The organism is Psychrobacter sp. UBA6766 (assembly GCF_002453355.1).
Lineage (GTDB): Bacteria > Pseudomonadota > Gammaproteobacteria > Pseudomonadales > Moraxellaceae > Psychrobacter.
In genome coordinates, this window is the sequence record NZ_DKGQ01000043.1 from 1 (window position 1) to 57,671 (window position 57,671).

Here is a 57,671-nt window from a genome sequence, read left to right on the forward strand (position 1 = left end):
TACTTTTGCAAGAGGTCTAATACAAGTCATTTAATATAAGCCAATAAAGCTCTGTTCGTAAGTATTATATAAACTAAAGCGGTATATAATCACTCCTTTAATCAATCACAGCAGTCATATAGTTTCAGTTGTATTATTCATAACATTCATTTAAAATATATCTTAAGCCATATCTTCTAACTTTGACTATAAGAAGTCTGCTATGCAATCAATTAATCTACCTAGCAAACCACCAAGTTCGCCGCATCCCATTCTCAATTTGAGCTTCCGAATATTTTTTAGTGCAGGGGCGCTATTTGCCATGATTACCATGGCATTATGGGCGTTTGTCTTTACTGGACATACGGATATCGATGCGCAAACATTGAATCCGCTGTATTGGCATGGTCATGAAATGATTTATGGTTATGCATTGGCGATTGTGGCAGGCTTTTTATTGACTGCGGTCAAGACTTGGACAGGCGTTATGATGCCGTATGGCTATAAGCTGCTCGGTATTTTTATGTGTTGGTTGCTGGCGCGTTTGGGCTGGGTGGCTTTTGGCCTCGGTATCACGGTTGCTGGCAGTAGCGTAGCGTTACTTTATGCCGCTGCGATATTTGACTTATTATTTGTCGGCTCAATGGCGTTTGTCATTTTCCGCGCCGTATTGCAAGTTAAGCAATATAAGCAGATGGGAATTTTGGCCAAGCTTGCGCTCCTGACACTTGGTAATGCCTTGTGCTATTGGGGTATTATCAGCGCCAATATGAATCTAACGAAAACAGGCGTCTATTTAGGCTTTTATTTGATTATCGGTCTGGTATTGACCATTGGTCGCCGCGTGGTGCCGTTCTTTATTGAGCGTGGTTTGAGTGTTCCAAATGCTAAAGGCGAGACACAAAAGGTGACGGTGCGTAATAATAAAGCGCAGGATATCGCAAGTTTGCTCTTCTTCTTTGCCTTTTTTATCGTCGATTTGTTTTATCCCAATAAATACTTACTGACCATCAGTGCGCTTGGGGTAGCAGTGGTCAATATCGTCCGTTTGGTGGGTTGGTATCATCGCGGTATTTGGCAAAAACCACTGCTATGGTCGTTATTTCTCGCATTTTTAGGGATGTGCGTAAGTTTTGTGTTATACGCACTGCAGCCTTGGATTGGCTACAATCATAGTATTGCTGTCCATGGGTTATCAATCTCTGGTGTGGGCATGATGACAGTGGCAATGATGGCTCGTGTATCGCTCGGTCATACGGGGCGCAGTATCCATCAACCGCCTAAAATCGTCAATGCGATATTCGTGCTTATGGTACTGGCGTTCGTCAGCCGAGTATTTTTACCTTTGGTCGATATGAGCCATTATTTGTTATGGATTATGGTGGGTCAAAGCGCTTGGATCGCTTGTTTTGCGCTATTCTGCATCAGTTATTTACCGATACTAGCCCGCCCACGACCAGATGGTTTATTTGGTTAATAAGGATTGGAAACAGCTAAAATTAAAACGATGCAGAAATCCAATTTGCTTAAAAAGAAGCTTAAATTATAAAGTTATTTAAAATGCAAAGTTAATATTCACATCAAACCGGGGAGCGCAAAAAATGCGACTGACCAACTATAGTGATTACGCGCTGCGCTCATTAATATATTTGGCGATTAAGCCTGAGCCGCATCGATTGGCGAATATTAGTGATATTGCCGATAGTTATCACATCTCTAAAAGTCACTTAACCAAAATCATTCACCAGCTTGGGCAACTCGGTTATATCGATAGCGTTCGCGGTAAAAATGGCGGTATTCGCTTAGCATGTGCACCAAAAGACATCAATTTGGGTGTGTTAATTAAAAAAATTGAGCCAGATTTTAATTTGGTAGAATGCTTTTCGACCGATTTATTGGTTACTCCCAAACCTGACGGTGATAGCGGTGTTAATGCTGATAGTCCTGTTAATAATAATGACGATAAAGCAGTTTCCAAAGACTTGTCCTTAACGCTTATCGATGAAGAGGCAAGTATGAGGGTTAAGTCAGGCTGTATCATTAGCCCTGTTTGTCAGTTAGAGCAGGTATTCTTTGAAGCGCTGACCGCTTTTATCAACGTCCTTGAGGGTTATACGTTAGCCGATATTATCAGTAATGAGTCAGAATTAGCGGAGTTATTGTTTTATAGAAATAGCCTAATTAGTGTTATTGAATAAAATAAAAATTATCACTTAAAGTGAAGCTTATATCGTCAATTTAACATAGAAAAGCTGCTTTGCTAATCATAGCGAGGCAGCTTTTTTTATTGTTGATTTTCAAATCGTTTAAGCGTTTTCAAGCTTGGGACGAGCCTTGTCAATGGCTTTTAATATGGCTTTTTCAAACTCGCCGTCTTTAAACTTAACCAAATAAGAATGTGCAGCGCAAAAGTTACGAACGTCGCGCCACTCGTGGGCTAGGTTGGTTGCCCAATCGCAATACTGTTTGCCAGCATCAGATTCATCTTTTAGCGCTTTTTTGGTCGTCGGGTGCAGTAACAGTTCAGGCAGTAGCACTTCTAGTAATTTGGTTGGCGGGCTCATAAAAGTGTCATCGACGTGCAAGCTTTTACTAGCAGGATGAAATGCTAATAGTGATCCTGCATGAATCATTTCATTGGGCGAGATATAGTAAATGCCCTCCGACATAGAAAATTTTAGCTCAGGGTAACGCTCAGCGACCGCCTCGCTTTCGACCAAATCGTCTGCCCATTGAACGTCAGGAATTTTTTTATGATGACGGCGACTGCCATAAAAAGTCGCTTGTGGGAAGTCTTTTGCCATTTGCTTACAGTGTACGGTATGAAAGGGATGGACATTGAGAACGGCTTCGACATCTTGCCCATTATTGGTTAATGCCATAACCGTATCACGTACGTCACCCGTTAGCTTGTAGCTGTCCAAAAAAATAAAACGCCCTGAAGCTAATTTTATAAGTGAGCATTGGGTGCCTATGTTGAGAACACCGCCTAAGCGAAACGCGCCGCGAATATTCCAAAACCCTGCACCCAAATCATGTATCTTATCGGTCATTATATTTTCCTTAATTGTTATTTTTTCGTTTTTTATTGTTGGAGATGGCAATAAATAATGCATGCTTTTAATTATGGTTTTTTAAGCTTGCAAAGTCTGTAAGGGAATAGAAATAAGCGCTATAAATGTGTAAGTTTAAAAAAGATAAGTTAGAAAGTCCTTTATACGCAGTTTTTATAGTCATAAGCCAATATACGAGGGCTATTGACATAGTTCTCATTGTTGCATAAAAATTTATCAAAGCGTCTATCATCATTAAGGTAGCGGTACATCCAAGCAATACCCGGTTTACTCAACAATATCTCATTAAAGCGATAACTTAAACAAAAATGATAGCTGCGGTAATAGTGCTGTCGGGAACACAGTTTGACGTAAAAGCTGTCATCTTTGGTTCATTTATGACTAATTTTTTAATTGCTAGTTTTTCAATTGAATGTTCTTGTTCTGATGCGACCGCTGCGACACTCATAGAAAAAATCAGTATTGCTGTTGTGATAATTGGTCTTAAATGAAAAGAAATACTTGGCATGATAGATAGTCTGTTATATGTGGGTCTCTTATATCGGGTCAAATATTCTATTGCTGATATCCTACTGCTAAAGAAGGGGCGAGAAGGCACATAGAGCAAAAGATAAAACAATAGTGGACAGTAACCTACTCGCTGTCAAAATATGAATCACCTATACAGTGTTAAGGTTAATAGCAATTAAGAAGTTTAAGCATAAGCGCTTCAACAATAAGCGCTTTATAGACAACTGCTGTAATGAAACGGCTTTTATAAAATCATGCATGAATAACACACCGAAACCTGAGTCTGGTAGTTGATGTGATAAAATTATTAATCACGTATCGTTTTATCATCATTCCTAAATTTTATTGCGATGATAACTTAAGATGCGATCGCCCCTTTTCTATCACCCATGCGCCATTTAGTCCGAGCTAGCACAAGCTAAAAAGCGTCTAATATAGTCAGTACTATTTTGAATAATAATATAAATAACAGTATAGATAACGATATCAATGGCAATGCCAATGCCAAGGACAGCAGCGGCATCAGCCGCCGTATTCAAACGCCCAAGCAGCCACTATCATTTGATGCACCTTCATGGGTTTTAAAGCTGACAATCGGCTTGATTGGGATGTTTGCTTTTTTGCAGGTCTATTCTATTCAAGCTATTTTGCCCGTATTGATGATGGATTTGTCGGCAACTGAGGTGCAAGCTGGCATGATCGTGGGTGCTACCATATTAGCGATTGCCATCATGTCACCGTTTTTGGGAATGCTTTCAGATGCAGTAGGCCGAAAATCCTTTATCGTCGGTGCGTTATTGTTTTTAGCGATTCCCACGGCTTTAATCGCCCAAAGTCCCAATATTGGCTGGATGGGCATGTGGCGATTTATGCAGGGTTTGTCTGTTCCCGGAATTACGGTGGTAACGATTGCTTATATTGGTGAAGAGTTTGAAGGTCGCGCGGTCACTGAGCTGATGTCGTTTTATGTATCGGGCTCGGTACTTGGCGGCTTTATGGGACGTTTTTTACTTGGACATTTGCATGAGCTTATTGGCTGGCGCGCCGGTTATTACGTGATGGCAGCGATGACACTTTTAGGGGCGCTATGGGTGGGTAAAATGCTGCCAGCGTCACGGCACTTTGTCGCCAATCCCAATTTTCGCTCAGCGATACAGACCCTTGGTGAGCATTTGGTCAACCGCTATGTTGTCACCTCCTGCTTGCTCGGTGCTTGCGTGTTGTTTTCGTTGGTCGGCTGTTTTACCTTTATCAATTTGCATTTGGCCGATACACCTTATGAATTAAGCACAGGAGCGCTTGCCAATATCTTTGCCGTGTATCTGATTGGCGTTGTCATCACGCCATTATCGACGACGTTGCTGCGCCGCTTTGGTTCAGCGCGAACGGTTCGGGTAGCAATTATGATATCGATGCTTGGTGTGCTCTTGACGCTCGTCACGCCACTTTGGGGCGTGGTACTCGGGCTTGCCGTTATGTCAACTGGCGTATTTATCACCCAAGCTGCGACCATCAGCTATATCGCGGTCCATGTTAATAAAGGCCGCTCATTGGCGTCTGGCTTATATTACATGGGCTATTACACTGGCGGGACGATGGGCGCGTGGATATGCGGCATCGCTTATGCGCGTGGTCAGTGGTCGCTGACCGTTTGGTTACTGTTGTTTGTGCAAGTGCTGGCATTATTAGTGGCTAGCATTGGCATGATTAAAACCAAACCGATTTCTACCTAAATAGGTAGGCTGTAACACAAGGCAGCAAGTAGTAAAACAACTATTCTCGAATACTGAGTCTTGCGAAGCTTACGTGTGCCATCTTTACACAATGAGGATTTTTTCCTACTATCAATAGGTTGTTAATAAACATAGAGCAAACAAGGAAAATTTATACCAGTAGCACACCCTAAAACCTATACTCTTTTTATTTATGATTTACTATATGAATAGCAGTCAATAGAAAACCATTCATGTCACTTAGAAATATGACAAACAAGGAAGTCGAATTTATGTCAAACATTTACCATAGTGCACCGTCCGCTTACGATTTTCCATTAATCGTTAAGCAATTATTAAACCGTGCCAAGACAGTATCGTTAGAGCAAGAAATCGTTTATGCCGATAAAAAACGCTTCACTTATAAAGAATTGTTTGGGCGTATCAATCGCTTAGCCAACGTCTTAGCCGATTTAAATCTTGCTGCTGGTGATGTGATTGCGGTCATGGACTGGGACAGTCATCGCTACTTGGAATCTTACTTTGCAGTACCGATGTCAGAGTACATTTTGCAAACCGTCAATATCCGTCTGTCACCGGAAAAAATCCTTTATACCATCAATCACGCTAAGCCAAAAGTATTACTGCTTAACTCTGAGTTTGCGCCTTTAGTAAAAGATTATCAGTTTGAAAACTCAAGTATTGAGCATATTATTTGGCTTGATGATAATGGAGCGTCGTATGAAGGCGTCTTTGGCGGAAATCAAAACCGTGTCATCGGTGAGTACGAAGCATTATTAGCGGCTGCAGATAGCGATTTTGATTTCCCCGATTTTGATGAAAACACCATTGCCACGACCTTTTACACCTCAGGAACAACAGGTGATCCAAAGGGTGTGTTCTTTAGCCATCGTCAACTGGTCTTACACAGCCTAACGGAAGCGGCGACCTTGGGCATGTTGCCAAATAAGCAAGGTGTTAGCTATGGCGATGTTTATATGCCAATGACGCCGATGTTCCACGTTCATGCATGGGGATTTCCGTTTACCGCAACCATGGTTGGCCTAAAGCAAGTGTATCCCGGACGTTACGCACCTGATGTGTTAATGGATTTAATTATTAATGAAAAAGTCAGTATTACCCACTGCGTTCCAACGATTTTACAAATGGTGCTTAAAGAAGCGCAAGAGCGCGATGCCAGCTTTAATGGTTTAAAAATGATTATCGGGGGCTCCAAACTGACCGAAGGCTTGGCAAAAGCGGCACTGGCGCAAGATATTGAAGTTTATACTGGCTATGGTATGTCAGAGACAGCGCCACTGATTAGCTTGACAGAATTTAGTCTCGATGAGCCTGAGATGTCTGAAGAAGAGGATATTGCTCGCCGCTGTATGACCGGCAAGCCTGTGCTGATGGTCGATGCGCAAATATGGAATACCAATAATGAGCCTGTGGGAACGGGCAAGGATAATACGGGCGAGTTGGTATTGCGTGCGCCATGGTTGACGCAGAGCTATCTGAAAAATGACGATGCCGGTAAAGAGCTGTGGGAAAATGGCTATATGCATACCCAAGATATCGCCTATATGCGTCCCGATGGTTATATTAAGATTACCGATCGCCTAAAAGACGTCATCAAATCAGGCGGCGAGTGGATATCGTCGTTAGAGATTGAGACCATTTTATCCTTGCATCCTGCGGTCGCTGACGTGTCCGTGATAGGCATTCGTGATAAGCAATGGGGCGAGCGTCCCTTAGCACTGATTGTACTCAAACCTGATTGCCAAGACACTAGCGCTGATGACATCAAAGCCATTGCTGAAAAAGCGGTAGAGCGGGGAATTATTCCTAAATACGGCGTGCCAAGTCAGTTTAAGTTTGTCGATGAATTGCCAAAAACCTCTGTCGGTAAACACGATAAAAAAGTCATGCGTGAGATGTATGATGGTCAGACTAACGCATAATTGATAAGGCACTGAATAAATATGCTAGGCAAAATATCGAGGTGCTAATACGCTTAATAGTTGACCTTTATCGTCCGCTCTGCTACATTTTAAACCGATACATAACGTATCGGTTTTTTGATTCTGGCAGGGAAAGCCAGTTTTATATTGTGATAATATTCAATAAGAGCGTATATTATAAAATCGTATCTTATACAATCGCTTCTTATAAAAACTTACAGCATTACCCATCGTTTACGCTAAGGACAGCCATTATGAACGAGCAAGCTAACTTTCAAACCAATAATCAAAGCAGCAATCAAGCTGTGAATAAAAATAATAATCAAAATCACAACCCATTTTTCAGCCAAAACTCCCAGTCTTCATCTGATAGCAGTCAAACCTTTGCCGATATTTATCAGTCCTCAATAAATAATCGCGAACAGTTTTGGGCACAGCAAGCCAAGCGTATTTATTGGCATAAAGAGCCTGAGCAAATTCTTGATGACAGCAATTTGCCGTTTGCCAAATGGTTTGTCGGCGGAGAAACCAATCTGTGTTATAACTGCGTCGATCGACATCTTGAAGAACGTGCCGAGCAAGATGCCTTTATTTGGCTATCCTCAGAAATTAATCAAGAATTAATCGAAACCTATCCCACGGTGGCTGATGCCTTTAAAGACTTGGGCAATAGCGTTGAGTTTTATACAGACTATACCAAACGCCGTCTGACTTATAATGACCTGTATAAAGAAGTCAATTATTTTGCTGACGTATTACAGCGTCACGGCGTTGGTAAGGGCGATCGCGTTATCATTTATATGCCGATGATTTTGGAAGCGGCCTATGCCATGCTTGCTTGCGCACGTATCGGCGCTGTGCATTCGGTGGTATTTGGTGGCTTTGCGGCGCACAACTTGGCCATTCGTATGGATGATGCTGAGGCAAAAATGGTCATCACGGTCGATGCTGGGCTTCGCGGTGGCAAGGTGGTGAATTATAAAAGCCTCGTTAATCAAGGCGTTGAGCAGGCAACGGTTAAGCCCGAGCATGTGCTAGTGGTCAATCGCGGTGTGTTGCCATTTCAGCCGCAAGATATCGATGTGGATTATGCGACCCAGCGCCGAATCAGTTGCGAGGCCAATGCCATTGTCGAGCCAGTTTGGCTAGAGTCCAATGCCCCATCTTATTTGCTTTATACCTCAGGCACGACCGGTACACCAAAAGGCGTTCAGCGTGATACGGGCGGTCATGCCGTGGCGTTAACGACTTCGATGGACTATATCTACGACGGCCAAGCGGGTGAGACGTTTTGGGCCATATCTGATATTGGCTGGGCAGTTGGGCACTCTTACACCATTTATGCACCATTGCTGGCAGGCATGACCAGTGTTATGTATGAGGGCTTGCCGCATCGACCAAACCCAGGAATCTGGTGGCGGATTGTGGAAGCCAATAAAGTTAACATTTTATTTACCGCACCAACGGGTGTGCGAATGCTTAAAAAACAAGACGAGACATGGATGACGCGTTACGATGTCTCTAGCCTAAAGTCGTTCTTTTTGGCAGGCGAGCCACTTGATGAATCAACAGCCGATTGGTTGGCCAAGCATTTGGGCGTACCGATTTTAGATCATTATTGGCAAACAGAAACTGGCTGGCCAATTTTAAGTAATACGCCGAAATTTAACCACAAACCCCATAAACAAGGCTCACCTGGTTATCCAATGTACGGCTATGACGCGCACGTGATAAATGAAGAAACAGGCGAACCTTGTAAAGCGGGTGAAAAAGGTCTACTTGCCATCAATTCGCCGTTACCGCCTGGCTGTCTGACCACCGTATGGCGAAATGACGAGCGTTTTTTAAGTAGTTACTTTGGCCTTTCTAATGGCAAGCAGTACTCGACATCCGATTATGCCGTCGTTGATGAAGATGGCTATTTTCATATTCTTGGTCGTACCGATGATGTCATCAACGTTGCGGGTCATAGACTTGGCACGCAAGAAATAGAAGAGGCAATCAGCGTGCATCCGGAAGTGGCAGAGTGTGCGGTAGTCGGTATTCAAGATGAGCTAAAAGGCGAGCTGCCGATTGCGTTTTGTGTGTTAAAAGATCATGAGCAAGTGGCAACGACTGAAAATCGTTTTCGCCTTGAGCAACAAGTTATTGGTGCGGTGGTAAAATCCTTGGGCGGTATCGCTCGTCCAGCAGCGATTTATTTCCCGCAAGCCTTGCCAAAGACCCGCTCTGGTAAAATCCTGCGCCGTGCCATTCGCGCTTTAGCAGAAAATAAACCGACCGGCGATATGTCGACCTTGGACAATCCAACCGCAATCGATGCCGTCAAGCAATCTATGAAAGATTATTAAGCAAATTTTATAGTGGTGTTGATTTTAAAAGCTCATGAAATCTCATGGGCTTTTTTATTGGCCTTAATCGCTTGAGTAAATCAATAAATGACTAATGCAGTCGCGCTAACTTTGTTAAAACAATCACAAAGCGCTTGACCCTAAAATTGATTTATTGCTATAGTCAATAATGATACAAAACAAATCATTTTAAAATTACATTTAACCCATAAAAACTTATAGTTTTTTATTCCTTTTATGAATTTTAGGACACCATTAAATGGTGACCCAGCAAACAAGATAAGGATATCTTATGCACCACGTTCAGCAGCTCATCAATGGTCAATTTGTTGACTCTAATACCAGTGAATGGATCGATATTACTGATCCTGCTACGCAAGAAGTCATTGCGAAAGTCCCTCAAACCACTGACGATGAAATCAATCAGGCTGTCGCAGCCGCTCAGGCCGCTTTTCAAACTTGGCGCAAAACGCCCATTACCACACGCGCCCGTATCTTTTTGAAGTATCAAGAACTGATTCGTGAGCATATGGATGAGCTGGCAGAAATCCTAACAGCAGAGCAGGGCAAAACCATTGCTGATGCGCGCGGTGATGTGTTTCGTGGATTAGAAGTGGTCGAGCACGCTGCTGGCATTGCCAATTTACAAATTGGCGACTTTGTTGAAAACGTTGCGACAGGTGTCGACACTTATAGTATTTGGCAGCCACTTGGTGTCTGTGCAGGTATTACCCCATTTAACTTCCCAGCGATGATTCCACTGTGGATGTTCCCAATGGCGATTGCTACGGGTAATACTTTTATTCTAAAACCCTCCGAGCAAGACCCTATGGTTACCATGCGTTTAGTGGAACTTGCTGTGGAAGCGGGTGTTCCAGAAGGCGTGCTCAACGTCGTGCACGGCGGCAAAGCTACGGTTGATGCTATTTGTGATCACCCAGATATCAAAGCGGTATCATTTGTTGGTTCGACCGCTGTTGGTAAGCATGTCTACGAGCGCGCCAGTCAATCAGGAAAGCGTGCTCAGTGTATGATGGGCGCTAAAAACCATGGCGTTATCCTACCTGATGCCAATAAAGAGCAAACGCTTAATCAGCTAGCAGGTGCTGCATTTGGTGCAGCAGGTCAGCGCTGTATGGCGTTGTCTGTTGTGGTACTGGTCGGTGCTGCAGGGGAGTGGATTGATGATATTAAAGCCAAAGCAGAAGGCTTAGTGGTCTCGGCAGGTAAACACGATAAAGATTTGGGGCCACTCATCTCCCCTGCTGCAAAAGCACGCGTTGAGCATTTGATTGGTACAGGAGTCGAAGAGGGCGCAAGTTTGCTTCTTGATGGTCGCGGAATTACGGTTAACGGCTATGAACAGGGTAACTTCGTAGGACCGACTATCTTTGATAATGTCACAAGCGACATGCAAATTTATAAAGAAGAAATCTTTGGTCCTGTCTTATGTATCATGCGCGCAGACAGTTTGGATGAAGCGATTGAGCTGCTTAATGCCAATCCTCATGGTAATGGTACGGCCATCTTTACCCAGTCAGGCGCTGCTGCGCATAAGTTCCAGCAAGATATCCAAGTCGGTCAAATCGGTATTAACTTGCCAATTCCTGTGCCACTACCAATGTTCTCATTCTCAGGCTCACGCGCCAGTAAGCTTGGCGACCTTGGTCCTTATGGAAAACAGGCTGTTCAGTTTTATACCCAAACTAAGACCGTTACGGCGCGCTGGTTTGACGATGAAGCCAGTCGCAGTGTTAATACGACTATTTCGATATAATGGTGAATTATTGATATTTATGCTATAGCGATATTGCCGCTTAATAGATTTGTAGTATGGTTAACACGATTCTATGACTGCTATATCGCTAGAGTGCTTAAAAACGATTAAGATAACCGCATTAAGCCAATATTTATCAGTCTTCATTCACCATATATGCTACGTGTGCACAAGGATGACCTTATGGATTTTTCATTAACCGATGACCAGATTGCCTTTCGCCAAACAGCCAGACAGTTTGCGCAAAAAGAGCTAAAACCAAACGCCGCCGAGTGGGATCGAACCTCACACTTTCCCGTTGATGTCATTAAAAAAACTGGTGAGCTTGGTTTTTTGGGGCTGTATACCAACCCAAAATATGAGGGCTTAGGACTACCGCGATTAGACTCGGCGATGGTGTTTGAAGAGCTGGCCTGGGGTGATACCGCCGTTGCTGCCTATATGAGCATTCATAACATGGCAGGCTGGATGATTGGCGAACATGGCAGCGACGCACTTTGTAAAAAATATCTGCCCAATATGGTCAGTGGTGAATGGCTCGGCAGCTATTGCTTGACCGAACCCAATGCTGGCTCTGATGCGGCCTCACTGCGTACTAAAGCTGATAAGCAAGGCGAGTACTATGTGCTTAATGGTGAGAAGACCTTTATCTCAGGGGCAGGCTCAACCGATGTATTAGTGGTTATGGCTCGGACGGGCGCTGCAGGTCCTAAAGGTATCTCAGCATTCGTTGTTGATGCCGACAGTGCGGGTATCGAATATGGTAAAAACGAGCATAAAATGGGCTGGAAAGCGCAGCCAACGCGAACGATTAGTTTTAAAGATGTCAAAGTTCCAGTAGGAAATCTCATCGGCGAGGAAGGCCAAGGTTTTCGTATTGCGATGAAGGGTTTAGATGGTGGCCGTATCAATATCGGGATTTGTGCAGTTGGTACGGCCCAGTCAGCGCTAGAAACCGCCACCAATTACGTACAAGAGCGTAGTCAGTTCGGAAGTCCAATTGCTAGCTTACAGTCGGTACAGTTTAAACTTGCTGATATGCTGACTCAAACGATTACCGCACGGCAAATGCTATATCTAGCAGCAAATAAAGTCGATAACAGTGACTCGCAAGCCTCTACCTATTGCGCAATGGCAAAGCGCCTCTCTACTGACCTTTGTTTTGACGTAGCAAATGAGGCTTTACAACTGCACGGTGGTTACGGCTATCTCAATGAGTATCCGCTTGAGCGCCATGTCCGTGATTTACGGGTGCATCAGATTTTAGAAGGCACCAATGAAATCATGCGGGTGATTGTCTCACGTCAGCTGATGCAGGACGATGCACTAAGTAAACTGCGTTAAATTTGCTAGAAAATTGTCGTAATTTGATAAGAATAAAGGATTATTTATGACGGATTATATCAATTTAGACCTATCGATTGACGGTCATGTCGCTACTGTGACTTTGAATAACCCACCAGCTCATACCTGGACGATGGAGAGTTTGCCCGCTTTAAAGCAGCTAGTCACTGACCTAAATGCCAATGATGATGTTTACGCGTTAATTATTCATGGTGATGGCGAAAAGTTCTTTTCAGCAGGGGCAGATTTAAATAATTTTGCCGATGGAGATAAAGGTCGCGCCATTAGTATGGCAATTGCGTTTGGCGAAGCATTTGAAGCATTGTCAGCGTATCGCGGTGTCAGTATTGCAGTCATCAATGGCTATGCGATGGGCGGTGGTCTTGAGTGCGCGCTGGCTTGCGATATTCGCATTGCAGAAGCGCATGCGCAAATGGCACTGCCTGAGACGGGCGTCGGCTTATTACCATGCGCTGGTGGAACGCAAAATTTAACAGCTTTAGTTGGTGAAGGCTGGGCCAAGCGAATAATATTGTGCGGTGAGCGCGTCGATGCGGATACAGCCTTGCGTATTGGCTTGGTCGAAGAAATCACGGCAAAAGGTGGCGGTTTACTAGCAGCACAAGCACTAGCACAAAAAGTCGCTAAGCAATCGCCAGTTGCCGTCAGTTACTCTAAACAACTTATCCAAGCCGCGAGAAACACCCCACCTGCGCAAAACCTTATTCATGAGCGTGAAGCTTTTGTTAAATTGTTTGACACCAAAGATCAGCGCGAAGGCGTTCAAGCGTTCTTAGAAAAGCGTCAACCCACTTGGCAAAATAAATAAAACGAGCTTTGGTTTTATAAAATGAGCTTTAGTTCTGATACTTTTTCCTTTTGATTTTGTAGGTTTCTTTTTATGACGGTAAATATGACAGAGATAGAAGAAAACGCTCAAGAAGCGCCAGTATTGTTTGAAACTGAGCCGACAGACTGCGGTCATTTAATCGGAGTTATGACGTTAAACACTCCTAAATCTCTTAATGCGCTTAGCGTTGAGATGTGTCAATTATTATCACAGCAGCTAGAGCAATGGCAAAATGATGATCAGATAGTGGCATTGGTGTTAAAGGGCGCGGGCGACAAGGCGTTTTGTGCGGGGGGTGATATCCGTAAGTTGTATGACAGTATGTCAACGACTGCACCGATACCAAATCCATATGCGACAGAATTTTTTGGTCATGAATATCGTCTTTATCGGCAAATGCATTTTTACCCTAAACCTCTCATACTTTGGGGCGACGGTATTATCATGGGTGGCGGAATGGGATTGATGGCAGGCTGTAGTCACCGATTGGTCACTGAGCGCACTCGCTTTGCCATGCCTGAGATTACCATTGGTTTATTCCCTGATGCTTCTGGCAGTTGGTTTTTACAGCGAATGCCTGCCAAAATGGGATTGTTCTTAGGGTTAACGGGTGCCATGTGTAATGGCAATGATGCTTTATTGGCCAATCTTGCTGAATATGCGGCTGCCAGTAGCGATTATGACGCTATTATTCAACGTTTAAAACAGAGTAATTGGCAAGTGGCAGCTAATAATAATACAGAGAAATATCATAATGACAGCGCTCATAGTATCGTCAGTCGAGCATTGGCAGCGCAACCAGTCGCCGATTTACCTGATAGTAAGTTAGCGATCTATTGGCATCCTATTCAGCAACTAATGAATAGCGGCAGCTTAGAAGATATCGATGCCATACTACAAAGTGATGAAGCACTTGCGCAGCTTGATGCTGATTTTGCAGCAGACAGTTGGACGCAGCGTGCTGTTGCCACTTACCGTCATGGCTGTCCAGTAACCGCAGCTTTAACCCATGCACTTTATTATAAAGTCGCCGACTTATCGTTAGAGCAAATCTTATATTTAGAGACCAATGTGGCAGTACACTGCGCGGCCAATCCTGACTTTAAAGAAGGCGTTCGGGCGCTACTGATTGATAAAGACCGTAATCCGCAATGGTCGCGCTCATTAGCAGACTGTCTCAGCGCTGATGGTCAAGCGTATATTCATCAACACTTTACCAATCCTTATGCTAAAGATGAGCATCCATTAGGCGATTGGCTAGGTGAAGATGCTTTAGGCAATCAACTTGTGCGTTAAAGGTTGATTGACGGTTTCAGCATAAGTCTTGGATAAGAATAAAACCACACAAATCAAATGCTATAGCATGCATGCTTAATAAACAATCATCAAGGAGTGATGAGATGGCTACAAAAGAGATTAACAATACGGATAACGAGAACAATAAACCACATATTGCTTTTATTGGCCTTGGAAATATGGGCGCGCCAATGGCGGAGAATTTATTAAAGGCAGGGTATAGGCTATCGGTTTATGATTTGTCTGCAGAGGCAAATGAGCGTTTACAGCAGTCAGGTGCTCGCGTTGCTAATAGTCCCAAAGATGCGGCAAGCAATGCTCAAGTCGTTATCAGTATGTTGCCAGCAGGCAAGCACGTTCATTCTGTTTATTTAGGAGAAAATGGCGCAAATGGTTTGCTTGCGGCGCTACCAAAAGGCACATTGGTTATTGATAGCAGTACCATCGCAGCGGCAGATGCAAGATTGGTGGCAGAAGCAGCTAGCAAACTTGGCATCGACTTCCTCGACGCCCCAGTCTCTGGTGGTACTGGCGGCGCTATCGCAGGTAGTTTAACTTTTATTGTCGGCGGCGACTCAGAGGCGTTTGCTAAAGCGGAGCCGATACTTGAAGTCATGGGCAAAAACATCTTCCACGCAGGCGATCATGGCGCAGGGCAGGTGGCAAAAATCTGTAATAATATGCTTTTAGGTATTCTGATGGCTGGAACGGCAGAAGCAATTAATTTAGGTGTCAAAAACGGTCTCGACCCCAAAGTGCTATCTGACATTATGCTACAAAGCTCAGGGCGTAACTGGACGCTAGAAGTTTATAACCCTTATCCGCAAGTGCTAGAAAACGTTCCATCTAGCAATGGTTATAAAGGCGGATTTATGAGTAAGCTTATGCAAAAAGATCTCAATCTTGCGATGCAAACGGCTCAGGATACGCAGGTTGAAACGCCAATGGGTGCTAAAGCGGCGGAACTTTATGAAGCCCATGCGCTAGAAAATGGCGATAGAGATTTCTCTAGTATTATAGGGCGACATGACAGCTCGCTATTGTCTTAACCAACGGCGGTAAAAATAAAAAGGTCTTCGCCATTATCGTATATCGTAGCAAAGACCTTTTTTAAATTTTGATATTTTACAGCGCTCAATAACCTATTTATCAATATCTAGCTAAAGGGGATATAGCTAAAGAGGCGATATTAAAAAGCGCTATACCTTTTAATCTAACTTTGCAAGTCATAGACAAGTGACTGGATATCTTGCGCAGCCTTTTGTAATCTAGGTACATGCGTCAATAACTCATCTAATGAGACGCGAATAGTTGGCGCATGAATATATAGCGATGCCAAATAACGAGACTTTTTATCCAGAACAGGTACCGATACTGCAACCATCTCAGAGATAAACTCTTCATTATCGATACCAACGCCAGTAGCCGCGATATGATCCAGCTCAGCATTCAGTTCATCAATATCGGTAATAGTGTTTTTGGTGAATTTGTCTAATGGTAACCCTTGCAATATCTTAGCGCGGCTAGAAGTGGATAGTTGGCTCAAATACAACTTACCTGTCGCGGTACACCACATCGGTGACTTTGCGCCTACGGGCAGATAAATCTGAATAGGCAGCGTCGTTTGTGCCCGATTGGTATAAATCATATTCATCTGATAAGGCACACCAATACCGCAGGTTTCTTTGATCTCATCGACCAAATTTTGCAGAATCATTTGCCGCTCATTAAAGAACAGTCGCTGCTGCCAGAGCTCGACGCTCAGATTACGCACCCGCTTACCAGGAATAATACCGCCGCCTATATCAACGGTAACGAACCCTTCATCGACCAAGTTTTGAATCAATCGATGAATGGTAGGTTTCGGAATATCAAGCTCTTGCGACAGCTCAAGTGGAGAGAGAGGTTTTGAAGCATAAGATACGGCTTCGATAATCTCTAACACACGGGTAATCGACGATACTTTTGGCATATAAATGGCTCAATAAGAATGATAAGGATAAAACGCAACGTAAGACAATTTTTAAATTATGCAGCAAAATTCATAAATTTAAAAACTTCAAATAAACCTACTATTTGATCTAATTTAGCATAATATTGCGCTCAAACAAGCTTATATATCATTATACCCAAACAATATATTTGTCTATTTATAATTGAGATAATATCTCTAATTCCTCCCTCATCTCGGTTTCTAGGCAATATAGGATACGTTAATTCACAAATCACAACAAACTGTAGTAATAAGCTCTATAACTGTAATTGAGTTAAGCGTCAGGGTAAGTCATTATACTTGACATGTTTTGTAATACCTTTACATGAGCGTTAAGCAATTCAATATTCATGTTCTGACTATTCAGTTGCTTTGAGAGTATTGTGTAACAGGAAACCGAAGTTTTGCAGGTTGGTGTAGCAAATATTACAATATCTATGCAATCTTTACATAACGGCAAATAAAAAGCGCATTCATGGGGGTGACTTTTTAAGCCAAAATTGTTTTAATCTGCTCAACAAAATGGTTGTTTATAAAAAAGTTAAATTATCATTTTTTTACGGGCGAGTTATTTCACACTTTAGGAGAGTATTTATGAAACTTATTAAATTGACGGCAATTTCTGCTGCTGTTTTAGCATCTACTGCGGCATTGGCAGCTGAACCAGTTATCGTAGTTGATGACAATGATGCAGTTGTATACGAAGCTGAGCCAGTCGCTGTTGCTTATCAAGCAGAGCCTGCTTATGCATACAATGCAGATGCTGGGGTGGTACGTAATACTGCTGGTGCGCTTACTGGTGGCACTAAGACTTTCTTCCAAACCGTCACTCATCCAGCGGCTATCAGCGCTGAAGTAGGTACCTTAGGTTATGGCGCTAACATTGGTTGGGGCCTTAACGAAAAAACTGAATTACAAGCTGGTTGGGCAGGTGGCGACGTTGCTGACTTATTCGGCGGTGACTTCGATGCAAATGACATTAACTATGACGTAGATACAGATTTTAGCAACCCGTACCTAGGTGTACAGTTACGTCCTGCAGCCAACTGGTTCACAGTAGGTGCTGGTATCATCGTTCCTGACAACGATATCGACGTTCGTGCGAATTCTGAAGGTGACGGCTACTATAGTATTGATGGTGATAGATACTATACAGGTCAAGCTCCTGTAGATGCGCCGGATGTTGCTGGTGAATACGTCGGTAACTTAGAAGGTAGTATCGAGCATCGTAACAAGCTAGCACCTTACTTAACTGTTGGTTTCCGTCCTAATATCACTAATAACTTCGGTGTATTTGGCGAACTTGGTGCAGCTTACATGGGTAAAGTTGACGCAAAAATCAACCGTACCGACGATAATCCAAACTCTGCTGCAAACATCGTTGCTGATCGTGCAGAAAGAGATCTAGAAGATAAAAGCTGGTTAGAGTGGATGCCAATTGTTAAACTTGGTGCAACTTACCGCTTCTAAGCTAATGAAAGTTTAGAACTGTTACTAGACAGCCAAGCATAAAAAAACGATCCTAAAAAGGGTCGTTTTTTTTGTCTAAAAAAAATCATCGCTGTTTTTTAAATGAAATATTTTCTAATAAACAATAACAGTTTGTTGGAAGAATAAGAGAGCGATATGATAATTGCTTGTAGTATCATTAATAACAATTAATGATGTCTTCTCGTTGTTGCGATTTACTAAATCTGTAATGAGATAGGAATAATCCATTCCCAGACCTTGCGCAAGCTTATATTGATGTATTTTTATAACACTCTCTTTTATCTGCCACAGCAGTTTAGCGGCACTATTTCGCTCAATAGTTGACAGTGTTTGCAGGATAGCAATTTCATTAGTATGGTAAAAGCGTTGTGCCACTTGCCATGCAACGTTATTGGCTTCTATGTCGATGCCTGCTGGACGGTGAGCGCTGATGACGACTGCGACTTTATCATTTAAATCATTAGAGAGTTTTTCATTTTTACGCTGAGTAGCAATCATCTTGCTATGAGTGCTTTTGTTATGAGCGCCTGTATGGCTAAAACACACATAATACTGGCTGTTAACAAGACGATAGGGAAAACTGGAATCATCCAAATTATCGATAATATCTAGCTTGTTTAATAAGGATTTTAATAATAATCGCACGCCAGCGCGTTGCTGTTGCCGCTGATAGCGAGCTATTTCGCGTTCGGAAAGAGAAGAGGTAGGAATGCGATAATGCCATTGCATACGGCAAAATTTTTCAGAGCCAATATCTGGTAAGTCTACAACAGATAACCATCGTGAGTGGCCTAATAGAGTAGGAGAGTTTAGATGGCCAGGCGCCGTTACTTGGGCCGTCGCACACCATGTCATATCGTCAAGTTGAGTGTATTGAATATTATGTAAGTTTAAGGACGGCATAGTTTAGTTATAGTGTATTAATAGAAGACAAGAAGCCCAACAATAGATTGATGGGCTTCTTTATGCTACTGCTAATAAAGTCTTCTTAAATATTATTAGTAAGACAATTCAGCACGGCGGTTTTGTGCATAAGCATCTTCAGTTGTACCGGCGACAGCGGGGCGCTCTTCGCCGTAGCTGATGATACGGACGTTGTTTACTGCGACACCTTGAGATGCAAGATAATCACGAGCAGCTTGGGCACGGCGCTCTCCTAATGCCATGTTATACTCGCGGCTACCACGCTCATCAGTATGACCTGCGATAACGACACCAGCGTTTGGATTTGAGCTTAGTAGGCTAGCATGCTGGTTTAATACACTGGCAGCTTCTGAGGTGATTTCACTACTATCAAAAGCAAAGTAAACCACGGCTTGTAGGTTTTCTGCACCAGTGATCACAGCATTTGAATTGTCCACGATAACCGCGCCGTTATAACCAACTTGACCACCTGGAATACCTAATGGGGCAACAACCACTTCTGAAGTTGCGCGTTTGTTAGCACAACCTGACGCCAATACTACCGCGCTTGATAATACCGCTAGAGCAGCGATTTTTGCAAAACTGGTTGACATATGAGCTCCTAAAAATTTTATTAATTTTAATAACATTTGTTGTTTTTAAACTGCTTTCGGTAAGACTGAGGCAATTACTATCTATCATATACTAAATGTTAATTTATGTAAGTAGTATTACTGTAAATAGTTCGAGAGTTCACCTATAGATATGTAACGTTCGAGTCGAAATTTTGGCGTCAACGTTTGGGGTTCATATAATCACAGATTATAAAACTGAGCTAGTAACAGTTTAATTTATTTAAATCCATTTTATGTCTCGTAGTACTTGAAATTTGGGCGTTTAAGTCAATGTAGTTAACTGTCTTGAAAAGTTTCTTCATAATGAAAATTGTGCTCGTTGATGGCGTGCTTTAAAATAATTGGCGAGATATTTAAATCATAAACAATAATAGGAACCTCCATGTCCACCACTGAAATTGCTGCTCAAATTATCAATCCTGAAATGCCCGATGTGCCGCCGCATGCCCCGAGTAAAATTCACTTAAAAGACTATAAACCGCCAAGTTTCGATGTCGAAGCCGTTGATTTGGATATTAAACTATTTGATGATCATGCCATTATAGATAGTACTTTAGTGATGCAGCGTCAGGCTGCGGGGGATTTGGTGTTATATGGCGAAGCGCTTGAGCTGTTAACTATTAAGCTTAACGACGAGCCGCTTGCCAGTGAGTGCTATACACAAGAAGATGGCAAATTAATCATTACCGATGCGCCAGAACATACTAGATTACAGCTACAAGTTTGCATTCATCCGCAGACCAATACCGCGCTTGAAGGCTTATATATTGCGGGCAGTGGTGAAGATACTATGTTTGTCACTCAGTGTGAGCCTGAGGGCTTTCGCAAGATTACCTTTTATCCAGACCGCCCGGATGTGCTGGCGAGATTTACCACGCGTCTTGAAGCGGACAAGCGTTTTCCAACGCTATTGAGTAATGGTAATTTGCTAGAAGCTGGGGAAGTTGCAGGTAAACCTGAACGTCATTATGCGATTTGGCAGGATCCGACTAATAAGCCAAGCTACTTGTTTGCTTGTGTTATTGCCGATTTAGAGGTATTGACTGATAGCTATACCACGAGCGAAGGATGCGAGGTTCTGCTTGAGCTATACGCGAAGGCTGAAGATATCGATAAATGTGAAGTCGGTATGCAAGCGCTAAAAGACTCTATGCATTGGGACGAGGTCAATTATGGTCGCGCTTATGATTTAGACCGTTATATGATTGTTGCCGTCAGTCAGTTTAATATGGGCGCGATGGAAAACAAGGGTTTAAATATTTTTAATACCGCTTGTGTGCTATCTAGTCCTGAGACAACGACCGATGCGCGTAGCTTTAGTGTCAAATCCATCATTGCTCATGAATACTTTCATAACTGGACCGGCAATCGCATCACGTGCCGCGATTGGTTTCAGCTGTGCCTAAAAGAAGGCTTTACCGTTTACCGTGATCAATCGTTTTCAGCCGACCAACAATCAAGTGCGGTGCAGCGTATCGATGATGTGGCGACCTTACGCGCTCATCAGTTTGCTGAAGATGCAGGACCTCTTGCGCATCCTGTTCGTCCTGAAAGTTTCGTTGAAATTAATAATTTCTATACGACGACAGTTTATGAGAAAGGCGCTGAAATTGTCCGTATGATTGCCAATACTTTGGGACCTGTTAATTTCCGTAAAGGTACAGATGAGTATTTTCGCCGTTATGATGGTCAAGCCGTGACGGTTGAGGATTTTTTGTCTGCACTTAGTATTACTGATAGCAAGATTGAAGACTTTATTGACTGGTATCGTCAGCCAGGAACGCCAGTGGTATCGGGTCATCAAGACTATGACAGTAAAACACAAACGCTGACCATTACTTTGAGTCAAAAAACGCGCCATGTTTCAGGATTTGATGTACCGAAGCCTCTGCCGATTCCAGTGGCGACTGCGCTATTTGATAAAGAATCGGGCGACATCGTCGCTGAGCGTATGTTGCTGCTGGATCAAGCCACGCAAACCTTTACCTTTGAGAATGTAGCAAGTGAGCCAGTTGTATCATTGCTACGAGATTTTAGTGCGCCCGTTCAGCTCAATTATGATTATCAAGATGAAGATTTGGCATTTTTACTCAAATATGAAGCCAATGGTTTTAACCGCTGGCAAGTAGCCCAAATGTTGGTCAATCGCATTTTACTGCCATCTCAAGGCGCAAAAAGTAGTCCAGAAGTCTATCTGCAAGCCCTAGCGCAGACGTTACCTGAGCTGGCTACTACCGATGCGATGTTGGCCGCACGTTTACTTGATATCCCGTCTGCATCGGAGCTGGCAGCTGCCATTGATAAAGACTACGATCCAGAGTTGGTAAAGGCGCAGCGCGAAGGTTTGTATCAACACCTAGCAGAGGCGTTAAAAGCGCAGTGGTCTGAGCTTTATAAACAGTTACCTATGCAGGGTTATGAAGACAGTGCTGATGCTCGTGGCAAGCGTGCCTTACGTAATGTGGTATTAGATATGGCACTGACTGCGAATGTTGCTGGTGCAGCAGAATGGGCACAGCAGCAATATGATAATGCCAGCTGTATGACAGAGCGTTTTGGCGCGTTAAAGGTGATAGTCAATCATCAATTGGTATGCGCTGATGCATGTTTAGCAGACTTCTATAAGCGTTTCGAAAATGATGATTTGGTCATTGATTTATGGTTTAGTGTGCAAGCGTCTGCGGATAATGTCAGTACCGATACTATCCAGTCCTTACTTGAGCATGCCGATTTTGACTGGAATACGCCTAACCGTGTACGCTCGGTGATTAGTGCGTTTACCTCGCAGCCAACGGTATTATGGACAGCAGAAGGGCTAGGTATTTATACAGCTGTAATTAAAAGGTTGGATGAGACCAATCCTGTCTTGGCATCGCGCTTATTACAAGTACTGGCCCGTTGGAATACTTTGGTTGAACCGCGTCGTCAAATGGCGCATGAGCAATTGCTTGAACTGCAAAAGCAGGTCTCTTCTAAGCATGTACTGGAGAGCTTAAACAGTGTATTAGACGCGGTAAATGAAGGAGCAGTAAGCGCGTAAAACGCCATGCTTTATAAGTTGATGTTATAAGTTGTTTTTTATAAATGCAGGCTTATAAGTTCAAAGGTAAAAAAAAGCCCGTTTGACAGCAAATGTCAAACGGGCTTTTTTGAGGGGTAAGTAACAACTAATTCTGACCAGTCACTATTAACGATTCGGCAAAACGTCTTTGACCATGTCGCGTAGCTCATGTAGGGCAGTAACCGTGCTGTCCCAATCTAAGCAACCATCGGTGATAGATTTGCCATACTCGAGCTGACTTAAATCAGCGGTAAGCTTTTGATTACCGCCTTTTAGATGGCTCTCGATCATCATAGCGATGATAGATTTATTGCCGTTTTGAATTTGCTCAGCAACGTTTTTGATGACCATTGGCTGTAGATATGGGTCTTTACCAGAGTTGGCGTGGCTTGAGTCAATCATGATCTTGCTATTGGTTTTACCTTTTGCCAGCTCGTTTTCAACTTGAGCCACGGCGGTTTCATCATAATTAGGCTTACCATTACCGCCGCGAAGTACCACATGAGCGTAAGGGTTACCTTTCGATTTGATGATAGAAACTTTGCCATCTGATGATAGACCTAAGAAGCTATGACCTTCTTTGACCGCTTGCATGGCATTGACCGCGACGGTCATGCCACCATCCGTACCGTTTTTAAACCCAACTGGGCACGATAATCCTGAGCTCATCTCGCGATGCGTTTGACTCTCAGTCGTACGCGCGCCAATCGCTGACCAGCTGATCAAATCCTGCATGTACTGCGGTGTATTTGGATCTAACGCTTCAGTGGCGCACGGCAAACCTTTTTCATTTAAATCAAGTAATAACTTACGGGCAGTGCGCAGACCTTTTTCAATATCAAAGCTGTCGTTCATATCAGGATCATTAATCATGCCTTTCCAGCCAACTGTGGTGCGCGGTTTTTCAAAATAGACGCGCATCACAACAAAGATGCTATCTTCAATCTCTTTTGCTAATACAGCTAAGCGATCAGCATATTCGTGAGCGGCTTTAATATCGTGAATCGAGCAAGGACCAATAACCACAAATAGACGCTTGTCTTTACCATCGAGGATATCTTGGATGGTATTACGACCTTTTAGAACCGTGTTATAGGCCTCTTTTGATAAAGGGAGCTCAGTCTTTAGCTCGTCTGGGGTGATTAAAGGAATGAATTTTTCAATATTCACGTCGTCAATGTCTGCATTATGAGTAGCTGGTGTTGTCATGATTATATATCGTCTAGCTGATTTATAGGGATATTCATTATGCGGACAAAAGCGCTGGTTGACAAGGGCAGTCGCGCAGTTAATTGACTGCTAACTGGAATACACAGACCAAAACTTGGTTATGGCTAATGGCGGTTTACGGTCTTAACGTAGTGCTATTTATAGACGTTTACGAGTTAAAAGGTCGCATAATTCATGTCTCTAAATGACCCTTATAGCTAAACTAAGTCCAAATTTTCACTAATCAAAGAATCCCTAGGAAGATATGTGAGCAGCCGCGACTGGATTTTATGCACTAATTTCACTATTTTTAGCTATTTCAAGTACTGTCACGTATGATGGCGATATAAACAATTAAATTCGAGCATTATAGAAACTAATAAGAGGCTTTGAATAGGCATCTTACTACGGCTATCTTATGTTATATTTTATACTCGTTATTCTTATATATAGTCATATTGTATCCTTTGTCTTATTTAAACTGTGTTACTTAAATGGCATCAATTAAATTGTATCATTTTAATATTGAGAGCTTATCATGACAGAATCTGCTACGCCTCACCCAAATGCTGACGTAACGTCAGTCCCCGACGTTTATAGTGCTGCTTTTGATGAATTGCCTAACGTAGCGGCCTCGCCATTAATAATAGGCATCGTCGCCGGTGAAGTATCGGGGGACAGCTTGGGCGCAGATTTTATGCAGCAGATGAATAATCTGCGCGATGATATTATTTGGGTGGGCGTTGGCGGTGCAAAAATGCAAGCGCAAGGGCTACAAAGTATTTTTCCGTTATCGCGCTTGGCAGTGATGGGCTTGGTAGAAGTGGTTGCCCAGTTGCCGGACTTGCTAAAAGCGCGCCGAGATTTACTGGCTGCCTTTAAAGCTGCGAGTATTGAGTGGTTTATTGGCATTGATGCACCAGATTTTAACCTCAGAGTGGCCAAAAAATTAAAGCCGCAAGGGGTATTTTGCGTGCAGTATGTCAGCCCTTCTATTTGGGCATGGCGCGAGTCGCGTATTCATAATATTATGGCGGCGACCAATTTGGTTTTGTGCCTATTTCCCTTTGAGCTACCAGTTTATGAGCGTTACGGTCACCCAGCGATATGCGTCGGTCATCCGCTATTGCGGACTATCGATCAAACGTTGCTAGAGACGCCAATCAATCAGCGCCGGAGCGAGCTTGTCTGGCACAATGACGGCTTGCAGCAATTTTTTATTGATCGCTTCGATGAGGTCAGTCAACTCATTTGTGTGATGCCAGGCTCGAGACGTAGTGAGATAACGGCTATTTTGCCGCTGATGCTTGATGGCATCCAAAGACTGTTGCTATTAGATCCTAAGCTATGTTTCATCATTCCAACGGTTGATCAAAATCATCAATACATCGTCCAAGATGTCATTGATAAGCGCTCAGAGCAACTGCGGGCGGCAATTGTCGTGGTCTATGACGATAGCCAGCCAGCCTTTAGTCAGCAAGCAATGGCCGCATCAGATGTCGTCATGCTAGCATCAGGGACGGCAACCTTGGAAGCCATGCTACTTGAGCGTCCAATGGTGGTTATTTACCAATTAAACCAGCTGACTTATCAAATTGCCAAGCGTTTAGTCAAAGTCCCTTACGTCGCTTTACCCAATATTTTGGCGGACAGCGCGATTGTCCCTGAACTTATTCAAGAGCAGGCAAGTGGCGATAATATCTGCCGTACCGTGATGAGACTATTGCAACCGCGCGCTTATGCTGAGCAATTAAAAGCGCTTATTGAAACCAAGGAGCTGCTGCAGCAACAGAGCAATCACGATCCGGCTAATAGTGTCATTGAGCAATGGTTTATTCAAGACCGAGGTAGTCATCAAAGTCATGGTCTTAATGAACAAGAGAATCAAGACACTGAAGACAATTATCAAGCTTAATAACCGATCGCTTATCATGTCACGCAAATAAATCAATTAAACAGTAAGGTTAAGAAATAACAAGCTATGAGTACTATGTTTTCTACAGAAAATACCACTATAAAAAGCCCTGCTACAGATAACCATATCATTCAGATTGACAGAGTCATAGAGCAAGTGGGTTTTAAGGGACAATACATTCAACTGGCTGCGCCTGTGCAGTTATCTGGTCAAATAAATGTCACTGAGCTACTTGTCCAATATGTATTAAATATACAAGACACGCAGCTATCGCCCATACAAATTGGTGTGGATGAAGCAGGGCGCGGACCGCTGCTAGGAAGCGTCAATGTCGCGGCTGCGATATTGCCGCGCGCTTGGTCAGGATTGATTGAGGAAGAGCCACTTAAAGCCACGCCGTTATCTCTCTTAACGGACTCAAAGCAATTAAGCGAAAAAAAGCGCGACATTTTATATCCGCTGGTTCAGCAGTATGCAGTCAGTTATATCGTCGCTGATATACCCGCAGCCGTCATCGACCAAGTAAATATCCTGCAAGCGACCATGCTAGGTATGCGACTATGCTCAGAGGTTTTATTAGAGATAATGGCTAAGTACTTAAAATCTGGCCATAAAAGAACGTTTGAAGTGCTGCTCGATGGTAATCGCTGCCCTGATTTGGACTATGCAAACCTTACTAGATTTGGCATTCAAGAATCAACGATTGATTGTCAAGCGTGGGTAAAAGGTGATGGCCGACATACTAGCATTGCGGCGGCCAGTATTTTAGCAAAAGTAAGCCGCGACCAAACCATGTATGCACTGGATGCCAAACATCCTGAGTACGGTATTGCTAAGCATAAAGGTTATCCCACACGCGCCCACAGGGAAGCGCTTTCAAAGCATGGAGCATTATCAGGGCATCGCCGTAGTTTTGCTCCTGTCAGAAAAGTACTTGAAAGCTAACACTGTACTAAAATACTCATCAGCTAGTAGCATTAAACCGTTTTATAAAATAGCCTAAGCGGCATTATAAAAAATAACCGTCCATTAAATATAAAAAACCTTCTATTTAAAATAAATAGAGGGTTTTCATTGATGAATTAACAAAAAACATGCTTTTCAAGTTTAAAAAGCGCTTAAAAGGACGAGTTTGGCTGCTTTAAAAAGGCTTCCTCTTCATCAGACGTTTCGCGATCTAGAGCATCATTACGATGCGGAAAACGACCAAATTTATCAATAATTTCTTTATGACGAAGCTCAAAGTCTAACGTTGTCGCATCATTTAATTGTTCAAACAACGGTAGATAGCGCTCATGAATCATGGCCGATTCAGAATGCATAAATGGCATGATGATAAATTTTCGCCACTGCGCTGGCAGCGTATCAAAATATGGCTGTTTGATGGCTTCTTGAGCCAATGCCAGTGCCATACCATCTTGGGCAAAAGCGATAGCTTGACCACGATACAAGTTACGCGAAAACTGATCTAATACAATGATTTCTGCCAAGCGGCCCGCTAGCGCCGTGATTGAGCTATTGCTATCTGCTGGGGCGTCTGCGATACGCCACGTCACGCATTCACCCCGTTTTGCTGCCTGCCAAGTCTGACCAAACTTATCCTTTATTTGTTTATCAAAGGCATCATCTTGCACGAACCAGTACTGCTCATTATCTTTATCGAACCAAAAATCCAAAACCGCATGTGCATCGGCAGGAAGGTACTGTAAGCTGATATTTTTTGGGTTGAGCTGCGCTAGGTTGGCAGGGTTTTTAGCCGTGGAATAATCGGTTGAAAGTGACATAAGATATTCTAATTATGATGAATTTAGTCTACTATAGCGCAAATATTTAGGTCTGTCATGATGCCGACCGCCGCTATTAGGTAACCTCTTATGAATGCAAAAACGACTTTAAAAACCAGCCAATCATCTCTGCCATCGACGCCTTATTATCTACTTGACGAAGCCGCAATTGTCGCCAATATGCAGATTATTGCGCGATTATGTGAATTATCAGGCGCGAAAGCATTGCTTGCGTTAAAATGTTTTGCGACTTGGGGCGTGTTTGATGTCATGCAACCTTATTTGCATGGTTCAACCTCATCTTCACTCAATGAAGTGCGGTTAGGCTATGAAACCTTTGGTAATAATGGCGCCGATAGCAATGGTAAAGTGAATAGCCAAGATAAAAAAGAAACCCATGCTTATAGCGTTGCTTATAGCGCGGATGAAATTGATGAAGTATTAAGCTATGCCGATAAAATTATTTTTAATTCTATCTCGCAATTGAATGTGTTTAAAGTCCAAGCGGCGGCAAAAAACATCCCAGTTGGGCTGCGCTTAAATCCAAAGACCAGCAACTCGTCCTTTATTATCGCTGATCCTGCGCGTCCCTTTAGCCGTTTGGGTGAGCATGATAAAGATAAGATTATGGCAGTACTTGCTGACATCACAGGCGTCATGATTCATAACAACTGTGAAAATGATAGCTTTGAGGCATTTAGCGCAAGCTTAGCGGATATCGAAGACAGGTTTGGTGAGGTACTGGTGCAGCTTGAATGGGTGAGCTTGGGCGGTGGTATTCACTTTATCGCACCTAATTATCCACTCGAAAAACTTGCTAATAGATTAAAAGGCTTTAGTGAAAAATATGGCGTACAAGTCTATCTTGAACCGGGCGAAGCGAGCATTCACGGCGCTGGCTCCTTAGTGACAACCGTCTTAGACACCATGCACAATGAGAAAAATCTTGCTGTCGTCGATGCCTCTATCGAAGCACATATGCTGGATTTGCTGATTTATCGTGAGTCGGCACCGATTACGGCGATTAACGAAGAAGCAACGCCCATCTTACCTGTCGATATGACTAACATAGCTGATATATCAGATAACACAATTATTTATGGTCGTTCTTGTTTAGCGGGCGATATCTTTGGTGAGTACGTCTTACCGAGTAATTTAAAAATTGGCGATGCCATTGCGTTTGGTAATGCTGCCGGTTATACCATGGTGAAGAAAAACTGGTTTAATGGTGTCAATATGCCTGCAATCGTTATCCGTCGTTTAGATGGGTCGATTGATGTACAGCGTGAGTTTGATTATCAAGATTATAAGGCCAGCTTGTCTTGATTTTTGTCGTAAGGCTTGTGTGTTGAATAGTAGGGTATGAAATTAGCGTTTATTTTATCCATTAATTATTGCCGAAAGGTGGGTAAAAATTGTTATAATTGCGGCGGGCAAAAGCAGCCAGTTTCGCCCAACGGGTGCGTGGGTTTTCCTCGGTCTTCCTTTTTAATTCACGCATATCATTCACTCGTTTCTGTTTTGACTCGCCACTATCGATGGTATCGACAGGGACACAAAGGAGGATTGTTCATTGAACACAAACCAAACCAAACCCAGCAAGAAAGACGTGCTCATCATCGGTGCAGGCGGTGTGGCACAAGTAGTCGCGCATAAGTGTGCGATGCATAATGACGTTCTTGGCGAGATTCATATTGCCTCACGCACGCAAGATAAGTGCGATGCCATCGCCCACAGTGTCAAAGAGAAGAATAGCTTTAAACTGCCTGCGATATTACATACCCATCAAGTTGATGCGATGGATACCCAGGCGCTGATTCAGCTGATTCAAGAGACGAATGTACAAATCGTCATCAATGTCGGATCGGCTTTTGTGAATATGACCGTTTTAGAAGCCTGTATCGAAACGGGCGCAGCCTATATTGATACGGCGATTCATGAAGATCCGCGTAAGATTTGCGAAACGCCGCCCTGGTATGGCAACTACGAATGGCAACGCCGCGAGCGCTGTGCCGACAAAAATATTACAGCGATTTTGGGCGCAGGGTTTGATCCTGGTATGGTCAACGCTTATGCTCGCCTTGGCTATGACATGATGGATACAGGCTCGGTGACCGATATCGACATTATTGATATCAATGCTGGCAGTCATGGTAAATATTTCGCCACTAACTTTGACCCTGAGATTAACTTCCGTGAATTTACCGGTACGGTTTATTCTTGGCAGGACAGCAAGTGGCAGTCTAACAAGATGTTTGAAGTGAAACGTACCGATGATTTGCCAGTCGTTGGCGAGCAGAACAGCTACCTAAGTGGTCATGATGAGATTCATTCTTTATCAGCTAACTTAGATGTACCAAACATCCGCTTTTGGATGGGCTTTGGTGAGCATTATATCAATGTGTTTACTGTGCTCCAAAACCTAGGTCTATTGTCTGAGCAGCCAGTGATAACCGCTGAAGGACAAGAAGTGATTCCATTAAAAGTTGTTAAAGCAGTGCTACCGGATCCAAGCTCGCTTGCGCCAAACTACACTGGCAAAACTTGTATTGGTGACAAGGTCAAAGGTAAAATCAATGGCGTCGATAGCGAGGTATTCATTTACAATATCTCCGACCACAAAGACGCTTATAACGAAGTCGGCAGTCAAGGTATCTCTTATACCGCAGGCGTACCACCAGTTGCAGCTGCAATGCTAGTCGCTACTGGCGAGTGGGATGCAGGTAAAATGGTTAACGTTGAAGAGCTTGATGCCAAGCCATTTATCAATCTTCTCAATAAGATTGGCTTGCCAACCCGCATTCAAGATAGCGCGGGCGATAGAACGCTAGAGTTTGATATTTAATACGTTTTCAGCATTCATAAAAAAGCCTGTCTAATTTCTCGATAAGAGCGTTAGATGGGCTTTTTTATGGCCGATTGATCATGATTTATGATTTATGGTTTATGGTTTATGGTTTATGGTTTATGGTTTATGGTTGAGGAAAATTTATACCAACTGCACTTAACGATTCACGTATCGATTTTATTTAAAATTGACAATGTCAATGGTTTACAGCGTCAATGGTTTACAGTCACTGCTGAACCTGTATCATCACTGTATAAACATAATCAAAATATGACATTAGGCTATTGTTAGAATATAGTGGTCCTAATGCGGACAGTCATATATCAAATGCAAGGAATATAGATGATCGACGAACCGAATGACGATGGCTTAACTGAAGCTAACGAGTCAAATATCCCATTAGCCGAGCCTGCTGAGAGTTCGCGCACGCCGTTTGAGCGTAGACAGTTTGGCGGTACAGAGCGTCAATCCAAACCTTTTGATGAAGATGTACCTATCTCTCGCAGCGACCTGAAGAAAGGCGCACAGGAGCTATCTGAAAACAGTGTTGCCCATATCAATTGGAGCGTGCTGATTGTCTCATCCATCGTGATTTTTGCCTTTTCATTATGGGCAATTTTTATGCCCACCATCGCCAGTACCACCATGAAAACAGTCGTCGATTGGATTGCGACTAACCTTGGTTGGTATTACGTGATTACGATGGTGATGGTCATCGGTTTCGTACTGTGGGTAGCATTGTCTAAAGAAGGTAGCGTGCGCCTTGGACCCGATGATTCGCGGCCGCAGTACAAGTTAGGAACATGGGCGGCGATGTTGTTTGCGGCTGGGGTTGGTATTGACTTGTTGTTTTTCTCGGTGACTGGCCCTGTTGTGCAATATTTGACCCCGCCTACGGGTGAAGGGGCAAATGCCGCCGCCATGCAAGATGCGGTTGTTTGGACAATGTTTCATTACGGCATTGCTGGTTGGTCGGTTTACGCATTGCTTGGTATGGCAATGGGTTATTTTGCCTATCGCTGGGGTATGCCTTTATCAATTCGCGCGGCACTTTATCCCCTACTTGGTAAGCGTGTAAAAGGCTCGATTGGCCATGGTATTAGTATTATTGCTCTAGTTGGCACCGTATTTGGTGTGGCAACCACTATGGGTATCGGTGTGGTGCTGCTCAACGTTGGTTTCTCAAAGCTGTTCGGTTTAGAGCAAGGGCTAACGTTACAGATTGTGCTCGTCATTGGCGCGGTTATCTTGACCATTCTTGCTACCACTTCGGGCGTTGATCGCGGTATCCGCTGGATATCCGAGCTCAACCTCTGGAGCGCAGTGGCGATGATGGCATTTATCCTAATCGCTGGCGAAACGGCATTTTTGTTAAATGCCTTGGTCGAAAACCTTGGTCAATTTTTTGTTACGCTCCCTGCTAGGATGTTTAAAACCTTTGCTTATGTTCCCGGTAGTAGCGATTGGATGGGAAGTTGGACGCTGTTCTTTTGGGCATTTTGGCTGGCCTGGGGACCGTTCGTTGGGGTGTTTTTAGCCCGTATTTCGCGCGGGCGAACGCTCCGTGAGTTCGTTATCGCAGCGATTACTGTGCCGGTTTTATGCGACTTTATCATTGTGTCTTTCTTTGGTAATTCAGCCCTTTTTCAAGTATTGCAAGGCAACACCGCTTTCGCCGAGCTTGCGGTAGAAAGCCCAGAGCGCGGTTGGTATGCGCTGCTGGAGCTTTTCCCTGGAGCAACTATTTTGGTTGCTTTAGCGACTCTATCAGGATTGCTGTTTTATATCACTAGCGCCAACTCAGGGGCAATGGTTATGTCAAACTTCTCAACGTCTATTCCTGACCCAAGCGAGGATGGCCCTAAGTGGCTACGCATCTTTTGGGCCGTATTGACGGCGATGTTGACCATCTCTATGCTCATCGCAGGCGGCGTCATTACGATGGAGTACGCGACGCTGATCTTTGCGCTTCCCGTAACTATTATCGTTTATCTGGTGATGTTTTCCTTTTCTAAAGCGCTAAAAATAGAGCGAGCGGAACGCGAAGGGACCGTCCTGCGTCGCCCGTCTATCGCACCCAGTGGTGGACATATTCCTGAGCGTTCATGGACGCAGCGCTTGGGACAAATGCTTACATATCCATCTAAACGCGAGTCTATAAGGTTCCTTGAGCGTGTGGTACGACCAGCGCTTGATGATGTTGCCAATGAGTTCCGGCGCCAAGGTTACGATGTCGAGCGCATCAATGCTGATCATGATGCCAATGCTGCGATCACAGGCGCAACTGGGCCATTGCTACGTTTACCTACGACAGCAATGGATGATTTTTATTATCAAGTCTCTATGGTTGAAACGCCTGCACCGACTTTTAGTGGTAAGATGTCATCTGACGGGGATGTGTATTATCGATTAGAAGTAACAACGCAAACGGGTTCTGGGGGTTATGATTTGATGGGATTAACCAAGCAGCAAGTGATTGATGATGTACTTGAACAATATCAAGCGTATTTGAATTTTTTGACGGCGCCTCCGGAGACCGAGGAAGAATTAACGTCAATGACTTCTATAAAAAAATAAAAAACTATTATTAGGAAAACAAGCCAGTTTGCGATAGAGCTATTTTTTATTTAGGAAATTCGGGTAAATGCTGTAGATAGTGTTTTTCTGATTCAATAGTGTGTATATTATCTATTAATGATATTTTTAAAGGTTTCGGAGTCATCAACTCCGAATGTCGCCTGATAAGCGGCTAAAGGGCAATCCCTTATCTAGAGCAGTAGCTCGAAGTTTGGGCTGGTTGTGCCAGCAGAAGTTGTCCGAACGGGTAAGTTTATACTAGTAAAAGCAAGCCCAACCGCGTGGCAGCGCGGTATATAAATACGAATCTTCAATGATTCAACCGGTTGAGTCGTTTGAATGGATTAAAACCATGAAAATCTCAACTAATATAGAGATAAAAGTAAATGTAGCATCAGTGATTACTGCCATTAGTGGACTTATACTTACAGTTGCTATGATTTATTTCAATCTTTGAAAAGTCCTATAATGTCAGCGGCAGTTGACATTATCGGCGTTCCTAATTTATATCTTTCTAATGAGCTTTATCTTAACTTTCAATCTGCCTTACATTACTCAAATAAATCAAATACAACGCGCCAGCAAGTAGGGCGATAGCTGCCGCACGTTTATAATCTAACACTATTTGCGAATTACCAAACCAACCAAAGTGGTCAACCAATAATCCCATAATGATTTGCCCAGCGATGACCGCCACAATGGTTGCTGCCGTCCCAATTCGCGGTACACCAATTACGATAGCCACCATCGAAAACGTACCGAATAAGGCGCCTGATAACTGCCACGGCGGTATACTAAACATCGTTTGCGCTTGTGGTGGCTCAAAGAAAATTACTAAAAACCCTAAAATAATTGCGGCGACCACGTTGGCAAGCCATGCTGTCGTGACCACATCGGTACGAACGCTGAGTGACCCATTGATAGAGGACTGAGCAGCAATTGCCATGCCGCCCAGCAATAACAAAGGGAAGGCAAGCGTTAGTAGCATGGTATTTTCCTTAATATCGTCATCTTTTGAACCGTCCTCGTTATTAATAAATCAGCCAAAGTGCGACTAAAATTAACCCCAATGCCGCAAGACGATAACGGTCAATGGCGCGGCGAGCGCTTCCTAGTAACCCGAAATGATCAATCACTAAACTGGCGCTGATTTGACCGCATAAAATACCGACCATCGTCGTGCCAACCCCGACTAAAGGCGTGGTGATAGTAAGGATAATGGTATAAGTAAAGCCGACAAGACCAGCGGTTAGTAACCAACGTGGCTGTGTTGGTAGCGTGGATAAATAATTGCGCCGACCCATTATCATCAGTATGACCATCGCTATACTAAAAACCAGCACACCAATTAAAAATATGGATAAAGATGCTGATAGCCGACCGATACTCTCACCTAATGGACCTAAAAACGCTGCTTCCACTGCCAATGCCATTCCGCCTGATACTACGAATAACAACATCAAAACTTGCTTCATAGCCTGCCTTTTAAGATTTTTTCTTACTTTTATGAAATAAAAGCCCATATTGTATGGCTATAGGTTAACGGATACAATGAATGACGCCAAAACGATGTATCTATATACCCATACGGTGACCTTATGAATTCTCTAGAGCTAAAAATACCACCACCAGCGCAATTCATTATCACTGCCGCTGCGATGTTTGGAGTATCTAAAACCCTACCAAGTTTAAAGTTTGTACTCAATGGATCAACTGGGTTAGCGATTGGACTTGGCGTGGTAGGATTGAGTGGTGCCATCATGGGCGTGAAGCAATTTAAAAAAGCGCAAACCACGCCCAACCCAAAAGAAATTGACAAGGCAACTAGCTTGGTCACTAGCGGTATTTATCGATATACTCGCAACCCTATGTATCTGGGATTGACGCTTATTTTGTTAGGGTGGGCATTATATCTGTCTCATTTCCTTGCATTTATTTTGATACCCATATTTATGATGTATATAAGCCGCTTTCAGATTCAACCTGAGGAAAGAATGTTAGCCAAGAAGTTTGGTCAGGCGTATCAAAACTATCGCTCAAAAGTCAGACGCTGGATATAAAATATAGAGCTGTGTTATAGACATACTTTTCCTTTTGGAAATAATGTGAACTTTACTACTTGCTTAGCATTAGATGTGAGAAAAATTATGACCCCTGAGCTTTCAATAGAAAAAATATGGTTTGATGACGATTTGACAGAATTACTGATAAGTGTTTGTGACGGATGCTCAACGTTTACTAATCAAGTATATATCGCCAAACAGGAGATCGTAAGTTTGATTGATTGCCTCAATATATTTAAAGATCATTATTATGGTGGCTTAGAAGATATTACTTGGGGTGGGTTTGGCTATGAATATGCGAATGGGGCTTTTGCGGCTAGGCTTCATTTCCCTAAGCCAAGCATCTTATATATATCAACGTATCAGCAAGGTGAGTTTTTTGAATTTAAGGAACAACGAGAAGCGGCAGAAGCAAAAATGTATTTGAAGTCTGAACCAGTGCTTTTAGATAACTTTATCGATGAACTAAAAGACTTGAATTCTGGTATCACGGATGTCGCTAAGTTAGCTTGTATATAGAGTTACCTCTAAGTGCATTTAGATAGGTTGAGATATAGCCGATGTTATAACTACAAAGGTAAAGCTATATTATTAAACGTAATAATTTATTGGAAATAAATAAAATGCAACTAGAAATAAACGTCATCGATGCCTTTACGGATACCGTTTTTAAAGGCAATTCAGCCGCCGTTATCCTCACTGATAACTGGCTAGATGTAGAATTAATGCAGTCTATTGCCTTTGAAAATAATTTATCGGAAACCGCCTTTATCGTTGCTGATAATAAAGGGGTTTATCATATTCGTTGGTTTTCGCCACTAACTGAGATTGATTTTTGTGGCCATGCAACCTTGGCATCAGCGTTTGTATTATTTAAGAAAATTCCTGATTTATCATTGATCAAATTTTCAGCCAAAGCGGTTGGTATTTTGACTGTCAAACAAACCGATGATGGCAAAATACAAATGGACTTTCCCAATACCAAACCTCAGAAGTTGGATGAAATTCCTGATGATTTGCTGGCAGGATTGTCTATTAAACCTATTGAAGTTTATAAAAACTCGCAAGCCTATTTTGTGATTTATAATGCTGAAGCCGATGTTTTAACTGTGGCGCGCGACAATGAGCGATTAAAACAGCTTGCGCCATTAGACGTCGTGGTTACTTGTCAGGCGGAATCTGCCGACTATAAACACTACGATTTTCTGTCGCGTTACTTCTGGCCTGCCAATGGTGGGGATGAGGACCCGGTGACAGGTTCTATCCATACGGGGCTTGCGCCACTATGGGCAGAGAAGCTGGGTAAAAATGAATTACTCGCGTATCAAGCGTCACGTCGCGGCGGTATTTTAGACTGCGTCGTTGCAGGTGATAGGGTGCTAATTTCTGGCAATGCTGTGCAGTATATGACAGGGTTTATCACGGTTTAGGAGTGGTTGGTTTGACTGAATTAAAAACCGTTGGACTGTTTGCGCTGACCGCACTGGCTGAAATTGCAGGGTGCTATTTGCCTTATTTATGGCTGCGGGAAGGTAAGTCGATTTGGCTGCTGGTTCCTGGTGCGCTCAGTTTGGTTGCTTTTGTTTGGCTGCTGTCCTTACATCCCACCGCCGCTGGTCGCGTTTATGCTGCTTACGGCGGTGTTTATATTACCATGGCTATTATTTGGCTTTGGACAGTGAACGGCATCAGACCGACCACGTGGGATATATTGGGTTCTATCGTCGCACTATTAGGAATGGCGATCATTATGTTTGCCCCGCGCCATTAATTGATGGGCTTAACCGTTGATGGATTTAATCAATGAAAGGCTTAAAAAGAGCTTACTTACGCAGCCATTACGATTTGCTATAATGAACCGCACGCCGATGTGTCGTCGCGGAAAACCCTTATAATATTCATGTTTAGCACAATGAAGCTTACTGTTTTGGTCAATTATTATGCGTATTCGTAAACTGTTCAAATTTGAAAATGCGCATATCGTGCGTAATTGCAGCTCTGAGCGCTGCAAGCATTCTATCCATGGTCATAGTTATCAGATCGAACTGATCTTAGAAGCCAAGCGTTTAGATCATGGTCAAATGGTCTATGATTTTGGACTATTAAAATCCTCTATCAAAGACATTATCGATAGCTTCGATCATGCGATTTGTTTTTGGAATAAAGACGACCCTGAATATATCGCTGCTTGCAAAAAATTCAGCGCGCGCTGGATAAGTTTGCCAGTATCGCCATCAGCAGAGCAGTTTTCTCGCGTGATATTCTTTTGGGCTCAAGAAATTCTCAAACAAACCCAAATGCAAAATGGGGAGTCTGATGTCAGCGTTTATTCAGTGATTGCTCATGAGACTGCAACTGGTTATGCGCAGTGTTTTGCTGATGATGTGGCAAATGAGCAGATGGGCGAGCTGAATCTAAAAGAATTTAAATTTAGCGACCAAGTTCGTGCCGAGTGGCATGATCCTGAGCTATACGCTAAATTGATTCGCGGTGAGCGCTTCGTCAATCCGTCAGTGACAATGCAAGTAAAGACGCAAGTTCAGACAGGTAATCTTGATGCTTAGCAATATAAAAGAAGATAAAAATGTGAAAACGTTAACACTATATTCTGAAGAAAATACTCAGCGTTTGGCTGAGCAATTGGCGGCGTTAGCTTTATCTGGTAGTGTGTGGCTGGCAGGTGACTTGGGTGCAGGTAAAACGACACTGACGCGCTATTGGTTGCAGGCGCTAGGGCATACAGAGGCTGTTAAAAGTCCAACTTATACCTTGGTTGAACCTTATAGCATCGAGCAAGGCGACGGCACAATGAAGTCCGTTTATCATGCCGATTTATATCGTTTGCAAGATCCAGAAGAGTTGTCTTTTATTGGCTTTGATGAGTATTTAGATGAGCCCAATGCGCTGGTTATCATTGAGTGGGCAAGCCGAGCAGACAGTTATTTGCCACCGCCGAGCTTGTTTATTGATATGACGCAAGCTACTAGCAGTGATAACGATAAAGAAACTCGTCAGGTTGAGCTGCGCTTATCGAAGGTAGGGCAGGCGCAAGGTTTAGATTTATCTTCTCTTAAGATTTAATCGGCACTTCATAGCTACAATGAATGTGACTCATAAACATCCGTCAGCTTGACCCATCATTATATAAAACAACGATACCCTTTCATGCCAGAAATGCCAGACAATCATCCTCATACTCGCATCAAAAAACTGTCGCCGCTGCTTGTCAATCAATTGGCAGCGGGTGAGGTAGTGACGCGCCCTGCAGCAGTGGTCAAAGAGTTGCTTGAAAACGCGATTGACGCGGGTGCTACTAATGTTGAGGTGCATATTACTCAAGGTGGTATGGGTATGATTGAGGTGATTGATAACGGTACAGGCATTCATCCCGATGATATGGTCATGGCCATTACCCGTCATGCGACCAGTAAAGTTGCTGATGTCGCTAACTTGCAGGGTATTACGACGTTAGGCTTTCGCGGGGAAGCTTTGGCAGCAACGGCGGCGGTTTCTCGTTTGACTTTAACCAGTAGCCATGATGACAGTGGCGTCGGTCGCCAATTACAAGTCGCAGGCGTGCTGGACGATACGCCAAAGCTGATGCCAGTTGTACATCAACGTGGTACGACTATTACCGTCAAGGATTTATATTTTAATGTACCAGCACGCCGTGGCAATTTAAAATCTATTGCAACTGAGTTTGGTCATATTGAAACGATCGTCCGCGAAGTGGCGTTGGCGCGAGCAGATGTGGCGCTAACACTGTTTCATGACAATAAAAAGCGGTTATCGCTGTCTGCAAATAGCAACAGCAATGAAGCTGCTAATCGTCTACCTTTATCGCGTCTTGAGCAAGCGACAGGATTACCTTTAACAGATAAGGCGTTGCCAATAGCGATAGACTTAACTAGTTTAATACAGCAACCTAGAGCATATGTGAATAATAACTATGACGGTCAAGCAAGTATTAATGGTTGGTTATGGCCTAGCACTAACGTGCAAGATACTTTTCCAAAGTTGTTCTATGTGAATGGCAGACTGGTAAAAGAAGCGTTGATTAGCAATCAGCTGCGTCAACTTGCTCAAAGTGCTCAGCTGACAGGAATTGGCTACGCGCTGTATTTTGATTTGCCAACCGAATGGCTCAATATCAATGTGCATCCATCCAAGCAGCGCATTAAAATCAGTCCACTTAATAATATCATGGCGCATTTAAGTCATGCGATCCAGGCAAAACTAAGGAAAATAACTGTAAATGAAAAGTCATTTATAAAAACCCATAGTTCCAGAAATAAGACGGCCATAAACACTCTAGTATCAAATTCGGTATGGGCGAATCAACCTTATGCAAGCACTTTGCCGCCACAGCAAAACAGGTATGCAAATAGACAAGTTAATGAGCTTAAGCAGCCTTACCAATGTTCAAACAATATCGATGGCCCTCAATCCCTAGAGGTGGCTAATCATTCTAAGGATATAAATCAAGGTCCAGCAAAAAATACGGTAAATACGTCAAACAATGTACCCATACAAGCGACACCTTTACCGTATTGCTTGGATGTTATTGCTCTAGATACGATTCATGCCTTAGATAGTTTGGTAGGAAAGTCAGCTGAAACTGAAAACATCGATGATAAAACATTACCTTGGTTACTGTTTTATAGTCGAAGTCAATTTTTGATTATTGGCGCTGATATTTGGCAATCACAGTTAAACTTTTTGTTTGAATCAGAGGCACTTAGAAAAAGTGCTTTGGCTACTAACGCTAACGATATTAATCAGTGGCTTACTGAGTTAGGAGCACAAATGTCAGCAGAAGACTTATGGGCATTTAAATCCGATCTGGAAGGATTGCTTGCCAAACATGCTTTCAAATCTATAAGTAACCAGCAATTAATGGCATTGATGCTATCATCTACGCCTAATTAAGCCAATCAGTAGCTAAATAAGTAAATATCAAAGTCAAACATACGCAACTAGGTATCTCAATATTATTCTAGCTATTGGTTATATAAAAAATAAAGGCAGTCCTATGCAACTTTCGTCCGATCGCTCATCTTATTGTTTAAATTCCAATCTGGCGGATAATAGCGTGGTGTGTCTGATGGCACCGACTGCAAGTGGCAAAACGGCATTGGCGTATGAGCTATATGATACGGGGTGTTATGAGCTGATTTCAGTAGATTCGGCGCTGATATATCGCGATATGAATATCGGCACAGCCAAGCCTACGACGGCTGAGCTCGTGCGTTATCCGCACCATTTGGTCAATATTATTAACCCCATGCAGAGCTATAGTGTTGCTGAGTTCGTTAGTGACGTCGCTCGTTTGATTGATCAATGTCATAAAAACGGTAAAATACCGCTACTGGTAGGCGGTACGATGATGTATTACATGGCGCTCATTGATGGGCTGTCACCCGTACCAGATAGTGATGATGATGTTCGCGCGCGCGTGGAGCAGTGGCGTCAGGATGAAGGTATTAATGCGCTATACGACTATCTAGAAAAAGTAGATTCGATAAGTCACAAACGCCTACATGCAACTGATACTCAGCGCATTACCCGCGCGGTTGAAGTTTATCTACAAACTAATATACCAATCAGTGACTGGCAACAAAAGCCTAAAGAGGCGTTGGCTCATAATTCTAATCAACAATGGCATGTGTTAGCGGTGATGCCTGAGCGGCCATGGCTTCATGAGCGTATTGAGCAGCGTCTAGACATTATGTGGAACGAGGGTCTAGTGACTGAGGTCGTCAGATTGCTTGAGCAGTATTCCCTGACGCCAAACTTGCCCTCTATGCGCTGTGTGGGTTATCGGCAAGTATTAGAGTATCTTGTCCGTATTAATCATCCAATATTTGAACAGCCACATTTGGACAAAGCACAGTTTTATGATGCTTTTCCACAATTAGAAGCAGCAAATACGAGTAGAATAAAACAAGATATAATCGCTCAAGCGTTAAGCCAGTCATCCACGCTCAGTAGTCAAACCGAGGCGCTTGCTTGTCAGCAAATGCAAAATAAGGCATTATATGCGACAAGACAGCTGGCAAAGCGTCAGTACACTTGGCTGCGTAAACTCACTCAATTGGCTGGTGAGTCTGATGCCACATCAAATGCTAGAACAACGTCAAGTCGACTTAGCGATGATAATAAGCACATAACGGACGATGTAACGATAAAAACGTTTGCTACTATGGCACAGGTAAGGAATTATCTATATTAAGCCCGAATCACTCTGCCGACTACTTGTAATAATGAAATCAGCAACACGTAAAAAATAATGACAATTAGTTTCAAATTACAAGGTAGATAACTGCTATAATTTAAACCATAGTAGAATAGTGTGATTTATAGTAGTGTTATTGCTTTTTTATCTTTGTTGATTGATATTTGTTGGTAAATGTTCTTATGAAACAAGTAGTTACTTAATTATTTACAATAATAACGTATTCACAGTAAAGTGAAATCATTTAACAAGAATTAGTGCTTATTTAGATACGTTTTATAAATAAAACTTATTATTGTATCTGCCCTCAGCCATTATAATTAAAGCAATACTTAAAATAATTGGCACTAAAAATAATTATATAATATTTAGGAGAGATATCATGTCAAAAGGACAAACTTTACAAGATCCATTCTTGAATTCGCTGCGCAAAGATCGCATTCCTGTTTCTATTTTTCTAGTCAATGGCATTAAGCTTCAAGGTCAAATCGAATCATTTGATCAATATGTGGTTTTGTTAAAAAATACTGTGAGTCAAATGGTTTATAAACATGCCATCTCAACGGTTGTGCCAGCCCGTAATCCAAGAAGCAGTACAACGACTGGTACTGGCACCCAAGCCTCAACTGGCGCAGTTGTTGGCTATCAAGGCGGCGGTATGAGTGGTGGCTTTGAACGTGGTAGCAATCTTGCCGGTAGCGGCGGTTTTGAAGAGCGTGGCTTTGCCAATCGTAGCGGATTTAACCGCGGTGGTTTTAGTCAAGGTCAAGATCGCGGTTTTGAGCGCGGTAGCTTCGGTCAAAGTCAAGACCGTGGCTTTGAACGCGGTGGCTTTGGTCAAGACCGTGGTTTTGAGACTTCTTCAGACAATCATGGATTTGAGAATAACTCAAACGATGACTCTGACGACAGTAGTAATCATTAAGTAGCGAAGCTTGATATCTGATGTATTAAGAGTATGTTATTAAACGTGATATTGATGATTAAGACCTACTAATATAGTGGGTTTTTTTGTATAAATAAACGTGCAATCTTTAAGCTAATATTTAATCATCGAGCGATGACGACAGTATAAACTAGGGTTTTGGTCTGTATTATTAATATCTGCCATAGTATAGTAAAATGCTTCATTGATTCGCCGTAAATGTAGAACCACTGAATATAGAGCTAATGTATGAGTAATCCCGAATGCAATTTAACCCATAAACAATTTATTAGTACAGCTATCGAAGCGATTAATACCGAAATGGCGGCGCTAGAATTGTTAACGGAACAAATCGATGATAGATTTGCTCAAGCCTGCGATATTATCCTAGCCTGTCAAGGGCGCGTCGTGGTTACGGGAATGGGTAAGTCGGGTCTTATCGGGCGTAAAATAGCGGCGACTTTTGCCTCTACGGGCACGCCAGCGTTTTTCATGCATCCTGGTGAAGCAGGGCATGGCGATTTGGGGATGTTGGTGCAGGGCGATGTCTTGCTTGCCATCTCAAACTCGGGTGAGTCCGATGAGATTAGAATGCTGCTACCTGTGGTTAAACGCTTGAATATTCCGCTGATTAGTATCAGTCGAGACAAGCGCGGAATGTTGCCGCAAGCGGCAGACATCGTTTTAACGCTGGGTAAATCGCAAGAAGCTTGTCCGCTCAATCTTGCCCCAACTTCTAGTACTACGGCGACTTTGGCATTGGGTGATGCGTTGGCAGTGGCTTTGGTTCATGCGCGTAATTTTACCTCAGAAGATTTTGCATTATCGCATCCTGCTGGCGCGTTAGGTCGGCAACTGCTGACGCGCGTTGAAGATTTGATGCATACTAATTCGGAAAACTTACCGCTTATCAATCAACAAGCGCCTTTGCAAGACGCTTTATTGACTATGTCTGCTGGACGTCTAGGTATGACGGTGGTCACTGATGACGAACAGAAAGTGGTTGGTGTATTTACTGACGGCGACTTGCGCCGCGGCTTAGAAAAAGGTATTGATTTAAAAACGCCCATGCGTGAGCTGATGGTCAGCAATCCGCGCCGCGTTAGTAAAAATATGCGCGCTTCAGATGCACTGAGTGTGATGAATGAAAATGGTATTAGCCAGCTGTTGATTATTGATGAGGCAGAACGCTTGGAGGCCATCATCACAGTGCATGATTTATTAAAAGCCGGCGTAAAGTAAGTACTCATTTAACGATTACTATAATAAAATTTATATAGCCTATTCATTTCGAACTGATACAGAGTGCTGCTGATATAAATTTTACGCAGCGTCTGTCTGTGTAGACCCAACAAGCAAGGAAAAACTCTACCAGTAGCGCGTTTTTCTACTCATTTTACTTAATACTGACTATATTAATAAGTACCATATTAAAATAACCTTTGATAAGAAAGTACTTAACTAGAGAGCACTGATGCAAGACTTAATAAAAAAAGCCGGACAAGTAAAACTATTGGTCATGGATGTCGATGGTATTTTGTCAAACGGTCAAATCATTTATGATGCCAATGGCATAGAGACCAAAGCCTTTTCCGTCCAGGATGGCGTAGGCGTTAAATCGTTGGCGCGTTACGGTATTTTAACCGCTATCATCACTGGTCGCAGCAGTCCTATGGTAGATAAACGCGCCTCTGAGATAGGCGTGGATTATATCGTCCAAGGCCGTGATGATAAGCTTATCGCCCTAAATGAGTTATTGGCGACGCTTGATCCAGCGCTCAATATCACCACTGCCGACTGTGCTTATATGGGCGATGATTTGCCCGATATTAAAGCAATGCAAACGGTAGGCTTTGCTCCTACCGTTCCAAACGCTCATCCAGAAGTCATAAAACGCAGCCATATGGTAACCACGCGTGCTGGCGGTACAGGCGCTGTACGTGAAATATGTGATTTGATTTTAAAAGGTCATGGTCATTATCAAGACTTTATAGCGCAATATACGCTTGATGCCGCAAAAGCTGATGAAGAAAAACTTGAGGATAACTGGTCGTGAATACTCGTGTTTTAATAATCCTGGCGTTGGTTATCGCTATCATTGCTGGCTGGTTTTTTAAGCAGCAGGGAGAAGTCACACCGCCGGTTAGCATTAAACCGACTGATGTGGATTATGAAGCGACAGACATTAAGGCGGTTCAGACCAATGAAAAAGGTGAAACCGAGTACGAGCTAAATGCTGAATCATTGACACATAATCCTGTAACCAATAAGGATGAGATGAAAGGCATCACGATGAATTGGGAGCCGTCAGACGAGCAGCGTTATCGTATCGAAGCGGGCAGCGCTGCTATCAGTCAACAGACAGGTGACATGAGCTTAGCAGGCGGTTTTTCTTTAATTAGTGAAGGGAAAGCAGGCGAGTCAGATATTGAGCCGATTAAAGTGACGGGCAGCACATTAAAAGGTAATACCAAATCAGGTCAAGTCTATAGTGATGAGCCAGTCAAAGTTGAACAAGGCATGAATCGTTTTGAGGCGTCGAGCATGACTGCTAACCTTGAAACAGGCGACTATGAATTTGGTCAAGTTGCCGTCGCTTTTACGCCAGCGAAACGCCAAGATAAAGCCTTGTTTTAATATTGCTCTAAGCTTTAATATAAGCCTAATTTATAAAATTGGTCTAAGTGTTAACATTATCATGATGACAGTATTCTTTTTAGTCTTTATATCGATATTAAAATCTTCAAAAGCAGCACCTAGCAGGAAGTTTGCAAATGCCACTACCCATAATGACACGAGTATTTTTTATGAAATCCAATTTCTTGCCTACTTTACGCTTGCTACCGACGCGCTCTATTCAAGTAACTCTCGGATTGCGAACATTGCCGATGGTAATGCTGCTAGCCTTGCCACTATATAGTCATGCCTTACCATCAGATGCCAATCAGCCCATTAAGCTGTTGGCTGATAAGGCAACTTATAGTGAGCGGTCAGGAATTACCAGCTATTCAGGTACGGTAGTGATTACGCAAGGGACGTTTAAAATGACCGCTGATAATATCACGGTCAATCTATCACAGGGTCGCAGTATCAATTCGGCCGTCGCAACTGGTCGTCCCGCAACCATGCAACAGGTGGTGACGCAAGAAAAAGGCTTGGCAAAAGGTCAGGCAAATAAGATTGATTATAATGCCGTCACGGGAATCGTTACACTCACTGGTAATGCAAAATTGGTACAAAATGGCGCAAGTTTTGCGGGGAATGTCATTCGTTACAGCTTAAAAGCGGGCGATGTTGAAGCAACGGCTGGTGGCAGTCAACGCGTAGAGTTGGTCTTCCCGCCTAACAACAGCACCGATAGAAGCAGCTTACGCTAAGCTAATTGTCTTTTGATATATAAGCAGTTAGGTAATCTGTACTAATACCAGAATTTTGCAACTTTAACAGTAAGTGATGGGTCAGCGATGAGCGAGATTGAAAATAATGTTCTTAATAATAATGAGTTTAGCAATGATGCTGTAGCGTCAATGAATCACTCTGTCGCCCGTTTAACGATGCAAAATTTAGGCAAACGCTACGGTAAACGCTGGGTGGTGAAAGACGTTTCATTTTCCGTTGATCAGGGACAAGTTGTTGGGTTGCTGGGACCAAACGGTGCGGGTAAAACCACCAGTTTTTATATGGTGGTAGGGCTGGTCAATATGGACAAAGGCCGTGTTACCTTAGGAAAAATGGACTTATCAAAATACGCCATGCATGAGCGCGCGCGCGCTGGTATTGGCTATTTGCCGCAGGAAGCCTCTATTTTTCGCAAATTATCAATTGAAGATAATATTTTAGCTATCTTGCAAACTCGAAAAGAATTAAATGCGTCTGAGCAGCGCCAAGAGCTTGAAAAATTGATCGGCGAGTTCCATTTAGAGCATGTGCGCAAATCTCTTGGTATGAGTGTTTCAGGCGGTGAGCGCCGCCGCTGTGAGATTGCGCGCGCGTTGGCGGCCGACCCAAAGTTCATTTTATTGGATGAGCCTTTTGCTGGTGTCGACCCTATCTCTGTTGGGGATATTAAAGACGTAATTTTAACCCTAAAAAATCGCGGTATCGGTGTACTCATCACCGACCATAACGTGCGTGACACCTTAGCCATTTGTGAAAAAGCCTATATCGTCTCAGAAGGCGCTATCATTGCTGAAGGTACCTCATCTGAAGTATTAGACAATGAATTGGTAAAATCTGTCTATCTCGGTAAAGACTTTCAGGTATAAAGAACTTCACGGTTTAATAAATCACTATTTTGAAAGGCATTGTTTTGTAAGGCATTATTTTCTTTATCCTCATCCGTATTTTTGGCCAAATATTTCGTCGTTTTGTATCGTGCAACTGATATTTGGCTAGTATCTTTTACAAACACACTTTTGCAAATCCAGACTTCTGTAAATCCAGACTGCTATAAAGTACGGCCTGATTTTACAGGCTGATATATCCTTTTTATTATTCTTACATTAAAGCGCTCACAGAGCATTATAAAAATCTATTTATTATTCTTGATTGATCATCTGAATAAGGCTCATACGTTATGGCAAAAAATAAAAGCAGTTATGTCTGTCAGAGCTGCGGTGCGCACTTTGGCAAGTGGGCAGGACAGTGTACAGACTGCGGCGAATGGAACAGTTTGGTTGAAGCGCCAAATGTCAGTATGCCGCACCATAACAAAAATACGGTAAAACCCAATGCCAGCCGCGCCGTTTCTCGAAGTACAGGAACGACCGCTGGCAACTACTCAGGAACGCATAGTGCGGTCATGCCGCTAAATGCGGTAAGTGTAACACTAGATACACGCCTGCCGACGGGCATTAGCGAATTTGATCGGGTCTTAGGCGGAGGGCTGGTTGCCGGTTCTGTCGTTTTGATCGGCGGTGACCCTGGTATTGGTAAATCAACGATTCTTTTACAGACAGCGACTAATATGGCGAGGGCTGATTCGCTAGCAGGAAGCGCGCTGTATGTAACAGGTGAGGAGTCTCTTGCACAGGTGGCGATGCGCGCCAAGCGCTTAGATTTACCAGCGGATAGGTTGCGCGTCCTTGCTGAAACCAACGTTGAAACGATTTGTGCTGCCTTGACTCAAGAGCAGCCTGCAATTGCTATTATTGACTCGATTCAGACCATTTATACCGATGCGATCAATTCAGCACCAGGCGGCGTCAGTCAAATTCGAGAATCGGCGGCTATTTTGACCCGCTATGCCAAGCAAACTGGCACGGCGCTATTCTTAGTAGGACATGTGACCAAAGAAGGAACGCTGGCAGGGCCACGCGTGCTTGAGCACATGGTCGATACGGTTTTATATTTTGAAGGTCAGTCCGATTCACGTTTTCGCATGATACGGGCGGTAAAAAACCGTTTTGGCGCGGTTAATGAATTGGGCATTTTTGGTATGACAGATATGGGACTAAAAGAAGTGGCCAATCCGTCAGCGATATTTTTAAGTCGTTATGACAAGCCCGTAGCGGGTTCTGTAGTGATGGTAAGCCGTGAAGGCACTAGACCCCTGCTGGTCGAAGTACAAGCCTTGGTTGATGACTCACAAGGTTCACCAAGACGTATGGCCTTAGGATTGGACTTTCAGCGACTATCAATGCTTCTGGCGGTCATGCATCGTCACGGCGGCATTCATACAAGCGGCCAAGATGTATATGTTAACGTCGTCGGTGGCGTTAAAGTCATTGAAACAGGGTCTGATTTGGCCGTGCTATTGGCTTGTGCCTCTAGTATTAAAGAAAAGCCTTTGCCATCATCACTTGCTGTCTTTGGTGAAGTCGGCTTATCTGGTGAGATTCGCCCTGTTCCTAACGGGCAAGAACGTCTAAAAGAAGCGATGAAACACGGCTTTAAACACGCAATTATCCCTAAAGCCAATGCCCCTGCTAAAGATTCGCCGCAGTTTAAAGGCATCAATGTTATTGCGGTTGAACGTCTGGATGATGCGATTGAAAGCGCTTTTGAGTTATAGTTTTCAAAAGCAGTGCAGTATTAACTATTAACTATTAAACGTAAAAGAAAGCGCCTAACTTGAAAGAGTTAGGCGCTTTTTTTAAAACTAAGGTTAAGCCGTTTTTTGATACGAAACCGTTAAAGGTTTAAACCGCGAGTGGTCTAAAACGTTAATGGTTTAAGAGGCTGGGCCTGAAACACGCTCAATAGACACGTTTCCCACACCTTTATTAGTAATACCAAGCTGCTTGGCAGCACCATATGACAAATCCATCACGCGATTACCATGAAATGGACCGCGATCGTTGACTTTAACGACGACACTTTTACCATTGGTTTTATTGGTGACTTTAACGTAGCAGTTTAATGGTAGCGAGCGGTGAGCAGCAGTTAAGCCGTTCATATCAAAGGTCTCACCGCTAGCGGTTTTACGGCCATGAAACTGACGACCATACCAAGAAGCTAAGCCGGTTTGCTTAAACTTACTCACAGAGTTAGATGCTACTGCGGTTAGACGCTCTAAAACATCTTCGTCATTAGACACTTGTGCGGTATCACTGGCGAGCAGTGAGCTGCTAAGCGCCAATGAAGTAGGCTGACGGGCAGATTTAACTAAGCTTGATGCGCCGTCATGTTGACGACTGAGTTCACCGAGTACACGGTCGATATGGGAGGCGTTATCTTGCGAAATCATTGCAAGAGAGGTTTTGGATTCTACAGCATTTGCATTAGTAGCGATTGCAGAGCCGGCAAATAAAACTGCTGACATTGTCAGTAAACCAGATAAACGCTTATTCATAAATACCTCTATAGCATATACATTAGAACCTAACTCTAAAAACATCTTAGAGAGAGCGAGACAGTATTAGACCACTCTAACAGTATCGCAAACTCTAAAGCCTCTTGATCATCTACATTTCTCATCACGATGATCATAAATATGGGCTTTTTTAAGCTCTAATATATGGTAATTTTTTATTTCATCGTCATAAGAGTGGACGTTTATACTTAACTGACCACACTCCTATGACACGCTCAAATGATAGTTAACAATAGTAATTAAACAACTAAAATAGGGTAATACTAACTGCTAAAGGACTTTTTCACATTGCTAAATTAATAAAGGGTTTAAAGTGTGTTGCGTATTTCTTTGTTATTAAACCGTTAATTAAGTAGTGCCTTTGAAAGTCAAGAATCTACAATTCGCTAACTATACGGATAAGCTACAACTGCAATATAATTAAATGATATCTTTCTTAGTAGCTATGTACGGGTTATGTATCAAACTACAATAAAACGAGGGTAACGCAATTAATTGTAAAAAACAAGAAGTAAAACCTAACAGTACTAATCGGTCATTAATAATGCTTTGTTAGTGATAAGATATGGATATCAAGGAAAAAATATTATTAAAACAATAACTTATGAATAACTCAAGATTGAATAATTAAGGTTTTAACAGCAATCTGGGTGAAATTAATGACAAACTAAAAAGCGTTAAAAGAGGAGATATTCATTTAATTTTAGATGTTTCGCTGTTACGTTCGATTACCTAGCACAGCGCATTTTTCTCAAATTCTTAGGCAAATTTGCTAACGTATGATTTTATAAACGACTATATAGGGTGGTTATATGACTATTTCAACCCAAATTTATGACATTTATTGAGCCGAATCCTTGCCATATAAGTCTATCTTTTAAGCCAATTAGTCCCTGCAGAAAGGCATTTGCAACAAGGAGATGCTCTAGCCAGATTTGTGCGTATGAATTGACATTAGTAAGCCAAAACCGGCCATTAACGTCACAATGGCAGTACCACCATAACTGATAAAAGGCAAGGGCACACCGACGACGGGTAGAATGCCGCTGACCATGCCGACATTGACAAAAACATAAACGAAAAAAGACATGGCAATCGCGCCTGCTAGTAATCGACTATAAGCATCAGGGTGCGAAAAGGCGATATATAAAGCACGAGTTAGCAAGCAGGCATAAATAAACATGAGTAGTATGACGCCGAGCAAGCCGAATTCTTCAGAAAAAGCGGCGATAATGAAGTCGGTATGACCTTCTGGTAAAAAGTGTAGGTGCGATTGTGTGCCTTCTAAATAGCCTTTTCCCGTTAAACCGCCTGCCCCAATAGCTGTTTTGGATTGAATGATATTCCAACCAGCCCCTTGAACGTCAGCCTCAGGATTAAACATCGTTAAGACACGTGTACGTTGGTAATCGTGCAACAAAAAATTCCAAGCGAAGACAATAAGTGGTACTGCCAACGCAGCCGCACTAGCAATCAAGCGCCACGATAGTCCTGCCAGAAACAATACAAAGATGCCACTGGCGGCGACCAATAAGGAAGTACCAAGATCAGGTTCTTTAGCGATTAATAATACAGGAACTACAATTAATGCTAAGGTGATGGCGATGCTTGCTAGAGATGGCGGTAAGTCACGTTTGGATAAAAACCACGCACACATCATTGGCATACCAAGCTTCATAAACTCTGAAGGCTGAACACTGCCAAATCCCGGTAAGTTAATCCAGCGCTGCGCTCCCATACGCACCTCGCCAATGATATCGACCAGTACCAATAATATCAGCCCCAACAAATAAAATATGGGCGTAAAGGTACGATAAAGGCTAGGCGGTATCTGTGCCATGGTAAACATCACTGTGAATGCCACGCCATAACTGATGACTTGGCGGATGACCATGTCGGTATCTTGGCTTGCCGCGCTATATAGAATGGTTAAACCAATGCAACAAACGGTTAACAGTAATAAGGTTAACCACGGATCTATATGAATGCGTTGCCAAAGCGTCGGCGCATGACCTTGACCTAAATGGTGGCTCTGACGTGAAAAACGGTATTGTAAGTTAGAAGGCATAGGCAAAATGTGACTGACAATGAGCGTGAAAAGGAAGTCTGCTTTAACAAACAATAAGTAAGCAATCAGTGAAGATAAGCATGGATTTGGTCCCTAAAAAACGAATCTGATAATGAACTGAGCAACTTTTCAGTAATAAAGTAACGTCAATATAAACATTATAAGGATAAGTGTTAATAACCGACAGGTGACCGCTGATTCGTGGCGATAGTTTAGCCTGCTTGCTTAAAATTTGATAGTATCGATAAAACGTTTTTAGCGGTAGCTTCTTATAATGATCAAGACAAAAAAATCTTTTTATAGGCAAATTTATAAGCCTATTATTGCCCTAGGTATTTGTGTCAGCAGTATCTCTGTATATGCTGCTATTATAAGTGATAATAGTGAGCGTCGCATCCAAATACGTCATGGTAGTAGTGCAAACGATAGCAGCAATGCCTATATCACACCTGCTAAGAGCTATAGCGGCGGTGCGACCATACTAAGTGAGGGAACTAGTCGGTCAAATGCGCTCGGTGGTGATAGTATGCAAGGGCTCATTCAACAAAAACAGCGTGAATTTAATTTCGATAGTGGAGTATCGATAGAAGAGAGCAAACGCGTTATTACCAATAAAGGTGCGCCGCGTTATAACACTACTTATAGCACTGGAAATAATAACCTTGGGAATAGTAATTATAACGATTTTACCAGTATGGATTTTAATGTATGGTTAAATAGTAATAGCTACCGCGCAAGCCAAGTGGCCAATTATCAACGCTATTTAAGCTCACGCGTCGGCGCAAGAAATGTACCGCCCTTATCGCAGCTGCTGACGACCGCTCGTAGTTGGGATAAATGTGGTTATGAGCCTTATCAGCTACCGCCGCAGGAACTTTGGGCAAATATGGTACCGACTTTGCAGCTTTATAGTCAGCTAAAAAGTCAAGGTATTTTACCTGCCAGTACCGAGATACGATCAGTATATCGTAGTCCGGGATTAAATAACTGCGCAGGCGGAGCGAGTGCTAGTAAGCATATGACCGCAGGCGCAATGGATATTTGGGTCCCTGAATATGAAGGCAATTTATGGCAGCTAAGTCGCATGCAAGACGGTTTGTGCGAGTTTTGGCAATATCAAGGTCAGTCTCATAAATTTGGTTTAGGGTTATATTCTACCGGCGCTATCCATTTAGATACCGATGGTTATCGAAAATGGGGCTTTAATCATGCCAGTAGTAGCTCTGCCTGCCGTTATTAGGGGCTATAAAATAACTTAAAAAAAGCTCAGCCAATAATTTTACTGGTTGAGCTTTTTTATCGAGCTATTTTTTTAAGCGTCTGCAAAAATAAGCAATGGGTTCTACGACTTTTTCTTAGGTTTCTTCTCGTCCCAAGGGTTAACCTCACCGACAGTTACGATTAAAAAGTTATCAGGCTTTAGAGTGTCGCGCAGGGTTTGGTTGACCTCTGACAGTTTAACCTGTTCGATACGATTGACATAGTTGGTCAGGTAGCTAGTAGGTAGCTGATAAAAACTCATCATTCCGAGCAGACCGTTTATTCCAGCATTACTGGCAAATCCCATTGGGAAACTGTTTTTTAAATTATCCGTGGTCAATTTCATCTCATCGCTAGTGATGCCTTTATCTAACGTTTCATTAATAACTTCTAAACTAGCGTCAATTGCCGCTCGCGCTTTGTCATTACGAGTAGAGAAACCAATCTGATAAGGTCCGCGCGCCAGCATCGGATTCATCGAGCCTGAAATACCATAGGTATAGCCAAGATTTTTTCTGACTTCGGTCATCAGTCGGGCGTTAAAATCGCCCCCTGCTAGCACTTCGTTACCGACGGCAAAGTTGGTTTGCTCTTGCTGTGCTTGCGGGTCTGTCGCGCGCTTTTCGCCCAGTTGTCCCATTAATACCGTGGTTTGGGTGCTAGGAAACGGGATATGGATATGCTGAGGTTGGATTAATGGTTTTGGTTCGGGCAGGGCAGATGCAGCTTTACCGAGGGGTAACTCTGCCGTTATGTCTTCAGCCAATTTTTTGGCTTGTTCTAAAGTTAAGTTGCCCGTCATAGCAAGCGACGCATTGGCGGCGACTAAATAGCGATTTTTAAAGTCGATCAGCTGTTGTCTTTCGATATTTGGTACCGTTTCTAGCGTTCCAACCGATGGATGCGCATAAGGGTGGTCGCCATAGAGGGCTTTACTAAAAGCGATACTGGCAAGACTGCCTGGGTCTTGTTTTTGCTGCTGTAAACCGACCAGTAAGCGAGCTTTGTTGCGGGCTAAAATTTGCTCATCAAAGCGTGGCTCAATGAGCATTTGTGTCATTAAATCAACGGCAGGCAGTAGGTGTTTGTCGTCAGACAAACTGCGCAACGAGACAATAAACATGTCTTTATAGGCGCTACTACCTAGATTAATTCCCAAGGTTTCTACTGCCCGCGTAAATTCATTTTCATCTAAGCGCTTAGAGCCTTGTTCAAGCATCGTCGCGGTCATATTAGCAATGCCAAAGACTGACTGACTGATACTGCCATCACGCGCGCTACCGGCATTAAAGCGCAAATCAATATCGACGATAGGCAAAGTAGTTGTCGGCCCAAAAAGCACAGGAATACTAGCTTTGGTCTTAAACGACTGAATCTTTGGAACCGTGACTTGTAGAGGTTTGGTATCGTCAAGGCTACTTAGTTTAGAGAGAGCAGCAATAGGCGCGCTAGTATCAACTGCGGCTGCTGGCGTGCGAGTATCTTCGCCACCTGCCATATCTGCCTGCGCAATAGTGGTCAAGCTCATCATCCCAAAGAATGCACAAGCACTCAAGTAAGGCAGCTGATTAAAATGAGATGTAAATTTGATTTTCTTAAGAAAAGGTGTTTGAGTCATGTCTTTCTTCTTATTAAAAGTCTTTAAGATTAGGTTTCTACCAAAATAATGGATAGCAGGTTGATATTATTTAGCTTTGTCTACCGTGTCTTTATTAGCGGTATTTTTACTATTGGTATCTTTGATCATCTTATTTTGGCTAGCTTTATCTTTATTGGTAGGCTCTTTAGGGGGAATGATATGCATGACCGTTAAATTATCTTTGATCAAATACTTTTTGCTTGCTGCTTGGATATCTGCAATCTTGACACTATCAAGCTTGGTTGGCAATTTGGCCAGTAGCCTGTCATCAAGACCGATAGATTGCAGTGAGCCAATCATACGCGCCTGACCTTCCATACTGTCTAGTGCATACACCAAGCCAGTGACAGTGTTGGTTTTGGCGCGCTCGATTTCATCGGCAGCAATCGGGTCGGTCGATAGCTTATTAATCTCATTGATAATGGCTTGTTGTGCCTGCGCTAAACTGACGCCTTCGCGCGGGGTTGCTTGTATCAAAAATAGCCCATCGCCGCGATCTAGCAAATCATAAGACGTACCAACTGTGGTAAGCAGTCCTTGCTCGCGCACCAACCTGGTCTCAAGACGTGCTGATAGACCACCATCCAATACATCTTGCGCAAGCGATAGCGCATAAGCTTGCTTTTCATTATTAGCGCCTGCTGTTACCAGACTTGGTACGTTATAACCCATTAATAAAACGGGTACTTGTACTGCTTGTTCAGATTCTACCTGTTGATAACCACGAAAACCCTTTTGCGTGACCGCAGGGCGCTTAGGTAGCGCGCTCGGTTTTAGCTCACCAAAATAGCGTTTGACCTGTGCCAGTACTTCGGTTGGTTCGACATCGCCGACGATAACCAACGTCGCATTATTGGTTGCGTACCATATTTTATACCAGTCTTTTAAATCGTTAAGGGTGATTGATTTAAGCTCGTCCATGGGTCCGATGACCGATTCGCCTTTTGGACTGTTTGGCAATGCTAGTAGCCGAAATGATTCATAAGCTTTGGCAAGCGGATTGTCATCCGTACGCTGACGACGCTCTTCCATCACCACTTGGTGCTCTTTTGCAAATGCTTTGTCATCAAAAACCAAATTTTTCATGCGATCCGCTTCTAGTTCTAGAGCTAACGACAAGCGGTTGGCTGGGAATAGCTCGTAATAACCAGTGTAGTCGTAACTGGTAAAGGCATTGTTAACGCCACCAAATTTGGCAATCAAACGTTCGAAATCGTCACTTGACACGTCAGTAGTGCCTTTAAACATCATATGCTCAAGCACATGAGATATGCCGCCTTTATCGACTGGCTCATCGGCGGACCCAACGCGATACCAAATCTGAGTCATGACCACAGGTGCGCGGTGGTCTTCTTTGACCACTATCTTTAGACCATTTTCGAGCTGGTATTCGTGGCGGCCAGACATATCCATCGCTAGCGCTGACGATTGCTCAGCGTCTTTAACTGTTTGGTTTTTTTTGACCAAGCCTGTTGAGGTGGTGTTTTTATTCGTAACAACCTCATTCATCGAAGAAATAGCACTAGTTTGGCAAGCAGTAAGGGTAGTTGCCATGGCTAAGGCGCAGGCAAGGCGTAAAGTGTTAGCAGATGATGGGAAAGACAGAGATGAAGACATGATAGGTTCTACTTATATAAAAGGTAGCTGATAAGTGACTGAGTGATAAAATGAGAATGGTGCATGTTTATGCTTAGATGAATATACCTATTTATGATAAACATAACGCCATTATAAAGACTTGTGTGCTCCAACCATCACGCTAGCAGTCGGCTTAAATTCTTGTGTAGTGCTACAGCCAGTTGAGGACAACGCGATAATAGTAAAAAGCAAGGCGGCGCCCATTTGGGTCATTTTTTTATAATGGTTCGATAGTGATAACATAGGTCATTTCCAATATAAGTGGCCAAGTAAAGTAAACGAAATAGGGTGGCATAATCATGCTAAGGGTAGGCGAAGTTTGGCTTATTAAAGGTCAGATTTTTGTGTCCAAACCTTAAGCGAAACTTGCTTAGATAGTTATAGGATTCATAAACCTATCATTAGGAAGATTATTCTTAATTACTAAACGCTTTTATTATAAATTTATGGGTTTTTATAATTTAACCATGCTCTACGATGCTAAAGGCTAAGCGCCGCTTGAATTATGCTAAACTAGGCTAAAAATAATCGTCCGTTAATTATCAAAAGCGGGCGGCACGTCATTTTAAAAACTACTGATAATGATAACTTTTAGGGCAAGCTTATGAATAATCCCAATAACAGCAATCGTGTGATCATCAACCTCGACGGCGGTCTTGATGATTTGGATGACGATGATATTACCTTACCCAGTCTGTCAGCGCAATCCGTGCCCATCATCGATGAGTCTGAAGATACTTCACTTACCGATGCAGCAGACTTACCATTAGTGACGCCGACTATTGAGACAGAAAAACAAAGCCCAGCGGCAAATACTTTAGAAAGTACGGTAAAAAATAGCTCAGAAAGCACTGCAAGTACCGCTAAACCAAACGCTGCTTCATCTTCGTTTACAACGACAATTCCTACGATGCCTTTGCAAGCTCATTTAGGCGATAGTGCGAGCGTTTCCTTTACCACTAGAGAGACAAAAGCATCAACAAATACGCAAATCGAATCACCGCAGCTAGAAGAGTCGCCAGCGTCAGAACAGACTGAGGATAATAAGAAAAAAGGCAGCTGGTTTAATCGTATGAAGACGGGGCTGAGTAAGTCACGTAAAAATCTTGCCGAAGGGATGGTCAGTATTCTTATCGGTGGCAAAGAGATTGACGATGAGCTCCTAGAAGAAGTGGAAGACCAGCTATTGGTCGCTGATATCGGTGTCAATGCTACCAATCGTATTATTAAGAGCCTGACTGAACAAACCGCCCGCGGCGATTTGATTTATGCCCATTCATTATATAAAGCGCTGCAAACTGAGCTGGTCGATATCTTAACGCCAAAAGTGGCACCACTGGTGATTGATAGCAGCAAGAAGCCTTTCGTTATTTTAGTTGTGGGCGTCAATGGCGTCGGTAAAACCACCACGATTGGTAAACTCGCTAAGCGCCTACAAGGTGAAGGCAAATCCGTCATGCTGGCGGCTGGCGATACGTTCCGTGCCGCTGCCACTGAACAGCTACAAATCTGGGGTGAGCGCAATCACATTCCTGTCGTTGCTCAAGGTCATGGCTCTGATAGCGCCTCTGTCATCTTTGATGCGATGCAGTCTGCTAAAGCAAAAAATATCGATGTATTAATCGCTGATACGGCAGGGCGCTTGCAGAATAAAACCCACTTGATGGCGGAGCTTGAAAAAGTCGTTCGCGTCATGCGTAAAGCTGATCCAAGCGCGCCGCATGAAGGCATGATTGTCCTCGACGCTGGCACGGGT

At 43.1% G+C, this 57,671-nt stretch carries 47 protein-coding genes (1 of these 47 running past the window's edge); 34 read left to right on the forward strand and 13 right to left on the reverse strand.

What is annotated here, in order from left to right:
- Positions 1-202: 202 nt before the first annotated feature.
- Both B4K26_RS09915 and B4K26_RS09920 read left to right on the forward strand, forming a co-directional pair.
- A complete protein-coding gene (locus B4K26_RS09915) occupies positions 203-1,456 on the forward strand; it encodes an NnrS family protein (RefSeq protein ID WP_296245254.1) in 1,254 nt (417 codons plus the stop codon).
- 124 nt (positions 1,457-1,580) lie between these two features.
- Entirely contained in the window at positions 1,581-2,177 is a 597-nt protein-coding gene (locus B4K26_RS09920; protein WP_296245255.1) for an Rrf2 family transcriptional regulator, read from the forward strand.
- Between the two features lie 108 nt (positions 2,178-2,285).
- Here the strand turns inward: B4K26_RS09920 and B4K26_RS09925 are convergent, their stop codons facing one another.
- Positions 2,286-3,032, reverse strand: a complete 747-nt coding sequence (locus tag B4K26_RS09925) for a hypothetical protein (protein ID WP_296245256.1) — start codon at positions 3,030-3,032, stop codon at positions 2,286-2,288.
- Positions 3,033-3,351: 319 nt separating this feature from the next.
- The gene (locus B4K26_RS09930) at positions 3,352-3,561 is read right to left on the reverse strand and encodes a hypothetical protein (RefSeq protein WP_296245258.1); all 210 of its coding nucleotides are present in this window, start codon (positions 3,559-3,561) and stop codon (positions 3,352-3,354) included.
- Positions 3,562-4,150: 589 nt separating this feature from the next.
- On the opposite strand from B4K26_RS09930, the gene B4K26_RS09935 reads away from it, so the two are divergent.
- The 8 genes from B4K26_RS09935 (at position 4,151) to mmsB (ending at position 15,906) form a co-directional block, all read left to right on the forward strand.
- Positions 4,151-5,296 carry an MFS transporter gene (locus B4K26_RS09935; RefSeq protein ID WP_296245335.1) on the forward strand — a complete coding sequence of 382 codons (1,146 nt, stop codon included), beginning with the start codon at positions 4,151-4,153 and terminating at the stop codon, positions 5,294-5,296.
- Between the two features lie 272 nt (positions 5,297-5,568).
- Complete coding sequence (locus B4K26_RS09940) at positions 5,569-7,239, forward strand: fatty acid--CoA ligase (protein ID WP_296245260.1); 1,671 nt, start codon at positions 5,569-5,571, stop codon at positions 7,237-7,239.
- A gap of 254 nt (positions 7,240-7,493) precedes the next feature.
- Positions 7,494-9,590 (forward strand): propionate--CoA ligase, encoded by a 2,097-nt coding sequence (locus tag B4K26_RS09945; RefSeq protein ID WP_296245262.1) that lies wholly within the window; start codon positions 7,494-7,496, stop codon positions 9,588-9,590.
- 292 nt (positions 9,591-9,882) lie between these two features.
- Positions 9,883-11,367 carry a CoA-acylating methylmalonate-semialdehyde dehydrogenase gene (locus B4K26_RS09950; RefSeq protein ID WP_296245264.1) on the forward strand — a complete coding sequence of 495 codons (1,485 nt, stop codon included), beginning with the start codon at positions 9,883-9,885 and terminating at the stop codon, positions 11,365-11,367.
- A 183-nt stretch (positions 11,368-11,550) separates the two neighbouring features.
- The gene (locus tag B4K26_RS09955) at positions 11,551-12,711 is read left to right on the forward strand and encodes an acyl-CoA dehydrogenase family protein (RefSeq protein WP_296245265.1); all 1,161 of its coding nucleotides are present in this window, start codon (positions 11,551-11,553) and stop codon (positions 12,709-12,711) included.
- A 46-nt stretch (positions 12,712-12,757) separates the two neighbouring features.
- Entirely contained in the window at positions 12,758-13,540 is a 783-nt protein-coding gene (locus B4K26_RS09960; RefSeq protein WP_296245267.1) for an enoyl-CoA hydratase, read from the forward strand.
- Positions 13,541-13,612: 72 nt separating this feature from the next.
- The gene (locus B4K26_RS09965; RefSeq protein WP_296245268.1) at positions 13,613-14,857 is read left to right on the forward strand and encodes an enoyl-CoA hydratase/isomerase family protein; all 1,245 of its coding nucleotides are present in this window, start codon (positions 13,613-13,615) and stop codon (positions 14,855-14,857) included.
- A 104-nt stretch (positions 14,858-14,961) separates the two neighbouring features.
- The gene (mmsB, locus tag B4K26_RS09970; protein WP_296245270.1) at positions 14,962-15,906 is read left to right on the forward strand and encodes a 3-hydroxyisobutyrate dehydrogenase; all 945 of its coding nucleotides are present in this window, start codon (positions 14,962-14,964) and stop codon (positions 15,904-15,906) included.
- 164 nt (positions 15,907-16,070) lie between these two features.
- On the opposite strand, the gene B4K26_RS09975 is transcribed toward mmsB, so the two are convergent.
- On the reverse strand, positions 16,071-16,829 hold the full coding sequence (locus B4K26_RS09975) for an IclR family transcriptional regulator (RefSeq protein ID WP_296245271.1): 759 nt from the start codon (positions 16,827-16,829) through the stop codon (positions 16,071-16,073).
- A 615-nt stretch (positions 16,830-17,444) separates the two neighbouring features.
- On the opposite strand from B4K26_RS09975, the gene B4K26_RS09980 reads away from it, so the two are divergent.
- Positions 17,445-18,320, forward strand: a complete 876-nt coding sequence (locus tag B4K26_RS09980) for a hypothetical protein (RefSeq protein ID WP_296245272.1) — start codon at positions 17,445-17,447, stop codon at positions 18,318-18,320.
- 114 nt (positions 18,321-18,434) lie between these two features.
- Here the strand turns inward: B4K26_RS09980 and B4K26_RS09985 are convergent, their stop codons facing one another.
- Both B4K26_RS09985 and pal read right to left on the reverse strand, forming a co-directional pair.
- Positions 18,435-19,196: a 4'-phosphopantetheinyl transferase family protein gene (locus B4K26_RS09985; protein ID WP_296245274.1), complete on the reverse strand. Its 762-nt coding sequence runs from the start codon at positions 19,194-19,196 to the stop codon at positions 18,435-18,437.
- A 143-nt stretch (positions 19,197-19,339) separates the two neighbouring features.
- Entirely contained in the window at positions 19,340-19,858 is a 519-nt protein-coding gene (pal, locus tag B4K26_RS09990) for a peptidoglycan-associated lipoprotein Pal (protein WP_296245275.1), read from the reverse strand.
- 445 nt (positions 19,859-20,303) lie between these two features.
- Here pal and pepN point away from each other — a divergent pair, with 445 nt between their 5' ends.
- Positions 20,304-22,919: an aminopeptidase N gene (pepN, locus tag B4K26_RS09995; RefSeq protein WP_296245337.1), complete on the forward strand. Its 2,616-nt coding sequence runs from the start codon at positions 20,304-20,306 to the stop codon at positions 22,917-22,919.
- 147 nt (positions 22,920-23,066) lie between these two features.
- Here the strand turns inward: pepN and B4K26_RS10000 are convergent, their stop codons facing one another.
- Positions 23,067-24,149 carry a 3-deoxy-7-phosphoheptulonate synthase gene (locus B4K26_RS10000; RefSeq protein ID WP_296245276.1) on the reverse strand — a complete coding sequence of 361 codons (1,083 nt, stop codon included), beginning with the start codon at positions 24,147-24,149 and terminating at the stop codon, positions 23,067-23,069.
- A gap of 538 nt (positions 24,150-24,687) precedes the next feature.
- Here B4K26_RS10000 and lpxB point away from each other — a divergent pair.
- Both lpxB and B4K26_RS10010 read left to right on the forward strand, forming a co-directional pair.
- Positions 24,688-26,064: a lipid-A-disaccharide synthase gene (gene lpxB, locus B4K26_RS10005; protein WP_296245278.1), complete on the forward strand. Its 1,377-nt coding sequence runs from the start codon at positions 24,688-24,690 to the stop codon at positions 26,062-26,064.
- A gap of 66 nt (positions 26,065-26,130) precedes the next feature.
- On the forward strand, positions 26,131-27,009 hold the full coding sequence (locus tag B4K26_RS10010) for a ribonuclease HII (RefSeq protein WP_296245279.1): 879 nt from the start codon (positions 26,131-26,133) through the stop codon (positions 27,007-27,009).
- 173 nt (positions 27,010-27,182) lie between these two features.
- Here the strand turns inward: B4K26_RS10010 and B4K26_RS10015 are convergent, their stop codons facing one another.
- On the reverse strand, positions 27,183-27,848 hold the full coding sequence (locus B4K26_RS10015; protein ID WP_296245281.1) for a DUF924 family protein: 666 nt from the start codon (positions 27,846-27,848) through the stop codon (positions 27,183-27,185).
- A 90-nt stretch (positions 27,849-27,938) separates the two neighbouring features.
- Here B4K26_RS10015 and B4K26_RS10020 point away from each other — a divergent pair, with 90 nt between their 5' ends.
- The 3 genes from B4K26_RS10020 to betT all read left to right on the forward strand — a co-directional run bounded on the left by B4K26_RS10020 (position 27,939) and on the right by betT (position 33,273).
- Entirely contained in the window at positions 27,939-29,174 is a 1,236-nt protein-coding gene (locus tag B4K26_RS10020; RefSeq protein ID WP_296245282.1) for a carboxynorspermidine decarboxylase, read from the forward strand.
- Positions 29,175-29,421: 247 nt separating this feature from the next.
- Positions 29,422-30,693 carry a saccharopine dehydrogenase family protein gene (locus B4K26_RS10025; protein ID WP_296245283.1) on the forward strand — a complete coding sequence of 424 codons (1,272 nt, stop codon included), beginning with the start codon at positions 29,422-29,424 and terminating at the stop codon, positions 30,691-30,693.
- 345 nt (positions 30,694-31,038) lie between these two features.
- The gene (gene betT, locus B4K26_RS10030; RefSeq protein WP_296245285.1) at positions 31,039-33,273 is read left to right on the forward strand and encodes a choline BCCT transporter BetT; all 2,235 of its coding nucleotides are present in this window, start codon (positions 31,039-31,041) and stop codon (positions 33,271-33,273) included.
- Between the two features lie 529 nt (positions 33,274-33,802).
- Here betT and B4K26_RS10035 read toward each other — a convergent pair.
- Together B4K26_RS10035 and B4K26_RS10040 are read right to left on the reverse strand one after the other, a co-directional pair.
- The gene (locus B4K26_RS10035) at positions 33,803-34,261 is read right to left on the reverse strand and encodes a DMT family transporter (protein WP_296245287.1); all 459 of its coding nucleotides are present in this window, start codon (positions 34,259-34,261) and stop codon (positions 33,803-33,805) included.
- A gap of 43 nt (positions 34,262-34,304) precedes the next feature.
- The gene (locus tag B4K26_RS10040) at positions 34,305-34,748 is read right to left on the reverse strand and encodes a DMT family transporter (RefSeq protein ID WP_296245288.1); all 444 of its coding nucleotides are present in this window, start codon (positions 34,746-34,748) and stop codon (positions 34,305-34,307) included.
- A gap of 123 nt (positions 34,749-34,871) precedes the next feature.
- On the opposite strand from B4K26_RS10040, the gene B4K26_RS10045 reads away from it, so the two are divergent.
- The 15 genes from B4K26_RS10045 (at position 34,872) to radA (ending at position 48,509) form a co-directional block, all read left to right on the forward strand.
- Entirely contained in the window at positions 34,872-35,333 is a 462-nt protein-coding gene (locus tag B4K26_RS10045) for a methyltransferase family protein (RefSeq protein ID WP_296245290.1), read from the forward strand.
- A gap of 45 nt (positions 35,334-35,378) precedes the next feature.
- Positions 35,379-35,855 (forward strand): hypothetical protein, encoded by a 477-nt coding sequence (locus tag B4K26_RS10050; RefSeq protein ID WP_296245293.1) that lies wholly within the window; start codon positions 35,379-35,381, stop codon positions 35,853-35,855.
- Between the two features lie 104 nt (positions 35,856-35,959).
- On the forward strand, positions 35,960-36,766 hold the full coding sequence (locus tag B4K26_RS10055; RefSeq protein ID WP_296245294.1) for a PhzF family phenazine biosynthesis protein: 807 nt from the start codon (positions 35,960-35,962) through the stop codon (positions 36,764-36,766).
- An 11-nt stretch (positions 36,767-36,777) separates the two neighbouring features.
- Positions 36,778-37,107 carry a YnfA family protein gene (locus tag B4K26_RS10060; RefSeq protein WP_296245295.1) on the forward strand — a complete coding sequence of 110 codons (330 nt, stop codon included), beginning with the start codon at positions 36,778-36,780 and terminating at the stop codon, positions 37,105-37,107.
- 169 nt (positions 37,108-37,276) lie between these two features.
- Complete coding sequence (locus tag B4K26_RS10065; protein ID WP_296245296.1) at positions 37,277-37,900, forward strand: 6-pyruvoyl trahydropterin synthase family protein; 624 nt, start codon at positions 37,277-37,279, stop codon at positions 37,898-37,900.
- Positions 37,893-38,417, forward strand: a complete 525-nt coding sequence (gene tsaE, locus B4K26_RS10070) for a tRNA (adenosine(37)-N6)-threonylcarbamoyltransferase complex ATPase subunit type 1 TsaE (protein ID WP_296245297.1) — start codon at positions 37,893-37,895, stop codon at positions 38,415-38,417. The genes B4K26_RS10065 and tsaE overlap by 8 nt, the downstream gene beginning before the upstream one ends.
- A gap of 84 nt (positions 38,418-38,501) precedes the next feature.
- Positions 38,502-40,265: a DNA mismatch repair endonuclease MutL gene (gene mutL, locus B4K26_RS10075; protein ID WP_296245298.1), complete on the forward strand. Its 1,764-nt coding sequence runs from the start codon at positions 38,502-38,504 to the stop codon at positions 40,263-40,265.
- A 103-nt stretch (positions 40,266-40,368) separates the two neighbouring features.
- Positions 40,369-41,568, forward strand: coding sequence for a tRNA (adenosine(37)-N6)-dimethylallyltransferase MiaA (gene miaA / locus B4K26_RS10080; protein ID WP_296245299.1), 1,200 nt, complete (start codon positions 40,369-40,371; stop codon positions 41,566-41,568).
- Between the two features lie 385 nt (positions 41,569-41,953).
- Positions 41,954-42,496 (forward strand): RNA chaperone Hfq, encoded by a 543-nt coding sequence (gene hfq, locus B4K26_RS10085; protein WP_296245300.1) that lies wholly within the window; start codon positions 41,954-41,956, stop codon positions 42,494-42,496.
- A 249-nt stretch (positions 42,497-42,745) separates the two neighbouring features.
- Positions 42,746-43,738: a KpsF/GutQ family sugar-phosphate isomerase gene (locus B4K26_RS10090; protein ID WP_296245301.1), complete on the forward strand. Its 993-nt coding sequence runs from the start codon at positions 42,746-42,748 to the stop codon at positions 43,736-43,738.
- A 232-nt stretch (positions 43,739-43,970) separates the two neighbouring features.
- Entirely contained in the window at positions 43,971-44,552 is a 582-nt protein-coding gene (locus B4K26_RS10095) for a KdsC family phosphatase (protein ID WP_296245303.1), read from the forward strand.
- The gene (lptC, locus tag B4K26_RS10100) at positions 44,549-45,133 is read left to right on the forward strand and encodes an LPS export ABC transporter periplasmic protein LptC (protein ID WP_296245304.1); all 585 of its coding nucleotides are present in this window, start codon (positions 44,549-44,551) and stop codon (positions 45,131-45,133) included. Before B4K26_RS10095 ends, lptC begins: the two co-directional genes overlap by 4 nt.
- Positions 45,134-45,384: 251 nt before the next feature.
- On the forward strand, positions 45,385-45,873 hold the full coding sequence (lptA, locus tag B4K26_RS10105; protein WP_296245338.1) for a lipopolysaccharide transport periplasmic protein LptA: 489 nt from the start codon (positions 45,385-45,387) through the stop codon (positions 45,871-45,873).
- Positions 45,874-46,023: 150 nt separating this feature from the next.
- Positions 46,024-46,761: an LPS export ABC transporter ATP-binding protein gene (gene lptB, locus B4K26_RS10110; protein WP_296245339.1), complete on the forward strand. Its 738-nt coding sequence runs from the start codon at positions 46,024-46,026 to the stop codon at positions 46,759-46,761.
- 311 nt (positions 46,762-47,072) lie between these two features.
- The gene (gene radA, locus B4K26_RS10115; RefSeq protein ID WP_296245305.1) at positions 47,073-48,509 is read left to right on the forward strand and encodes a DNA repair protein RadA; all 1,437 of its coding nucleotides are present in this window, start codon (positions 47,073-47,075) and stop codon (positions 48,507-48,509) included.
- A 159-nt stretch (positions 48,510-48,668) separates the two neighbouring features.
- Here radA and B4K26_RS10120 read toward each other — a convergent pair whose 3' ends face one another.
- Both B4K26_RS10120 and rodA read right to left on the reverse strand, forming a co-directional pair.
- Complete coding sequence (locus B4K26_RS10120) at positions 48,669-49,289, reverse strand: septal ring lytic transglycosylase RlpA family protein (protein ID WP_296245307.1); 621 nt, start codon at positions 49,287-49,289, stop codon at positions 48,669-48,671.
- A gap of 946 nt (positions 49,290-50,235) precedes the next feature.
- Entirely contained in the window at positions 50,236-51,378 is a 1,143-nt protein-coding gene (gene rodA, locus B4K26_RS10125; protein ID WP_296245308.1) for a rod shape-determining protein RodA, read from the reverse strand.
- A gap of 274 nt (positions 51,379-51,652) precedes the next feature.
- On the opposite strand from rodA, the gene B4K26_RS10130 reads away from it, so the two are divergent.
- Positions 51,653-52,618 (forward strand): D-Ala-D-Ala carboxypeptidase family metallohydrolase, encoded by a 966-nt coding sequence (locus tag B4K26_RS10130; protein WP_296245310.1) that lies wholly within the window; start codon positions 51,653-51,655, stop codon positions 52,616-52,618.
- 102 nt (positions 52,619-52,720) lie between these two features.
- Here the strand turns inward: B4K26_RS10130 and B4K26_RS10135 are convergent, their stop codons facing one another.
- Both B4K26_RS10135 and B4K26_RS10140 read right to left on the reverse strand, forming a co-directional pair.
- Positions 52,721-54,166 (reverse strand): M16 family metallopeptidase, encoded by a 1,446-nt coding sequence (locus B4K26_RS10135; RefSeq protein ID WP_296245341.1) that lies wholly within the window; start codon positions 54,164-54,166, stop codon positions 52,721-52,723.
- A 156-nt stretch (positions 54,167-54,322) separates the two neighbouring features.
- Positions 54,323-55,894, reverse strand: coding sequence for a M16 family metallopeptidase (locus B4K26_RS10140; protein WP_296245311.1), 1,572 nt, complete (start codon positions 55,892-55,894; stop codon positions 54,323-54,325).
- A 625-nt stretch (positions 55,895-56,519) separates the two neighbouring features.
- On the opposite strand from B4K26_RS10140, the gene ftsY reads away from it, so the two are divergent.
- Positions 56,520-57,671, forward strand: the 5' portion of a protein-coding gene (gene ftsY / locus B4K26_RS10145) for a signal recognition particle-docking protein FtsY (RefSeq protein ID WP_409521380.1). Its footprint extends 228 nt past the window's final position; 1,152 of the gene's 1,380 nt are visible here — the first part of the coding sequence; the start codon lies at positions 56,520-56,522; its stop codon lies off the right edge, out of view.

What these genes read in the sequence shown, in the direction of transcription:
- B4K26_RS09915 (WP_296245254.1), top strand. Translation starts at nt 203, where the DNA reads ATGCAATCAATTAATCTACCTAGCAAACCACCAAGTTCGCCGCATCCC.
- B4K26_RS09920 (WP_296245255.1), top strand. Translation starts at nt 1,581, where the DNA reads ATGCGACTGACCAACTATAGTGATTACGCGCTGCGCTCATTAATATAT.
- B4K26_RS09925 (WP_296245256.1), bottom strand. Translation starts at nt 3,032, where the DNA reads ATGACCGATAAGATACATGATTTGGGTGCAGGGTTTTGGAATATTCGC.
- B4K26_RS09930 (WP_296245258.1), bottom strand. Translation starts at nt 3,561, where the DNA reads ATGCCAAGTATTTCTTTTCATTTAAGACCAATTATCACAACAGCAATA.
- B4K26_RS09940 (WP_296245260.1), top strand. Translation starts at nt 5,569, where the DNA reads ATGTCAAACATTTACCATAGTGCACCGTCCGCTTACGATTTTCCATTA.
- B4K26_RS09945 (WP_296245262.1), top strand. Translation starts at nt 7,494, where the DNA reads ATGAACGAGCAAGCTAACTTTCAAACCAATAATCAAAGCAGCAATCAA.
- B4K26_RS09950 (WP_296245264.1), top strand. Translation starts at nt 9,883, where the DNA reads ATGCACCACGTTCAGCAGCTCATCAATGGTCAATTTGTTGACTCTAAT.
- B4K26_RS09955 (WP_296245265.1), top strand. Translation starts at nt 11,551, where the DNA reads ATGGATTTTTCATTAACCGATGACCAGATTGCCTTTCGCCAAACAGCC.
- B4K26_RS09960 (WP_296245267.1), top strand. Translation starts at nt 12,758, where the DNA reads ATGACGGATTATATCAATTTAGACCTATCGATTGACGGTCATGTCGCT.
- B4K26_RS09965 (WP_296245268.1), top strand. Translation starts at nt 13,613, where the DNA reads ATGACGGTAAATATGACAGAGATAGAAGAAAACGCTCAAGAAGCGCCA.
- mmsB (WP_296245270.1), top strand. Translation starts at nt 14,962, where the DNA reads ATGGCTACAAAAGAGATTAACAATACGGATAACGAGAACAATAAACCA.
- B4K26_RS09975 (WP_296245271.1), bottom strand. Translation starts at nt 16,829, where the DNA reads ATGCCAAAAGTATCGTCGATTACCCGTGTGTTAGAGATTATCGAAGCC.
- B4K26_RS09980 (WP_296245272.1), top strand. Translation starts at nt 17,445, where the DNA reads ATGAAACTTATTAAATTGACGGCAATTTCTGCTGCTGTTTTAGCATCT.
- B4K26_RS09985 (WP_296245274.1), bottom strand. Translation starts at nt 19,196, where the DNA reads ATGACATGGTGTGCGACGGCCCAAGTAACGGCGCCTGGCCATCTAAAC.
- pal (WP_296245275.1), bottom strand. Translation starts at nt 19,858, where the DNA reads ATGTCAACCAGTTTTGCAAAAATCGCTGCTCTAGCGGTATTATCAAGC.
- pepN (WP_296245337.1), top strand. Translation starts at nt 20,304, where the DNA reads ATGCCCGATGTGCCGCCGCATGCCCCGAGTAAAATTCACTTAAAAGAC.
- B4K26_RS10000 (WP_296245276.1), bottom strand. Translation starts at nt 24,149, where the DNA reads ATGACAACACCAGCTACTCATAATGCAGACATTGACGACGTGAATATT.
- lpxB (WP_296245278.1), top strand. Translation starts at nt 24,688, where the DNA reads ATGACAGAATCTGCTACGCCTCACCCAAATGCTGACGTAACGTCAGTC.
- B4K26_RS10010 (WP_296245279.1), top strand. Translation starts at nt 26,131, where the DNA reads ATGAGTACTATGTTTTCTACAGAAAATACCACTATAAAAAGCCCTGCT.
- B4K26_RS10015 (WP_296245281.1), bottom strand. Translation starts at nt 27,848, where the DNA reads ATGTCACTTTCAACCGATTATTCCACGGCTAAAAACCCTGCCAACCTA.
- B4K26_RS10020 (WP_296245282.1), top strand. Translation starts at nt 27,939, where the DNA reads ATGAATGCAAAAACGACTTTAAAAACCAGCCAATCATCTCTGCCATCG.
- betT (WP_296245285.1), top strand. Translation starts at nt 31,039, where the DNA reads ATGATCGACGAACCGAATGACGATGGCTTAACTGAAGCTAACGAGTCA.
- B4K26_RS10035 (WP_296245287.1), bottom strand. Translation starts at nt 34,261, where the DNA reads ATGCTACTAACGCTTGCCTTCCCTTTGTTATTGCTGGGCGGCATGGCA.
- B4K26_RS10040 (WP_296245288.1), bottom strand. Translation starts at nt 34,748, where the DNA reads ATGAAGCAAGTTTTGATGTTGTTATTCGTAGTATCAGGCGGAATGGCA.
- B4K26_RS10045 (WP_296245290.1), top strand. Translation starts at nt 34,872, where the DNA reads ATGAATTCTCTAGAGCTAAAAATACCACCACCAGCGCAATTCATTATC.
- B4K26_RS10055 (WP_296245294.1), top strand. Translation starts at nt 35,960, where the DNA reads ATGCAACTAGAAATAAACGTCATCGATGCCTTTACGGATACCGTTTTT.
- B4K26_RS10065 (WP_296245296.1), top strand. Translation starts at nt 37,277, where the DNA reads ATGCGTATTCGTAAACTGTTCAAATTTGAAAATGCGCATATCGTGCGT.
- tsaE (WP_296245297.1), top strand. Translation starts at nt 37,893, where the DNA reads ATGCTTAGCAATATAAAAGAAGATAAAAATGTGAAAACGTTAACACTA.
- mutL (WP_296245298.1), top strand. Translation starts at nt 38,502, where the DNA reads ATGCCAGAAATGCCAGACAATCATCCTCATACTCGCATCAAAAAACTG.
- miaA (WP_296245299.1), top strand. Translation starts at nt 40,369, where the DNA reads ATGCAACTTTCGTCCGATCGCTCATCTTATTGTTTAAATTCCAATCTG.
- hfq (WP_296245300.1), top strand. Translation starts at nt 41,954, where the DNA reads ATGTCAAAAGGACAAACTTTACAAGATCCATTCTTGAATTCGCTGCGC.
- B4K26_RS10090 (WP_296245301.1), top strand. Translation starts at nt 42,746, where the DNA reads ATGAGTAATCCCGAATGCAATTTAACCCATAAACAATTTATTAGTACA.
- B4K26_RS10095 (WP_296245303.1), top strand. Translation starts at nt 43,971, where the DNA reads ATGCAAGACTTAATAAAAAAAGCCGGACAAGTAAAACTATTGGTCATG.
- lptA (WP_296245338.1), top strand. Translation starts at nt 45,385, where the DNA reads ATGGTAATGCTGCTAGCCTTGCCACTATATAGTCATGCCTTACCATCA.
- lptB (WP_296245339.1), top strand. Translation starts at nt 46,024, where the DNA reads ATGAATCACTCTGTCGCCCGTTTAACGATGCAAAATTTAGGCAAACGC.
- radA (WP_296245305.1), top strand. Translation starts at nt 47,073, where the DNA reads ATGGCAAAAAATAAAAGCAGTTATGTCTGTCAGAGCTGCGGTGCGCAC.
- B4K26_RS10120 (WP_296245307.1), bottom strand. Translation starts at nt 49,289, where the DNA reads ATGAATAAGCGTTTATCTGGTTTACTGACAATGTCAGCAGTTTTATTT.
- rodA (WP_296245308.1), bottom strand. Translation starts at nt 51,378, where the DNA reads ATGCCTTCTAACTTACAATACCGTTTTTCACGTCAGAGCCACCATTTA.
- B4K26_RS10130 (WP_296245310.1), top strand. Translation starts at nt 51,653, where the DNA reads ATGATCAAGACAAAAAAATCTTTTTATAGGCAAATTTATAAGCCTATT.
- B4K26_RS10135 (WP_296245341.1), bottom strand. Translation starts at nt 54,166, where the DNA reads ATGAGCTTGACCACTATTGCGCAGGCAGATATGGCAGGTGGCGAAGAT.
- B4K26_RS10140 (WP_296245311.1), bottom strand. Translation starts at nt 55,894, where the DNA reads ATGTCTTCATCTCTGTCTTTCCCATCATCTGCTAACACTTTACGCCTT.